Source organism: Streptomyces sp. NPDC048106, assembly GCF_040706415.1.
Taxonomy (GTDB): domain Bacteria; phylum Actinomycetota; class Actinomycetes; order Streptomycetales; family Streptomycetaceae; genus Streptomyces.
This window is the reverse complement of record NZ_JBEZND010000001.1, coordinates 57672-115342: the sequence shown is the minus strand read 5'-3', so window position 1 is coordinate 115342 and position 57671 is coordinate 57672. Positions and strand designations below refer to the sequence as shown.

The 57671-nt window shown below is 70.7% G+C and carries 49 protein-coding genes, 1 tRNA gene, 1 rRNA gene, 1 other RNA gene and 2 pseudogenes (2 of these 54 cut by a window edge); 14 read left to right on the top strand and 40 right to left on the bottom strand.

What is annotated here, in order from left to right; genetic code table 11:
- Nucleotides 1–864: the 5' portion of a 4-hydroxyphenylpyruvate dioxygenase gene (gene hppD / locus AB0927_RS00480; protein ID WP_366665233.1), read on the bottom strand. Its footprint begins 285 nt before the window's first position; the window shows 864 of its 1149 coding nt (coding positions 1–864); the start codon lies at nt 862–864; its stop codon lies beyond the left edge, outside the window.
- Between the two features lie 123 nt (nt 865–987).
- On the opposite strand from hppD, the gene AB0927_RS00475 reads away from it, so the two are divergent.
- The 3 genes from AB0927_RS00475 (at nt 988) to AB0927_RS00465 (ending at nt 2373) form a co-directional block, all read left to right on the top strand.
- A complete protein-coding gene (locus AB0927_RS00475; RefSeq protein ID WP_366665232.1) occupies nt 988–1455 on the top strand; it encodes an Lrp/AsnC family transcriptional regulator in 468 nt (155 codons plus the stop codon).
- 98 nt (nt 1456–1553) lie between these two features.
- Nucleotides 1554–2138 carry a winged helix-turn-helix domain-containing protein gene (locus AB0927_RS00470; protein ID WP_366665231.1) on the top strand — a complete coding sequence of 195 codons (585 nt, stop codon included), beginning with the start codon at nt 1554–1556 and terminating at the stop codon, nt 2136–2138.
- A gap of 49 nt (nt 2139–2187) precedes the next feature.
- Nucleotides 2188–2373, top strand: a complete 186-nt coding sequence (locus tag AB0927_RS00465; protein WP_366665230.1) for a hypothetical protein — start codon at nt 2188–2190, stop codon at nt 2371–2373.
- A gap of 220 nt (nt 2374–2593) precedes the next feature.
- On the opposite strand, the gene AB0927_RS00460 is transcribed toward AB0927_RS00465, so the two are convergent.
- The 4 genes from AB0927_RS00460 to AB0927_RS00445 form a co-directional block, all read right to left on the bottom strand.
- Nucleotides 2594–3385 carry a S16 family serine protease gene (locus AB0927_RS00460; RefSeq protein WP_366665229.1) on the bottom strand — a complete coding sequence of 264 codons (792 nt, stop codon included), beginning with the start codon at nt 3383–3385 and terminating at the stop codon, nt 2594–2596.
- A gap of 66 nt (nt 3386–3451) precedes the next feature.
- Complete coding sequence (locus tag AB0927_RS00455) at nt 3452–4093, bottom strand: helix-turn-helix domain-containing protein (protein ID WP_366665228.1); 642 nt, start codon at nt 4091–4093, stop codon at nt 3452–3454.
- Nucleotides 4094–4394: 301 nt separating this feature from the next.
- On the bottom strand, nt 4395–6185 hold the full coding sequence (locus AB0927_RS00450) for a DEAD/DEAH box helicase (RefSeq protein WP_366665227.1): 1791 nt from the start codon (nt 6183–6185) through the stop codon (nt 4395–4397).
- A gap of 107 nt (nt 6186–6292) precedes the next feature.
- A complete protein-coding gene (locus tag AB0927_RS00445) occupies nt 6293–7759 on the bottom strand; it encodes an MFS transporter (protein ID WP_366665226.1) in 1467 nt (488 codons plus the stop codon).
- Nucleotides 7760–7914: 155 nt separating this feature from the next.
- Here AB0927_RS00445 and AB0927_RS00440 point away from each other — a divergent pair.
- A tRNA-Cys gene (locus AB0927_RS00440) sits at nt 7915–7989 on the top strand.
- 245 nt (nt 7990–8234) lie between these two features.
- On the opposite strand, the gene AB0927_RS00435 is transcribed toward AB0927_RS00440, so the two are convergent.
- Together AB0927_RS00435 and AB0927_RS00430 are read right to left on the bottom strand one after the other, a co-directional pair.
- Nucleotides 8235–8432, bottom strand: a complete 198-nt coding sequence (locus AB0927_RS00435) for a hypothetical protein (protein ID WP_366665225.1) — start codon at nt 8430–8432, stop codon at nt 8235–8237.
- 69 nt (nt 8433–8501) lie between these two features.
- Nucleotides 8502–9106: pseudogene (locus AB0927_RS00430) on the bottom strand (transposase family protein); the annotation flags it as partial.
- A gap of 339 nt (nt 9107–9445) precedes the next feature.
- On the opposite strand from AB0927_RS00430, the gene AB0927_RS00425 reads away from it, so the two are divergent.
- The gene (locus AB0927_RS00425; protein ID WP_366665224.1) at nt 9446–11005 is read left to right on the top strand and encodes an Eco57I restriction-modification methylase domain-containing protein; all 1560 of its coding nucleotides are present in this window, start codon (nt 9446–9448) and stop codon (nt 11003–11005) included.
- Nucleotides 11006–11162: 157 nt separating this feature from the next.
- Nucleotides 11163–12155, top strand: a complete 993-nt coding sequence (locus AB0927_RS00420) for a BsuBI/PstI family type II restriction endonuclease (protein WP_366665223.1) — start codon at nt 11163–11165, stop codon at nt 12153–12155.
- A 43-nt stretch (nt 12156–12198) separates the two neighbouring features.
- On the opposite strand, the gene rrf is transcribed toward AB0927_RS00420, so the two are convergent.
- A 5S ribosomal RNA gene (gene rrf / locus AB0927_RS00415) occupies nt 12199–12315 on the bottom strand.
- A 190-nt stretch (nt 12316–12505) separates the two neighbouring features.
- On the bottom strand, nt 12506–13543 hold the full coding sequence (locus AB0927_RS00410; protein ID WP_366665222.1) for a macro domain-containing protein: 1038 nt from the start codon (nt 13541–13543) through the stop codon (nt 12506–12508).
- Between the two features lie 178 nt (nt 13544–13721).
- Between AB0927_RS00410 and AB0927_RS00405 the strand changes: the two genes are divergently transcribed.
- Nucleotides 13722–16460, top strand: a complete 2739-nt coding sequence (locus AB0927_RS00405) for an SIR2 family protein (RefSeq protein ID WP_366665221.1) — start codon at nt 13722–13724, stop codon at nt 16458–16460.
- 225 nt (nt 16461–16685) lie between these two features.
- On the opposite strand, the pseudogene AB0927_RS00400 reads toward AB0927_RS00405, so the two are convergent.
- The 10 genes and pseudogenes from AB0927_RS00400 to AB0927_RS00355 form a co-directional block, all read right to left on the bottom strand.
- Nucleotides 16686–16808 (bottom strand): annotated as a pseudogene (locus tag AB0927_RS00400) (site-specific integrase); the annotation flags it as partial.
- Nucleotides 16809–16912: 104 nt separating this feature from the next.
- The gene (locus AB0927_RS00395; RefSeq protein ID WP_366665220.1) at nt 16913–17452 is read right to left on the bottom strand and encodes a hypothetical protein; all 540 of its coding nucleotides are present in this window, start codon (nt 17450–17452) and stop codon (nt 16913–16915) included.
- A 660-nt stretch (nt 17453–18112) separates the two neighbouring features.
- Entirely contained in the window at nt 18113–18742 is a 630-nt protein-coding gene (locus tag AB0927_RS00390; protein ID WP_366665219.1) for a hypothetical protein, read from the bottom strand.
- Nucleotides 18742–19899: an SUKH-4 family immunity protein gene (locus tag AB0927_RS00385; RefSeq protein WP_366665218.1), complete on the bottom strand. Its 1158-nt coding sequence runs from the start codon at nt 19897–19899 to the stop codon at nt 18742–18744. The genes AB0927_RS00390 and AB0927_RS00385 overlap by 1 nt, the downstream gene beginning before the upstream one ends.
- A gap of 148 nt (nt 19900–20047) precedes the next feature.
- The gene (locus AB0927_RS00380) at nt 20048–22351 is read right to left on the bottom strand and encodes a molybdopterin cofactor-binding domain-containing protein (RefSeq protein WP_366665217.1); all 2304 of its coding nucleotides are present in this window, start codon (nt 22349–22351) and stop codon (nt 20048–20050) included.
- On the bottom strand, nt 22348–24831 hold the full coding sequence (locus AB0927_RS00375; protein WP_366665216.1) for a 2Fe-2S iron-sulfur cluster-binding protein: 2484 nt from the start codon (nt 24829–24831) through the stop codon (nt 22348–22350). Before AB0927_RS00375 ends, AB0927_RS00380 begins: the two co-directional genes overlap by 4 nt.
- A complete protein-coding gene (locus AB0927_RS00370) occupies nt 24828–25721 on the bottom strand; it encodes an FAD binding domain-containing protein (protein WP_366665215.1) in 894 nt (297 codons plus the stop codon). Before AB0927_RS00370 ends, AB0927_RS00375 begins: the two co-directional genes overlap by 4 nt.
- A 534-nt stretch (nt 25722–26255) precedes the next feature.
- Nucleotides 26256–27935, bottom strand: coding sequence for a beta-N-acetylhexosaminidase (locus AB0927_RS00365; protein ID WP_366665214.1), 1680 nt, complete (start codon nt 27933–27935; stop codon nt 26256–26258).
- A gap of 220 nt (nt 27936–28155) precedes the next feature.
- Nucleotides 28156–28449, bottom strand: a complete 294-nt coding sequence (locus tag AB0927_RS00360; RefSeq protein WP_366665213.1) for a DUF3039 domain-containing protein — start codon at nt 28447–28449, stop codon at nt 28156–28158.
- Between the two features lie 29 nt (nt 28450–28478).
- Nucleotides 28479–29051 (bottom strand): YqgE/AlgH family protein, encoded by a 573-nt coding sequence (locus tag AB0927_RS00355; protein WP_366665212.1) that lies wholly within the window; start codon nt 29049–29051, stop codon nt 28479–28481.
- Nucleotides 29052–29323: 272 nt separating this feature from the next.
- Here AB0927_RS00355 and murA point away from each other — a divergent pair, with 272 nt between their 5' ends.
- Nucleotides 29324–30664, top strand: coding sequence for a UDP-N-acetylglucosamine 1-carboxyvinyltransferase (gene murA / locus AB0927_RS00350; RefSeq protein ID WP_366665210.1), 1341 nt, complete (start codon nt 29324–29326; stop codon nt 30662–30664).
- 158 nt (nt 30665–30822) lie between these two features.
- Here the strand turns inward: murA and AB0927_RS00345 are convergent, their stop codons facing one another.
- From AB0927_RS00345 to AB0927_RS00325, 5 genes are all read right to left on the bottom strand, one after another.
- A complete protein-coding gene (locus AB0927_RS00345; RefSeq protein WP_023550134.1) occupies nt 30823–31104 on the bottom strand; it encodes an HU family DNA-binding protein in 282 nt (93 codons plus the stop codon).
- Between the two features lie 309 nt (nt 31105–31413).
- Nucleotides 31414–32829 (bottom strand): NAD-dependent malic enzyme, encoded by a 1416-nt coding sequence (locus AB0927_RS00340; RefSeq protein ID WP_366665209.1) that lies wholly within the window; start codon nt 32827–32829, stop codon nt 31414–31416.
- A gap of 368 nt (nt 32830–33197) precedes the next feature.
- Nucleotides 33198–35564, bottom strand: coding sequence for a UvrD-helicase domain-containing protein (locus tag AB0927_RS00335; RefSeq protein ID WP_366665207.1), 2367 nt, complete (start codon nt 35562–35564; stop codon nt 33198–33200).
- Nucleotides 35565–35794: 230 nt separating this feature from the next.
- On the bottom strand, nt 35795–36355 hold the full coding sequence (locus AB0927_RS00330; RefSeq protein WP_366665206.1) for a CGNR zinc finger domain-containing protein: 561 nt from the start codon (nt 36353–36355) through the stop codon (nt 35795–35797).
- Nucleotides 36356–36505: 150 nt separating this feature from the next.
- Entirely contained in the window at nt 36506–37075 is a 570-nt protein-coding gene (locus AB0927_RS00325) for a DinB family protein (RefSeq protein ID WP_366665205.1), read from the bottom strand.
- Between the two features lie 166 nt (nt 37076–37241).
- Between AB0927_RS00325 and AB0927_RS00320 the strand changes: the two genes are divergently transcribed.
- Together AB0927_RS00320 and AB0927_RS00315 are read left to right on the top strand one after the other, a co-directional pair.
- The gene (locus tag AB0927_RS00320) at nt 37242–39545 is read left to right on the top strand and encodes a molybdopterin cofactor-binding domain-containing protein (RefSeq protein WP_366665204.1); all 2304 of its coding nucleotides are present in this window, start codon (nt 37242–37244) and stop codon (nt 39543–39545) included.
- Nucleotides 39546–39564: 19 nt separating this feature from the next.
- Nucleotides 39565–40041, top strand: a complete 477-nt coding sequence (locus AB0927_RS00315) for a (2Fe-2S)-binding protein (protein ID WP_366665203.1) — start codon at nt 39565–39567, stop codon at nt 40039–40041.
- Here AB0927_RS00315 and AB0927_RS00310 read toward each other — a convergent pair.
- The 7 genes from AB0927_RS00310 to AB0927_RS00280 form a co-directional block, all read right to left on the bottom strand.
- Nucleotides 40016–40546 carry a hypothetical protein gene (locus AB0927_RS00310; RefSeq protein WP_366665202.1) on the bottom strand — a complete coding sequence of 177 codons (531 nt, stop codon included), beginning with the start codon at nt 40544–40546 and terminating at the stop codon, nt 40016–40018. The two genes, AB0927_RS00315 and AB0927_RS00310, sit on opposite strands and share 26 nt — an antisense overlap.
- Nucleotides 40547–40613: 67 nt before the next feature.
- Nucleotides 40614–40838 carry a DUF397 domain-containing protein gene (locus AB0927_RS00305; protein ID WP_366665201.1) on the bottom strand — a complete coding sequence of 75 codons (225 nt, stop codon included), beginning with the start codon at nt 40836–40838 and terminating at the stop codon, nt 40614–40616.
- Between the two features lie 284 nt (nt 40839–41122).
- A complete protein-coding gene (locus AB0927_RS00300) occupies nt 41123–41953 on the bottom strand; it encodes a helix-turn-helix transcriptional regulator (RefSeq protein WP_366665200.1) in 831 nt (276 codons plus the stop codon).
- Nucleotides 41950–42480 (bottom strand): DUF6879 family protein, encoded by a 531-nt coding sequence (locus tag AB0927_RS00295; protein ID WP_366665199.1) that lies wholly within the window; start codon nt 42478–42480, stop codon nt 41950–41952. The genes AB0927_RS00300 and AB0927_RS00295 overlap by 4 nt, the downstream gene beginning before the upstream one ends.
- The gene (locus AB0927_RS00290; RefSeq protein WP_366665520.1) at nt 42464–42655 is read right to left on the bottom strand and encodes a hypothetical protein; all 192 of its coding nucleotides are present in this window, start codon (nt 42653–42655) and stop codon (nt 42464–42466) included. The genes AB0927_RS00295 and AB0927_RS00290 overlap by 17 nt, the downstream gene beginning before the upstream one ends.
- A gap of 99 nt (nt 42656–42754) precedes the next feature.
- Nucleotides 42755–42952, bottom strand: a complete 198-nt coding sequence (locus AB0927_RS00285) for a DUF397 domain-containing protein (protein ID WP_366665198.1) — start codon at nt 42950–42952, stop codon at nt 42755–42757.
- A 10-nt stretch (nt 42953–42962) separates the two neighbouring features.
- The gene (locus AB0927_RS00280; protein WP_366665197.1) at nt 42963–43817 is read right to left on the bottom strand and encodes a helix-turn-helix transcriptional regulator; all 855 of its coding nucleotides are present in this window, start codon (nt 43815–43817) and stop codon (nt 42963–42965) included.
- A gap of 227 nt (nt 43818–44044) precedes the next feature.
- Here AB0927_RS00280 and AB0927_RS00275 point away from each other — a divergent pair, with 227 nt between their 5' ends.
- Both AB0927_RS00275 and AB0927_RS00270 read left to right on the top strand, forming a co-directional pair.
- On the top strand, nt 44045–44485 hold the full coding sequence (locus AB0927_RS00275; RefSeq protein ID WP_366665196.1) for an ATP-binding protein: 441 nt from the start codon (nt 44045–44047) through the stop codon (nt 44483–44485).
- A gap of 172 nt (nt 44486–44657) precedes the next feature.
- Nucleotides 44658–45329: a class I SAM-dependent methyltransferase gene (locus tag AB0927_RS00270; RefSeq protein WP_366665195.1), complete on the top strand. Its 672-nt coding sequence runs from the start codon at nt 44658–44660 to the stop codon at nt 45327–45329.
- Nucleotides 45330–45424: 95 nt separating this feature from the next.
- Here AB0927_RS00270 and ssrA read toward each other — a convergent pair.
- The 5 genes from ssrA to ftsE all read right to left on the bottom strand — a co-directional run bounded on the left by ssrA (nt 45425) and on the right by ftsE (nt 49377).
- Nucleotides 45425–45793, bottom strand: a transfer-messenger RNA (tmRNA) gene (ssrA, locus tag AB0927_RS00265).
- 99 nt (nt 45794–45892) lie between these two features.
- On the bottom strand, nt 45893–46435 hold the full coding sequence (gene smpB / locus AB0927_RS00260) for an SsrA-binding protein SmpB (protein ID WP_366665519.1): 543 nt from the start codon (nt 46433–46435) through the stop codon (nt 45893–45895).
- Nucleotides 46436–46492: 57 nt separating this feature from the next.
- Nucleotides 46493–47659 (bottom strand): S41 family peptidase, encoded by a 1167-nt coding sequence (locus tag AB0927_RS00255; RefSeq protein WP_366665194.1) that lies wholly within the window; start codon nt 47657–47659, stop codon nt 46493–46495.
- A gap of 67 nt (nt 47660–47726) precedes the next feature.
- Nucleotides 47727–48644 (bottom strand): permease-like cell division protein FtsX, encoded by a 918-nt coding sequence (gene ftsX / locus AB0927_RS00250; protein WP_366665193.1) that lies wholly within the window; start codon nt 48642–48644, stop codon nt 47727–47729.
- 43 nt (nt 48645–48687) lie between these two features.
- Nucleotides 48688–49377: a cell division ATP-binding protein FtsE gene (gene ftsE, locus AB0927_RS00245; RefSeq protein ID WP_037651391.1), complete on the bottom strand. Its 690-nt coding sequence runs from the start codon at nt 49375–49377 to the stop codon at nt 48688–48690.
- 260 nt (nt 49378–49637) lie between these two features.
- Between ftsE and AB0927_RS00240 the strand changes: the two genes are divergently transcribed.
- Nucleotides 49638–49829: a hypothetical protein gene (locus tag AB0927_RS00240; protein WP_366665192.1), complete on the top strand. Its 192-nt coding sequence runs from the start codon at nt 49638–49640 to the stop codon at nt 49827–49829.
- A gap of 155 nt (nt 49830–49984) precedes the next feature.
- Here the strand turns inward: AB0927_RS00240 and AB0927_RS00235 are convergent, their stop codons facing one another.
- From AB0927_RS00235 to AB0927_RS00220, 4 genes are all read right to left on the bottom strand, one after another.
- Entirely contained in the window at nt 49985–50761 is a 777-nt protein-coding gene (locus AB0927_RS00235; protein ID WP_366665191.1) for a hypothetical protein, read from the bottom strand.
- Between the two features lie 303 nt (nt 50762–51064).
- On the bottom strand, nt 51065–52171 hold the full coding sequence (prfB, locus tag AB0927_RS00230) for a peptide chain release factor 2 (RefSeq protein WP_366665190.1): 1107 nt from the start codon (nt 52169–52171) through the stop codon (nt 51065–51067).
- 481 nt (nt 52172–52652) lie between these two features.
- Entirely contained in the window at nt 52653–53879 is a 1227-nt protein-coding gene (locus AB0927_RS00225) for a serine/threonine-protein kinase (RefSeq protein ID WP_366665189.1), read from the bottom strand.
- Between the two features lie 112 nt (nt 53880–53991).
- Nucleotides 53992–55677: a serine/threonine-protein kinase gene (locus AB0927_RS00220; RefSeq protein ID WP_366665188.1), complete on the bottom strand. Its 1686-nt coding sequence runs from the start codon at nt 55675–55677 to the stop codon at nt 53992–53994.
- A gap of 437 nt (nt 55678–56114) precedes the next feature.
- Between AB0927_RS00220 and AB0927_RS00215 the strand changes: the two genes are divergently transcribed.
- Nucleotides 56115–57671, top strand: the beginning of a protein-coding gene (locus AB0927_RS00215; protein WP_366665187.1) for an FHA domain-containing protein. The gene runs 1743 nt beyond the window's last position; 1557 of the gene's 3300 nt are visible here — the first part of the coding sequence; its start codon is at nt 56115–56117; its stop codon lies off the right edge, out of view.

The window sequence follows — 57671 nt, the reverse complement described above, 5'->3', positions numbered from 1 at the left end:
CGCGCGCATGTCGCGGACGGTCTGCACGATGTCGTTGGTGTTCAGCGCGATGTGCTGGACGCCGGGGCCGCCGTAGAACTCCAGGTACTCGTCGATCTGGGACTTCTTCTTGGCGACCGCGGGCTCGTTGAGCGGGAACTTCACCTTCAGGGTGCCGTCCGCGACGACCTTCGACATCAGCGCGCTGTACTCGGTGGCGATGTCGTCGCCCACGAACTCCTTCATGTTCGTGAAGCCCATGACCTTGTTGTAGAACCCGACCCACTCGTTCATCTTGCCGAGTTCGACGTTGCCGACGCAGTGGTCGATGGCCTGGAAGGTGCGGTGCTCGGGCTGCGGCACGATCGGCTGCGCGGCCACGTAGCCGGGGAGGTAGGGGCCCTCGTAGCCGGAGCGGTCGACCAGGGTGTGGCGGGTCTCGCCGTAGGTGGCGATCGCGGCGAGGACGACGGTGCCGTGCTCGTCCTTGACCTCGTACGGCTCCTCGATCGAGCGGGCGCCCTGCGCGATGGCGTACTCGTACGCGGCGCGGGCGTCCGGGACCTCGATGGCCAGGTCGATGACGCCGTCGCCGTGCTCGGCGACGTGCTGGTCGAGGAAGCGGCCCCAGTCGCTGGACTGCTTGATCACCGAGGTGAACACGAACCGGGCCGAGCCGTTCTCCAGGACGTAACTGGCGGTCTCGCGGCTGCCGTTCTCCGGTCCGGAGTAGGCGACCAGCTTCATGCCGAAGGCGGAGGAGTAGTAGTGCGCCGCCTGCTTGGCGTTGCCCACGGCGAAGACGACCGCGTCCATTCCCTTGACCGGGAAGGGGTCGTCCTGCCGGGCGGTCGTGTCGGGAGTGTGCTGTGTGGTCTGCGTCATAGCGGAAGCGTGACCGGACTCTGCAAGGTGCGCAATAGTTTCCGTATTCACTGGGCAACTTGCTGGGTGAAGCGGCCCTTTCCTCGGGCTTTCTGTACAGGATGACCACCCCTGGGAGGGGCCGTGGCAATCGATCATCTGGACGGACGGATCATCGTGCTGCTGGCACGGGAGCCGCGCATCGGCGTGCTGGAGATGTCCCGGCGGCTCGGGGTCGCCCGGGGCACCGTGCAGGCCCGGCTCGACCGGCTCCAGTCGAACGGCGTGATCCGCGGCTTCGGCCCCCAGGTCGACCCGGCGGCCCTCGGCTACCCGGTCACCGCGTTCGCCACGCTCCAGATCCGGCAGGGCCAGGGCGCGGACGTACGGGCCTACCTGGCGACGGTGCCGGAGGTACTGGAGCTGCTGACCACGACCGGCAGCGGAGACATGCTGTGCCGCCTGGTGGCCCGCTCGAACGCCGACCTGCAACGGGTGATCGACCGGGTCGTCGGCTTCGAGGGCATCGTGCGCGCCTCCACGGCGATCGTGATGGAGAACCCGGTCCCCCTGCGGATCATCCCCCTGGTGGAACAGGCGGCGGAGGAGTGAGCACCCCGAGAGGCGGCTGACATGAGGACCAGGGATGCAAAGAAGTCGATGCAAAAGAGGCGTTGCAAAGAAGGCTTTGCATAGCTACCGTTGTACGCATGACGGAGCACGAGACCCCGAAACCGCGTCGGCTGGATGCCCGCTCACTCCGCGGGCTCGCCCACCCTCTGCGGATGCAGTTGCTGGACAGCCTGCGGATCCACGGGCCCGCCACCGCGTCCCAGCTGGCCGAGCGGCTCGGCGAGTCCAGCGGCGCGACCAGCTATCACCTGCGCCAGCTCGCCGACCACGGCTTCGTCGAGGACGCCCCGGAGCACGGCAAGGGCCGGGAGCGGTGGTGGCGGGCATCGGCCCGGCCGCTGGCGTACGACAGCGCGGACTTCGAGGACGCGGGCCCCGAGGTGCGGGGTCTGACGGAGGTCTTCCTCCAGGAGGGCGCGGCCCGGCACACCCGCGAGCTGGCCACCTGGCTCGGCACCCGGGACAAGCTGTCGCCGGCGTGGTCCCGGGCCACCGACATGAGCGACATGACGCTGCGGCTCACGCCCGAACTCGCGCTCGAACTCATCGAGAAGATGCACGAGTTGGTCGACGGCTACCGCAACCGGGTGCCCGACGCGGACACCCCCGAGGCGCAGCAGGTACGCGTCCACACGCACCTGTTCCCGATCGACCCGCAGTGACCCACCTCGCACCGAGGTGACGTGAACCGACCCGAATGAGAGGCACGCCATGGACTTCGAAGCCCAGCTCGCCCAGCAGCACCGCGCGGACCTCCACGCGAGGGCCGCCGCCGACCGTCTCGCCGCCGCGGTGAAGCCTGCGACGGAACTGCGGACGCGCGTCGGCTGGACCCTGGTCGGGCTGGGACTGCGGCTCGTCACCGCACCCCGCCCCGTCGCGGCGCTCGCGCGCTAGGGGGGTGTCCGGCGGATCTTGGTGGAGGGAAGTCACGGCACGGTTTTGACCCAGGTGAGCGGGGTCTGGTGCGTCGAGACGCAAGGCGGAGGAGGGAGTCGACGCATGGGGGTGCCCCCGCGCGAGCGAAGCCGAGCGTGGGGGAGTCGGCGACCGCCGACAACGCCGCAGATCGGCGTGCCGGACCCCGCGTCTGCGCCAAGATCCGCCGGACACCCCCCTAGCAGCTCGGTACCGCGCCCTTTCCGGTTTCCAGGGCGTGCAGGGAGTCGACCGCGCTCTTCAGGGTGGTGACCGGGACCAGGCGCAGGCCCTTGGGCAGTTGGCCGCGGGCGTCGGCGCACTCGGCCTTCGGGACCAGGAAGACGGTGGCGCCGTCCCGGCGGGCGGCCTGTGTCTTCAGGCCCACGCCACCGACCGCGCCGACCTTCCCGGCGGCGTCGATGGTTCCCGTACCGGCGATGGTGCGGCCGCCGGTGAGGTCGCCGCCCTGGCCGTCGCCGTGCAGCTTGTCGATGATCCCCAGCGTGAACAGCAGGCCCGCGCTCGGGCCGCCCACGTCCGCGAGCTTCAGCGTGACCTTGACCTTGTCGGGGCTCAGGCCGAGGTACTTCAGCGCCGCGCTGGTCGCCGCGTCCTGCGACTGCCGCATCTGCGCCGTGTTGTGCTGCTCGATCTCCTTGAGGGTGTCGCCGCTCGGGTAGACCGCGTCGCGGGGCATCACGGCCCGGTCGGTGCGGAACCAGTTGCCGACCACGTCCCCGAGGGAGAGGCGGGCGTCCGGGCCGGTGGCCTCGATGGTGACCATCCTCAGCTGCCCGTTCGTCCGGCGCGTCTCGGCGCCCTTGACGGTGATCACCTGCGCGCCCCGGTTCGCCCCCAGCACATTCGCCGTCATCCCCGGCTGCGCCACGGAGAACGGCAGCGGCGCGAACCCCGCGGTGGCGATCAGCGCGACCACGGGGATCGCGCACAGGACGAGGGCCTGGCGGCGCGTGAGACGTGAGAGCACGGGTTCAATTTACGTGACGGGGGGACGTGCGGCGCCGCGGTGTCCCGGCGCCCCTCGCCGGGCTCGTCAGCGCAGCGCCTCCGCCACCTCCCGGGCGGCCTCCACCACCCTCGTCCCGACCCGCTCCGGGACGGAGTCCGCGAGCATCACCACGCCCACGCTGCCCTCCACCCCGGTGACCCCCACCAGCGGCGCGGCCGCCCCGCACGCGCCCGTTTCCAGCTCCCCCTGCGTCAGGGTGCACGCCGGCTCCGCCGTGGGGCAGCGCCGGGCGGACAGGATGGCCCGGCCCGCAGCGCCGCGGTCCAGCGGGTGCCGGAAGCCCGCCCGGTACGCCACGTGGTAGTCGGTCCACGTCGGCTCGACCACCGCCACCGCCAGCGCCTCGGTGCCGTCGACCAGCGTGAGGTGCGCCGTCGCGCCTATCTCCTCGGCCAGCGACCGCAGCGCGGGCAACGCGGCCTCCCGTACCAGCGGATGCACCTGGCGCCCGAGCCGCAGCACCCCCAGCCCCACCCGGGCGCGGCCGCCGAGATCACGTCGTACCAGAGCGTGCTGCTCCAGCGTGGCGAGCAGCCGGTACACCACGGTCCGGTTCACGCCCAGTTTGTTGGCCAGCTCGGTGACGGTGAGCCCGTGGTCGGTGTCGGCGAGCAGCTTGAGGACACGCAGTCCCCGGTCGAGCGTCTGAGAGGTCTCCGCGGTCACGACCCCCACTCCTTCGGCGGTGAGGTCGGCGAGCCCCCGAGCGGAAAATGCGTCACCGAGTCCCGTCGGCGACGCGCTCCAGAGGCCGCCGATCGGCAGGACGGCCCGGCGGCTCCGGACCCTGTCGCTTTCACGGCTGCGCTCCGCGGCGGCACTGCCACGGGGCGTATGCGTAGCGGGACATTAGCGAAGCGGGTTCGCTCAGCGGAAGCCTTCGTCCAGAATCCGGTCAACGACGAAGGCAGACTGACGGTATTCGTCCGGATACGTACGGCAGCGTAACTACCGCCGACGCCTCACGTCACCGCATCCGCGTCGCCCACTCCTGCACCTTGTCGATCCGCTGCTTGAGCTGTCCCGCCGTCGCCTCCGCGCTCGGCGGCCCGCCGCACACCCGGCGCAGCTCCGTGTGGATCACCCCGTGCGGCTTGCCGCTCTGGTGGACATAGGCGCTGACGAGCGTGTTGAGCCGCTTGCGCAGCTCCATCATCTCCTTGTGGGAGACGATCGGACGCCGCTCGGCGGGCAGTTCGAGCAGGTCGGCCTCGCTGTCCGGCCGCTTCTTGCTGTGCGCGATCTGCCGGGCCTGCCGCTTCTGGAGCAGCAGCTGCACCTGGTCGGGCTCCAGCAGTCCGGGGATGCCGAGGTAGTCCTGCTCCTCCTCGCTCCCCGGGTGCGCCTGCATGCCGAACTCGGCGCCGTCGTAGAGCACCCGGTCGAAGACGGCCTCGGACTCCAGCGCCTCGAAGGAGAACTGCTCCTGCTCGCCGGTGTCCTCGTCCTGCTCCTTGTTCGCCTCCTCCATCTCCTTCTCGGATTCGGCGTACGGGTCCTCCTCGCCCTCCCTCTTCGGCTTGTCGAGGGCGTGGTCCCGCTCCTTCTCCATCTCGTTGGCGAAGGTCAGCAGGTCGGGCACCGTCGGCAGGAAGACGGAGGCCGTCTCGCCGCGCCGCCGGGACCGTACGAAACGGCCGACGGCCTGCGCGAAGAACAACGGGGTGGAGATGGTGGTGGCGTACACGCCGACCGCGAGGCGGGGCACGTCGACGCCCTCGGACACCATGCGCACCGCGACCATCCAGCGATCCGTGCTCGCGCTGAAGTCGTCGATGCGCTTGGAGGCCCCGGCGTCGTCGGACAGGACGAGCGTGGCCTTCGTACCGGTGATCTCGCGGATCAGCTTGGCGTACGCGCGGGCGGAGTCCTGGTCGGAGGCGATGACGAGGGCGCCGGCGTCCGGGATGCCCTTCCTGACCTCGGTGAGCCGCTGGTCGGCGGCGCGCAGCACGCTCGGCATCCACTCGCCGCGCGGGTCGAGCGCGGTGCGCCAGGCCTGGCTGACCGCGTCCTTGGTCATCGGCTCGCCGAGCCGGGCGGCGATCTCGTCACCGGCCTTGGTGCGCCAGCGCATCTGCCCGCTGTAGGAAAGGAAGATCACCGGGCGCACGACGCCGTCGGAGAGCGCGGAGCCGTACCCGTAGGTGTAGTCGGCGGAGGAGCGGCGGATGCCGGCGTTGTCCTCCTCGTACGTCACGAACGGGATGGGGTTGGTGTCGGAGCGGAACGGCGTACCGGTCAGCGCGAGCCGCCGGGTGGCCGGTTCGAACGCCTCCAGGCACGCCTCGCCCCAGGACTTGGAGTCGCCGGCGTGGTGGATCTCGTCCAGGATCACCAGGGTCTTGCGCTGCTCGGCACGGTTGCGGTGCAGCATGGGCCGCACGCCGACGCCCGCGTACGTGACGGCGACGCCGTCGTACTCCCGGCCGAGCGGCCCGGCGCTGTACTCGGGGTCGAGCTTGATCCCGACCCGCGCCGCCGCCTCGGCCCACTGCTTCTTCAGGTGCTCGGTGGGCGCGACCACGGTCACCTGCTGCACCACGTGGTGGTGGAGCAGCCACGAGGCGAGCGTCAGGGCGAAGGTGGTCTTGCCGGCGCCGGGCGTGGCGACGGCGAGGAAGTCACGCGGCTGCTCCTGGATGTACTTCTCCATCGCCCCCTGCTGCCAGGCACGCAGCTTGCCGGCGGTACCCCAGGGCGCGCGGCCGGGGAAGGCGGGGGAAAGGTGGTGGGAGGAAGCGGCGGTAGTAGTCACGGTCTCCGTGGTCAGGTTCAGTCGGCTACGTATGACAACCGGGCCACCCTACCGGCGCCACCCGCCCCTCCGGCCCCGAACGGCACCGGGTCACCGCCGGGTGGGACTCACGTCACAACGCCCGCCGCCTCCGCGACCGCCGGCTCCTCGCTCCCGCAGCGGGTCGTCACCCACACGCCCGCCAGCGCCACCACCGCCATCGGCAGGAAGACGGCGGCGAAGGCGGCGGGGTGGGACGAGGCGGACCCCGAGGTCGCGGAGGTACCGCCGCCGAGGGCCGCGCAGGCGGCGCCCGCGGCGGCGAGGAGGAGGGCGTTGGAGAGGGCGTCGGAGATCTGGAGGGCGGCGGAGTTGGCCCCGGCCTCCTGCGGCGCTGACAGCCGCAGCAGCAGGACGCTGGTGGAGGAGACCACCAGGCCCATGCCGAGACAGCCGAAGGCCCAGACGACGGCCACCGTCCACGCCGGCACGGAGCGCACCAGCACGCTCGGCGCGGCCACCAGCGCGGCGACGACCAGGACCATGCCGACGGTCATCAGCCGCTCCCGGTACGGCGCGAGGCGCGGCCGGGACTGCAGCCAGGAGCCCAGCGCCCAGGTGCCGCCGCCCGCGGCCAGCGAGAGTCCGGCCAGCGTGGGCGACAGGCCGCGCTGGGTGACCAGCATCAGCGGCACGAAGGACTCGGCGGCGACGAAGGAGCCGGCGCACACCCCGCGCAGCAGCACCACGGAGGGCAGGCCGCGGGCGGCGCGGTAGGTGCCGCGCGGCAGCAGGCCGCGGACGGCGGGCACCAGCAGGGCGGCGCCGGCCACGCCGGGAACCAGGGAAAGGGGGCGGAGGTCCTGGGCGGCGTACTGGACGAGTCCGGCGCCGAGGGCGATACCGAGGGCGAGCCGGATGCGCCGGCGGTCCAGGGGCGCCGCGGCGGCGTCCGCGTCGACCGGTCCCGACGCCCGGCGCCGTATCTGGGGCAGGGCGAGGGCCAGCGGGAGCACGACGAGGACCGGGATGCCGAGGAACACCCAGCGCCAGCCGAGCTGTTCGGTGACGGCGCCGGAGGCGAGCGGGCCGACGACGGACGGCACGACCCAGCCGGCCGCGAACGCCGCCATGATCGCGGGCCGCAGCCGCTCGGGGTAGGCGCGGCCGACGACCACGTACAGCGCGACGATGACCAGCCCGCCGCCTAGGCCCTGCACGGCCCGGCCGAGGATGAACACCCACATCACCCGGGCGGTGCCCGCGATCACCAGGCCCGCGGCGAAGGCGCCGATGCCGGTGGTCAGCGCGGCGAGCGGGCCGCGGCGGTCGGCCCACTGACCGGCGAGGACCATGCCGAAGAGACTGGTGGTGAAGAACCCGGAGAACGCGAAGGCGTACTGCGCCACGCCGTGCAGCTCGCGCGCCGCGACGGGCATCGCGGTGCCGACGGCGGTCGCCTCGAAGGCGATCAGGAACACGACGGAGACGATGCCGACGCTCAGCGCCCGGTAGGCCCGGCCCAGCACCCCGCCGTCCTGCTCGAAGTCTTCCGCCACCACGACGTCGTCGGCACGGGATCCCAGGACACTCATGCCCGCCAGGGTAAGGCCCGCAACCCCCGATGACTCCTGTCCCGGCTCCCTCCTCTCCCCTGCCTCCTGTGAACGCCGTATGGCAGTCACGTTGCGGCCACGCCGTTTCCCTTGAGCCCTCCCGAGCCGCGGCTCTACGGTCGTTCCATCAACACGGCCGTGTGCCCGAGTGGTTCAGGGACTCGCCTGCAAAGCGAGTTACGCGGGTTCGATTCCCGCCACGGCCTCCACTGAGCTCTTTCCAACCTGCTGCATCGTTCGGTGCTGGTGGCGGATGTCTACTGGTACGGGTTCAGCTCGGCCCGGTGGCTCGAAACCGCGTAAGAAGCGAACGGCCGGGGGTGCTGTCCGGATCGAAGGTCTGGATGCCCTGCTGCTCGTCGGGGACCGCGGGTCCCCACAGGCGGGCGCCGTGACATCGGAAACAGAAGGCGAGCTCGAAGAGGAGGGCCGTGGCACTGTGGGCCCGGATGCCTCAGCCAGGGACGAAGCAACGCTGCCGCTCGCCCTCGGGTAGCTCGGTGATCAGCACCAGGACCTCTCGGACCTGCTCCGCCTCCCACAGCGCGGTGTCCTCGCCAGCCAGTGCGTCCGAGAACGGGTTGCGCATGGCCGCGGTGATGCGGATGACCTCGATCAGCTCCGTCTGGGTACTGACGGCGGGAAGCAGCATGGGGGCAGCATCGCCGATCCCCGGCCCGTGGACCAGGGCTTTTGCTCGGGTCGAAGCCGCAGGGCCCGCTTATCCGGCCAGGTGGAGGGCGAGTACGGCCTTGACCAGGTCGGTGATGCGGGTGGTACTGCAGCGGAGCTTGCGCAGCAGCCGCCGGGACTTCAGGGTGGCCATCGCCTGCTCGCCGACCGCGCAAATCTTGGCGTGGGAGACGTTGACGGCTTTCTGGCCTGCGGAGATCTTCTCCCAGCGGCCGCGGTAGGGGACGCGCACGGTGCCGCCCGCACCCTGGTACCCCTTATCCGCCCAGCACCGGACGCCGGCCTCGGCCAGCGCCTCGATGATGCCGTGGGTGCGGGCGGCCTTGATGTCGTGTACCGCGCCGGGCAGGGCGGGCGAGGCCCATAGCAGCCGCTCGAAGGGATCGGTGATGACCTGCACGTTCATGCCGTGCTTCTTATGCTTCCCGGAGTAGTAGGGGCGGTCGGCGGCGATCCGGTCGATAGGCAGCAGGGTGCCGTCGAGGATGACAAACGCCCTGCGTGCGGCGGTGCGGGCGGCCGTGGCGAGGTCCGGGGCGACAGCGGCCAGGATTCGACCGCCTCGGCGACGTAGCGGTAGACGGTAGCGATCCCGACGCTGAACCCGGCCGCGAGCTGGGTGCAGCCGCAGCGACATGCGAAGGCCCCGCCCGCGATCACGCGGAACAAACAGGGCGAACCAACGACCTGGTCATGCACCCACGACCTCTGAAGAATCGAGGCCAACACGGACCATGGCGGCGGTCCATCTCCTCGTCCAAGGAATGAGGGCTTATACCGAATCCGGAGTCATTGGCTTTCCGTCCCTCGCTACCCCCGCCAAGGGAAAGGCCGTGCTCGCAAGTCTGACCGATAGCTTCGCTCTGCACTTTGCCGCCCTCGGCGAGCAGCCGTGATTCCGGCAGAAGCGATCATGCGAAGGGTTTTCCACAGGCTCATCGGAATCCGGTGCGACCTGGCTACGCTATGCCCATGGCAACAGAGGTAGCAGCAGCGGAAACGGATCTTGTGACCCGCACGGAAGCGAGGAGGCAGGAGTCATCTTCGGCTCTTGACCCCAAGGAGCGTGCGAAGCGCGGTCAGTACTTCACGCCTGCCCCCGCTGCGGACTTCATTGCCTCGCTGGCGAGGCTGGACGGCGCAGCCCCGATTCGGCTCCTCGACCCCGGTGCCGGGGCGGGGTCTCTGACCGCCTCGGTCGTATCGCGCATCCTCCGGAAGCAGCCACGAGCCCAGATCACCGTGACCGCGTGCGAGAACGACCCACAGCTTCACGAGACCCTCTCTGCAACGTTGGAAGACTGCGCGAGCACGGCCCGAACGGCCGGCGGATGGGTAGAGACTACCCTGGTGAAGGACGACTTCATCACCTGGGCGACCGAGGATGCAGGGCTGTTCGGTGAGGATCGGGGTCCGTTCGACCTCGTAGTCATGAACCCCCCGTACAAGAAGCTGGCCGCCAACTCACGTGAGCGGAGAGCAGTCGCTGCGGCCTGCACAGAGACCTCGAACCTCTATTCGGCATTCATGGCACTGGGGATCCGCCTCCTCGCTCCAAGCGGCCAGCTCGTCGCCATCACGCCCCGAAGCTTTGCGAATGGCCCTTACTTCCGGCCGTTCCGCAAGTATCTTCTGGACCGCATGCACATTAACCGCGTGCACCTGTTTGAATCGCGAAACAAGGTATTCGCCGATACAGACGTGCTCCAGGAGAACGTGATCTTCTCGGCGACACGCACCGATAAACCTGACCGAGGCCCCATCGTCGTTTCCTCAAGCCAAAGCTACGGCGGCGAAATCCGTAGCCGCTCGATGGAGTACAGCGAGATGGTGCATCCAGATGATGGCGAGCACTTCATCCACATCAGCGCAGACGAGGAAGACGCGCAGCTCGCGGCTACTCACGCCAACCTTCCCGCCACCCTCACACAAATCGACTGTCAGGTTTCGACGGGGCGCGTGGTGGACTTTCGCTCCAAGGAGCACCTGCGAGCCGACCCAGAGGAGGGAGCGGTTCCCCTCATCTACCCGCTTCACATGCGTAACGGCGGAATCCATTGGCCCGTACCGGGCGCCAAGAAAAACAATGCGATTATACTCACCCCAGACACCGAAAAGATGACTTTCCCGTCTGGTTATTACGTCGTAGTGAAGCGGCTCTCTTCTAAGGAGGAGAAGCGCCGTGTGGTCGCTACCGTTTTCGATCCCGAAGTGGCACCACACTCCCGGATTGGATTCGAGAACCACGTAAACGTGTTCCACAGGGCAGGGGCCGGACTCCCCCGGGACGTCGCACGCGGTCTCTGCTTCTGGCTCAACTCCACCCTGCTAGACCGGCTCATTCGTCGATTCAGCGGCCACACACAGGTGAACGCGACCGACCTACGGAACCTCCGCTACCCAAGCGAAGCTCAGCTGCAGGCCATTGGTGGCGAGTGGATAGAGGATGGGTGGCCCGATCAAGAGAAGCTCGACGATCTCGTCGAACGTCACCTAGAGTTGGATGAGACCGCCTCGTCCGGCGAAGCGTAGCGTCCGCGAGCACGGCCACAGAATGGCTGATTAAGGTCGGGCATGGCGGAATCTTGCCGCCCCTCAAGGTGTGTCCCCATCACCTGGCAGCGCCCCCCGGAGGCCCTGTAGCCTGAGCCGCACTCACTGCATCGATGTGGCTGGGGAGGGCCAGCGAGTGACCAAGGCACAGCAAGAAAAGAAGCTCAAAGAGGCGAAGGAAATTCTCGCCTCTATAGGGATGCCCGCGAAGCAGCAGAACACCCGGACCGCACTGGTCCTGCTTGCGATGCTGGACCTCCGCCCGGATCAGGAATGGGCGGAGGCGAGCTCTAACACCCTCGGCATCACCGAGTGCATGGATTGGATGGCCGTCCACTATCCCGACATCCCGAAAGGGACGAAGGACCCGAGCAGGTACGCACCGAACAGCCGCGAGTCCGTGCGCAAGGAATCCGTCCACCAGCTCATCGATGCCGGCGTCCTCGTCAAAAATTCTGACGCCCCAGGACGAGCAACGAACGACAAGAACAATCGATACCACCCGAGCCAACTGGCCATAAAGGCGCTGACGACCTACGGGACCTCGGCATGGCAAGACTCGCTCGACGAATTCCACGCCGAATGGAAGAAGCTGATCGAGTTGTGGGCCGCTGAGAGGTCGGTTCACCGAGTGCCCGTCAAACTTCCTGACGGAACGGAGGTCAAGCTGAGCCCTGGCGAGCACAGCGAACTCATCGGGGCTGTCGTCGAACGCTTCGCATCGCAGTTCACCCCAGGAGGCACGGTCGTCTACCTGGGCGACACGGGCTCCAAGTGGATTGTCAACAAGCCCGAGTACCTCGCAGAGCTCGGCGTGGTCGTGGATGCCCACGGCAAGATGCCCGACGTGGTCATCCACTACACGGACAGGGACTGGCTGGTGCTCGTGGAGGCAGTCACCTCCACCGGGCCGGTCAACGGTCTACGGGTCGCGCAGCTCAAGAAGCTCTTCGAGGGAGCGCGCCCGGGGCTGGTCTTCGTCACTGCCTTCCAGACGAAGAAGAAGTTCCGACAGTTCGCAGCCGACATCGCGTGGGAAACGGAAGTCTGGGTCGCGGAAGAGGAGACGCACATGGTGCACTTCAACGGCGAGCGCTTCCTCGGCCCCTACGGCGACACTCACGAATAACCAACGAGGGCCGCCCCGCGAGGCGGAGCGGCCCTCAAGCAGATATCGGCGACGACCTACTCTCCCACGAGGTCCCCCTCGCAGTACCATCGGCGCTGGCAGTCTTAGCTTCCGGGTTCGGAATGTTGCCGGGCGTTTCCCCACCGCTATGGTCACCGAAAAACTCTATGCAAGCCCAAGGGCAAGCACTTTCGAACGAGAGTATACAGGCGGACAGGTGGTAGCTGATCACCTTGGATGCGCCGAGCGGCAGCGGGCCTACCGTTCCAGCGAACCGGCCGACGGCCCTGCCTTCCCGCCCCCGACCGGGAGCCCCGGAGTAAGTCCCTGCCGCCATGGCGATACGCGGCTCAGGCCCCCGTCGAAAGTTCGGGACGCTCGTCGAGGGCAGTCCGGCAGAGGGCCTCCTGCACGTCCGTGTACGCCAGCAGATAGACAATCCGAATGCGAGACGCGGGATGGGCTTCGAAGTAGCTCACGGTGGCTGCCAGGAGGGTATCCACAGTGCGCTGTAGATCGCTGTTGCCCCCGCCGGTTCCTAGCAGCGGCAGGACGACCGAGCGCAGTGGCTCCCCAGCCTCGGCAAGCCGATCAACCTCAGACAGGATGTTGCGGGCACACCGCGCCAGGTCCATCACCTGGCGGTAGCCAGAGCCGGGTTCCCCCTCGACCGAGGCAACATGCACGATCTTCCGGACCTGATGGCTCTCCAGCAGCTCGCCCGGCCCGGTGACCAGCACCTGGCCCGCCGACACGTGCTGCCGGCCGGCCATCCGCTCGACAAGTTCTTTGGCGATGATGTCGTCGATCAGATGTCCGGCGTCGTCCCGACGACCCCCGTGATAGCGGATCGCGGCGGAAACGGTCGGCTCGTCAACGCGGGACATCTCCATGCGGGTGTTCTCTGGGTTGACCCACACATCGACGCCATGCACGTTCGCGATATTTCCCGTGACCACACCGATCCGATGCCGCCTACTGCCACGTAGGGGGACGTCATACCGAGTGGACTGAGCGAGCGGTCGCGGGCCCTCTCCCGTGGAGCGTTCACCCACCAACTGTCGCCGCAGCGAGGTGTTCTCGCGCTGGGCCTTCTTCAACTGGGCGGTCAGTTCGTCCCGTCGACGGGTCTTGGCGAGCCAAGTGAAGGAGATCAGCATGAAGAAGGCGGCGAATCCCGCCGCGCCGCTGAGACCGAACCCTAACGCCCTACCCTCCGTCATCGAGTCCGGGAAGATCGAGAACAGGAAGAGCGCTGCGGCAAGTGAATACAGAAGGACCGAGGGGAGTTGGAGGGCGTACTGCCGCTCGGCGCGACTCGGCGCGGACGACCAGATCTGCAGGGCGATGCCAGCGACTGTGAGGATCGCTGTGATGGCGAGCTGCAACGGACTCAACGGTGGCGTCCCCTCTGCCTCGGACCCGACACGGGCTGATCATAAGGGTCGCCGCCCTATCCGTGATCGGCGAACCAGAGCCATTTAGAGGTGGCTTGAAATCATTCGTGTGGCGTGGGGGCGCAACGAGAGGTGTGCACCTCCCGAGCCGCAGTGGTTGGATCGGTTCATGGGTCCTATCGACTTCGGCGACATCACCGACCTCAAGATCCGCCTCCGGTTCCTGGCAGAGGAGGCCGACCGTCGCCTTGTCACTGTCTTCGGTTCGGGGATCAGCAGCGAGGTCCTCCCCAGCGTCCCCCAGCTCACGGACATCTTCCGGGAGCACGTCCCGAAGGCGGGCCTGGCCAGGTTCGACGAGACCGTCACCGACGCCGCGGACCCCGGCCTCAAGTACCAGAATGCGGCGGCAGTGTTGACCAAGCAGGCAGGTGAGCCGACGGTCATGCGGGCGATCCGGAAGGCTGTGCTCCAGGCGTGCCCCGACGTGCATGAGAAGGATGTGGCGGATGTCGCTAGGGACGAGGAGCGCTGCCGAGAGTACGCGAGGACGGGAAAGTGGCTCATTCCCCGCGGGTACCAGCGGTTTGCGCAGTTCTTTGCGTCGCTGAGCGGGCGAGCACGGGGCCCGATCATCACGACAAACTTCGACCCGCTGATCGAGATCGCCCTCCGTCAGGTCGGCATTCCAGCGATGCCGATCCCGATTCCAACCGACACCGTCCCCGCGATGGCGCAGCTGGACGAAGCCATCGCCCACCCCGTGCTGCATATTCACGGCTACTGGACCGGCAAGGCTTCGAGCAACGTACCGACAAGGATCACCTCCGCCCGCCCCGGCCTGGACGATGTGCTGAGACGGCTGCTCACTAACTCGGTCGTGCTGGTGGTGGGCTACAGCGGGTGGCTCGACAGCTTCATGAGAAGCATGCGCAGCCAGGTCCTCGACAACAAGGCCGACCTGCTGGAGGCAGAGGTTCTCTGGGCGGCGTATGAAACAGATGCCGCGGCTGTAACGAGCGGCGCTCTGGGTGACTTCGTGGGTGCTCCCGGCTTCACCCTCTACCTCGGTGTCGACGGGCACGAACTATTCACCGACGAGGTGGAGCAGGACGAGACAGAAACCGAGGAGACCGCTTCTCACTACGGCTACTCGCGGGTGCCGCGTACTTTGGCTGACTCGGCCTCGTACCAGCCGGCGGCCTTCGCGGAGGGCAGCCAGCCGGTGTGGGCGGACGCCGCGCCGGGCTGCTGGCCCGTGCTCAGTTCAACGGCCTCCTTGGAGCAGAAGGTGGTCGAATGCCTGCGGGTCGGCGGTGGCGGCGGTGCGGTGGCCATCGGTCCGCTCGGCGAGGGCAAGTCCCTGGCCCTGCGCCAGGTGGCGCACGGGGTGGCGAGCTCAAGACCTGAGTGGAACGTGCTGTGGCGGGAACCGGGCGCACCGCGGTTGACCAAGGACTGGCTGAACGACGTCCGCGCGGCCGGAAAGAGCCTGATCTGCGTCGACGAGGCCGACCTGATCACGGACGACTTGGCGTCCACGAAGGACGTCTGGGCGTCCGAGGGGTCCGGCATCGCCTTTCTGCTCGCCAGCCAAGACCGGCTGTGGTGGCAGGGCGCCGGTTCGACGCTACGACCGTGGATCGAGGACGTCCTGTTCCACGGCATCACCAACGACGACGCCAGGAACATCGCCCTGACCTGGCAGGGGCTTGGACTGCTGCCGAACGGCAGCCAGGAAATCGACACCGTCGCGGAGCGCCTCGCGGCCTCGGCCGGCGCCATGGCCGCCGAGAGCAACACGCTCTTCGGAGCGGTTCTCGATGTCCGGTACGGGGCGAGTCTGGGTGCCCGTGTGGAGGATCTGGTGCGCAAGCTGCACGAGATCAAGCTGACGGACTCCGTCGACCTTGGCGACATCTTCGGGGGCATCTGCGTGATGCAGCACGCGCTCGACACGGACGGCAACCGCGGCAAGGGGGCAAGCAGGTCGGTGATCGCGGCCATGGCGGGGCTCGACCCCGTCTTCGCCGACGGAAAGATCCTGCAAACGCTCGGCCGGGAGGCCGCAGTGACCTTCGCTGGCAACCGTGTCTACTGCCGGCATCCCTCCATCGCTGCGACGGTGGTCGACTACCTACACCGAGAAGAAACCGCCTCGAAGGTCTACGAACTTGTGGGCCAAGCTGGCGGAGAGCGCCTGGTGAAGAAGGCTTCAACCCTCGAGGGCTATCGCGATGCCTACCTGCTGTCCCGCTCCCTGTCGGCACCCGAGTCAGTGTGGGCGGCGAAGGGAGCAGTGCAGGGCACCGGCCGCAAGATCCTCGAGTCACGGGTGTCCCTGCTGCGGGCCCTTCGTTTGGAAGGGCAGCAGAGAGCCGGTGCCTACGCTAGAAATCTCGCGCCTGAGCTTACGGACTACGACGACTACCACGGGGCGGTCAGGGCGTTCCTTGTGGAGTTCTCGATCTCGCTCCGGGACGAAGCGGAGACCCAGACATCGGCCGGCCTCGCGGCTCTAGCGCTGGATGACCATGTCGGCTTCACGCTTGACAAGGACCGGGCAGGCTACGCGCTGGTGAGCCTTGCCAAGTCAGCCGCGGCGCTGAGCACCCAGACCCACGACGCGGCCGCCAAAGATGCCCCCGCCCTCTGTTCCATCCTGTTGGAACGCGTCCGCGGAGAGGAAAACGCTTCGAAGTACCTGGGTCGCTACTCCCCTCCAGCGCATGATGAGTTGCGGCAGATGTCGACCGTCAAGCTCTGCGGCCGGCTGGCAACGATGTTCAGCAAGGCTGCTACGCAGGCGCTCCAGGCGACCAAGGTCGATGTGGAGACGCGCGGGGTGCTGTCTTTCGACACCCTGCGCCGACTGGCTGACCGCCCTCGCTGGTCGGCCGGTAGGTGACACGCAACCGCTGCCAAACGGAGCAGGGTCTGGTTGCAGTTCTGGTTGCATTCACCCCCGTCCGGCCCAGTCCGGACGGGGCCACCCCGAACGCTCCGCCGCAGGTCAGGACGCATACGACTCCGCCCGGACCCCCGTACGAACATTTGGAAAGCGTGTTGGGGCAACCCCTCACGCCAGACTGCTGGCGGCCTTGCACTCGCGCTCCTACCCCTCGGCGGGCTGCCGGAGCGTGGCGACCAGCGGGCCCGGGAGCGGCACCGCACGACGGCCCACCGGAGACTTCGTGTTCTTGGTCTCCCGCCGGACCTGCCCCCGGTCCGGGCGGTACCCGACTGCTGCCCGACCGTCGTTCTAGTCTTCCCCGCCAGCACCTCACCGAGCACGATGCCGAAGCATCCCACCGTAAGGTGGGGCCCTTCGGTGTGAGGTTGTCGTGGCCCCCGAACCGCCTACGCGCGGTTGCCCTCATTCCAGATGTAGATACTGGTCGTGTCGCCGCCGTACCAGCTTTCCGGCCCAACCTCAGCCGTGAGAGACGGGTACTCTCTGATGGACTCCCGAACCTCGGCCAGGTCCACTTGCCCATACGGCTGGTTGAAGACAAGAGCGGGCCTCCCGGAGTTCCGGGAAAGCCAAGTGGTCGTATGGTCGTAGAACTCCGGTTTGCCTAGGCACTCCCTCTTGGCGCAGCGGCCCTTGTCGAGCCAATGCAACCCAGAAGAACATCCCGTGTTGCCGATCTTGAGATCGTGCTGGTTCGCCCAGTCCAGCAGGCTTGCGCGCATTGGGACGTAGACGTTCGGGCCGTAGGGCCAGAGGACGCCGTCCTCGTCACGGTTGAGTACGCCCCGGGCACGCTCATCCAGAGACCTGACCAGTTCCTTCTGGTCGGTGCTCTGACAGCGCCAACACCACCACTGCGCTTCGCCGATCCCGGAGCCGAAGTACAGTCCCTGATGGGACCGGCCACACCCCTCGCAGACTTGCACGATCTTACTCCTTCGCTTCTCGTCGGGACCGGATCGGCACCATGAGCCACGGTCCTGAACCACCTGGATTCTCCGGGTATGACCTGGGCTTCTGCCCGAACCATCCCAATCACAGGCCCATCCTCGCGCAGGGCTGACTTCAGCGGGCCCTGAATGACAGAGCTGGCCCAAGTGCCTCGGTGGGATCTCTAGCGCTGCCCGTTGTCCTGTTCCTTCTCCAAGGCGCCGAGGGCCGCCACCGTTCACTGCGGTACGCGCACCCCTCCTGACGTGTCCGGTGAACCCCCTGAACGCCCCCATACGGCTACGCGCAAGGTCAGGGGATGAACAGCCCCTGCCATTCGCCGACCGCGGCGTGCTTCGTCTCAGTTGACGTTCGCCGACTGGCCACCAGTGGGCGTCTCGCCAGCGAGGACGGTGTCGCAGGGACGCTCCGGCCGTCTCAGTTTCCGTCTCGTTCATTGCCGTACATTGCCGTCCAGGGCTGTTCACCGTGCTCCTCTGGGCGCAACATCCGTATGGCTCTGGACATCGACGGACGGGACTGGATCAAGCTCTGACCAGAGCAGACAAACCTGCAGAGCGAGTTACGCGGGTTCGATTCCCGCCACGGCCTCCAGAGACGACAACCGAACCCCACGGAGCTCCGCCCTCGGGGAGTTACGCGGGTTCAGGTCCGGCCGCGGGGAGGTCCACGTCCTCCAGGTTCTGGGGCTGGACGAAGCGGTGGCCGTCGGCGACTCCTGTTCGCTGGTTCGCGTCGGCTGGGTCGATCCTGTGGAGGGACCCGTCACGCGTGCGCTGCCAGTGCGTTCCCTCGGCGTCGCGGAAGGCGATGCTCACGCCGACGACGCGCTCCATGACCGGTGCGGCGTCGGGGGCCGCGTCCAGGTAGGCGCTGGCGATCACGGGTTCCGGCGTCGGCGGGAGGATGACGCGGTCCTGCCAGCGGATCGGGCGGTCGCTGAAGTCGACCCAGACGAAGACCCCGACCGCGTAGACGGGCAGCCGGGAGCTGTTCACCAGGTAGATGTCGGGAAAGAAGCTCTCACGGCACAGCACCACGCTCGTCGCCAGGCTGTCCGAGTGGTCGCCGCCGAACGCGCGCCCGAGCCAGACCGCGACGCTGGAGGCCTGGTCCGCCTGCCGTTGACGCTCCTGCTCGCGGTCCCGCTCGCGCTCGACCCGGATCATGTGGAACGCGGCGCGCGCTCCGTAGACCGCGGCGCCCAGGGCCGCCCAGGTGCCCACGGCGCCGACCCACGCGGCGAGATCCGCGCTCGACGGCATCAGAGCACCCCGCCCGCCTCGTCCTGGAACGTCTGCGTCCAGTAGTGCCAGGTGGTGCCCGGCAGGGTGGCCGTGGGGTCGATCGTGGTCAGGGTGTGGAGCATCGCGGCGGCCAGTTGGTCGTAGGACGCCGTCGTCAGTTCGTGGGACAGGTGCTGGTCGATGGTGCGTTCGTGGTGGAGGAGCCAGAGGGTGAAGGCGAGGGTGGAGACGTCGGTGTTGAGGGGGTAGAGGGCGGCCTCGGGCTCGGAGAAGGTGAGGACGGCGCCCGTACGGCCGTCGACCACCAGGCTGTTGTCCTCCACCAGGTAGCCGAGGCGGATCAAGTGGTCGCAGTGGGCGGGGAGTTCGGCCAGCGGGTAGTCGCCGTGGTCCTGGGTGAAGTACTCGCGCAGGGTCGGCAGCGGGGCGTCCGGGTCGGCGAAGAAGAGGACCGCTTCCTCGGGCAGCCCGGTCTCGCGCAGGAAGCGGCGGGTCGGCTCGTGGGTGAGCGTGGCCGGGAAGTCGACGTCCTCGAAGCGGGCCACCCGGCCGTGCCCGAACTCCTGGTCGAGGACGCGCGCGGGGAGGTCCAGGGTGAGGCCGGACGCCGTGCCCGGTCCCGCGGCCAGGGCGAGCGGACGGATCAGCGCCGCCGCCTTCCAGTACGGGGGCACCCGGCCGTCCGTGCCCTCCTCGAACAGCGCGAGGAGGCGGCGCGAGGCCTCGGCGACCGTCTGGGGGCCGTACTGGCCCGCGAGGGAGGCGAACCGGCCGCGCAGGCCCGCCAGTTCCTCGGTGACCGCGGCGAAGCGCAGCAGCGTGGCCAGGGAGGGCGCGAAGGGGCGCCACGCGGACGGGTCGTGCAGATACGCCGTCGTGACCTCGCCCGTGTCGCCGTCGAGCAGGATCGACTCCCGCTCCATGCCGGCCGGGCTGAGCAGCTCGCCTATCACCAGGCGGTCCCGCAGCTCCTCGGCGAGCTGCGCGGGCCCGTCCGCGGCGTCCGCGAGGGTGCGCAGGCCGTACGCGCGCAGCGGTGAGAAGGTCAGCACATCGGTGACGGCGGGCAGCCCGGGACCCGCGAGCAGGCCGCGCGTCGCCGCGTGCGTGACATGGCGGTCCAGCTCGGCCTCGGTCAGTGTGATCGCCACCGTCCCGGCATCCGTCGTACTCATCGCTCCCCCGCGGACTCGCCCGTGCGTGCCAAGTGCGGGCGCCCGGCTGCGGCGGCTCCCCCACTGCTGCGCAGACTACGCCGCCCCACTGACAACGCCCCTCGCGGGAGGAGACGTCAGGCGGGCCCGGTGCGTTGCCCGCCGGCGGTCACTGGGTCGTGACCACCGCGGCCTGGGGGCGGATCGGGAGCCGGTTGACCGGGCGGCCGGTGGCCGCGCGGACGGCGGAGGCGATGGCCGCGGGGGACGTCACCACCGGGACCGCGCTGACCGACTTGGCGCCGAAGGGCGCGACCACGTCCCGCTCCTCCACCAGCTTGACGATCCGGATGTCCGGCGCGTCCAGCGCGGTCGGCAGGGCGTACCCGGTCAGGTCGGGGTGGCGGATCAGCCCGCGCGGCGTGCGCAGGTTCTCCGTGAGCGCGATGCCCACGCCCTGGGTGACGCCCGCCTCGATCCGGGCCGCCAGCTGGGCGGGGTTGAGCACCCGGCCCACGTCCTGGGCGACGGCCAGCTCCACCACCCGGACCGAGCCCAGCTCGATGTCCACGTCCACCACCGCGCGGATCGCGCAGAACGCGAGGCCCACGAACGCGTCGCCCTGCCCGGTGGCGTCCAGCGGCTCGGTGGGGTGCGGGCGGCACTGCGCGGTGGCCCACAGCTCCTTGCCGTCCAGCGCCTCGGTGACGGTGGTCGACAGCACCCCGTCGTACGACGTGATCCTGCCGTCGTCGATCTGGAGCAGCTCGGTCGACATGCCGAACTTGTGGGCCAGCGGCTGGAGAAGCTGCGTGCGGACCATCTTCGCCGCCCGCTCCACCGCGCCGCCCGACACCCAGGTGTGCCGGCCCCGGCAGCCCGCGCCGGACGGGGGCTGGTCGGTGTCGACCGGGGCGACGTGGACCACCTCGATGCCCAGGGTGTCCTGGACGATCTGCCGGGCCAGCGTGGTGAATCCCTGGCCGGTCTCCACGGCCGCGCACAGCACGGTGGCGACGCCGTCGTGGACCTTGACCGTCGCCGTGGACACCTCGTCGGCGCCCTCCGCGCCGAGCATGTGCACCATGCCGAGGCCGTAGCCGACACCCCGGCGCACCGCGCCCGGCTCGCCCGCGCCCTCGGGGCCGCCGGGCAGCAGCCAGTCCTCCTCCGGGGTGTCCTTGGGCAGCGCCGGGAGCGGGAAGTCCCGTACCGCCTGGAGGAGTTCGGCGACCGGCGCCGGGCAGGTCACGGTCTGGCCGATCGGCAGCACGTCGCCGGTCGCGAGCACGTTGCGCAGCCGCAGTTCGGCCGGGTCCACCTCAAGCTTCCGGGCCAGCTTGTCCATCTGGGCCTCGTACGCGGCGCACACCTGCATCGCGCCCTCGCCGCGCACATGGCCGGAGGGCGGGTTGTTGGTGCGTACGGCCCAGCCCTCGATGAACGCGTTCGGGACGACGTACGGCCCGCACGCGAACGAGACGGCGGCCGCCAGCGCGTCCGCGGAGGTGTCGGCGTACGCGCCCGCGTCCAGCAGGATCTGCGCCTCCACCTTCACCAGGTTGCCCTCGGCGTCGGCGTGGTGGCGGTAGCGCAGCAGGGTGGGGTGGCGGTGCGGGTGGCCGAGGAAGGACTCCTCGCGGCTCGCGGCGAGCTTCACCGGGCAGCCGGTGCGCAGCGCCAGCAGGCCGAGCGGGAGCTGGAAGCTCTGGTCCTCGCGGTCGGCGGTGGCGCCGGGCACCCCGGTGACCACGATCTTCACCCGATCGGGGGACAGCCCGAAGCAGGCCGCGGCGGTGTCGCGGTCGTGGTGCGGGTCGGTGGAGGCCAGGTACAGCTCCACCCCGCCGTCGGGGCGCGGCACCGCGAGACCGGCCTCGGCGCCGATCGGGGCCGGGTCCTGGCGGCCGATGCGGTACAGCCCCTCGACGACGACCTCGCCGACCGCCTCCGCGTCGCCGTGGCGCAGCGGGATGTGCCGGATCAGGTTGCCGTCGGGGTGCAGCGGTTCGGCCTCGAACGCATGCTCGGGGTCGGTCACCGGGTCGAGGATCTCGTACTCGACGATGATCGCGGCCGCGGCCATCCGCGCGGTGTCCGGGTGGTCGGCGGCGACGGCGGCGATGGGCTCGCCGTGGTGGCGTACGACCTCGGCGGCGAACACCGGCCGGTCGGGGGTGCCCCGGCCGTGGCGGGGGGTGCCCGGCACGTCCTCGTGGGTGATGACGGCGCGCACGCCGGGCATCTCGCGGGCGTGGGAGGTGTCGACGGACACGATCCGCGCGTGCGCGTGCGGGGAGCGCAGGACGGCCGCCCAGAGCAGGCCCTCGGCCCACAGGTCGGCGGCGTACGGGAAGGTGCCCTCGGTCTTCGCCCGGGCGTCCGCGTGCGGCAGCGAGACGCCGAGGCCGTGCGGGGCCTGCTCGGGCTCGGCGGCGGGTTCCGTGGCGGCGGTGGCGGCTTCGTTGCTCACGCCTGGCCTCCGTCCTGGCCGTAGTGCTGGTCGTACGGGCCGGGCGTGTCGCCGTAGCCGTCAGGGGTGGGTGGCGGCGTGTCGAACACGCCCGGCGCCTCGAACACCGACGGGTTGCCGCCGGAGCCGGGGCCCGCCTGATGCGGGACCCGCGTGTCGTCGGCCGCGTCGGTGGCCCCCGCCTCCGCCTCGGCGGCGCGGGCGGCCTCGCGTTCGGCGACGACCTCCTGGACGGCCTGTACGACGCCCCGGTAGCCGGAGCAGCGGCACAGGTTGCCGCACAGGGCCTGCCGGGTCTCCAGCTCGGTCGGCGCGGGGTTGCCCTCCAGCAGGTCGTGCGCGGTCATCGCCATGCCGGGCACGCAGAAACCGCACTGCACGGCGCCGCAACGGGCCAGCGCGCGCTGTACGTCCGAGGGCCGCCCGTCCTGGGCCAGCCCCTCCACCGTCCGCACCTCGGTCCCGGCCGCGGTGACCGCGGGCACCAGGCAGGAGGCCACCAGCCGCCCGTCGACCTGCACGTTGCAGGCCCCGCACTCACCCTGCGAGCACCCGTCCTTCGCGCCCGCGAGCCCGAGCCGCTCGCGCAGCACGTACAGCAGCGACTCCCCGATCCAGGCGTCGGTGACGGGCCGGTCGGCGCCGTTGACGCGCAGCACGTAGGAGGCGAGGGGGTGGTCGTCGTTCGGCGGGAGGGGGGCGGGCGCTTCGGCCTGCTCGGGCTCCTCGGGCCGTGCGGACCCGGCGTCGTCCGGGGCGTCGGCGTGTCCGGACGCGTCGGACGGGGTGTCCGGCGTGTCGCCGTCGTGCGCCGGCGCGGGGGTGGTGGGTGCGGCGGGCGCGGGCGCGGGCGTGTCGGACCGCTGCCCGGGAACGCCGGGCGCGGGCACGCCGGACCGCTGCCCGGGTACGGCGGGGGCGGACGGTTCGCCGGTGGGCGACGGGGTCCCGTGCGCCGGCGTGGCGGCCTCGGGCCCGGTGGCCGGGTCCGCGTGTTCCGCGGGGCCGCCGACGGGGGCCTCGGGGCCCGTGGCGGGGCCGTGGACGTCCGCGTCCGGTCCGACCGGGACCCCGGCGGGCGGGGTGTGGTGCGCCGGGTGCCCGTCCTGCTGGTGGGCGCCCGGGGAGGGGTACGACGGCTCGCTCGACGGCGCCGGGATGTACGGGGTGCCGGGTCGGTCCGGCTGGGCATGACCCGACTCGGGGTGCGCCTGCTCGGGGTACGCCTGCTCGGGATGCGTCGGTTCGGGGTGAGCGGCCTGCTCGCGCGGGTCCTGCTCGTGGCCCGCCTGGCCAGGTGTGTCCCGCGTCCCGGGCACCTGGTCCTGCGGTGAGTGCGGATGCGCGCCCGGTACGGCACCGCCCTGCGGGTGCGCGCTCGGGGTGGGGCCCGTCCGGGCGGCCTGGCCGAGCGGGCCCTCTATGCGGTCGTCCAGCCCGTGCGCGGCGTGTTCCTGCGCCCCGTGGGGATCCTGCACGGCCGCGTCGTCCGCCTGGCCGGGCTGCTCGTACCCGCCCTGGCCGTAGGCACCCTGGTCGCCCGGTGCCTCCGCGCCCGGCGCGTGTGCTGCGAGGTCGTGCGCGCCCGGCGCCGCCCCCGCCTGCCCGGCCGTGCCCGGCTCGTACGCGCCGGGCACGGGACCACCCTGCCCGTACGCGTCACGCCCCAGCGTGTCCTGGCCGTACGCGCCGCCCTGCGCATCCTGCTCGTACGCGCCCTGCGCACGCGCCTGGCGGCGCGCCCGCGCACTCCCGACCTGCTGCCGCACATCCTCCGCGCGCCCGGCGTCGAAGTCCCCGTCCCCGGCGTGTCCGCCGGTCCCCGGGTCGTACGCCTCGGCGCCGTACCCCTCGCCGCCCCCGAACGCGTCCGGGCCCGGAGCCGCGCCCTGCGTGGCCTCCCCCTGGTCTCCCCAGGGCTGCCCCGCGTTCGTGGCCCAAGGCGCCGGCGCACCACCCGGGAGCGTGGCCGGTGGCGTGCCACCCCACTGCTCCACCAGGGCCGACGTCGTGAACTCGCCCGACTCGTCCGGAAGTTCCCCGCCGGCGACCGGGATGGACCACTGTCCGGTGACGTCGTGGCCGGGCGCCGCGGAGGGCGCGGGCTCCTCGAAGTTCCAGTGCTGCGTGGCCGCGGGGTCGTACGTGAAGCGGTCGCTGCCCTGCGTCGCTCCCTGCCCGGTGTCCGGGTCGGGCCACTGGCCGCCGCCCTGCCCGCCGTTCGGGTCGGGCCAGTGGGCGCCGCCCTCCGGCGCGGGCCAGCCGCCGGTGCCGTCGTCCGCCGGGGCCTGCGGGATGCTCGGCGGCACGTAGCCGTGCCCCGGCGCGGCCAGCGGGCTGTCACCGGACAGCAGGGCGTCTATGCCGCCCTCGGGGAGCTTGACGAAGGCGGTGGCGCCGTCGTCGTAGTCGCCCTGGGGCAGCGGGTTCCAGCGCCCGCCGCCCTCGGGCGTGCCCTCTCCGTGCTGGTCGTCGGTCACGACAGCGCCCTCCCCAGTGCTCGTCGGGCCAGCGCGGCGACGGTGCGCCGCAGGTGCAGTACGGCGGGCGGCAGCGACGGCACCGTGCCGTCCGCCTCCGGCGCCGGGTCGGGGATGCAGGCCGCGGCGACGTACTCGCCGAAGGCGCGGAGCGCCTCGGGGACGAGCGTGCGGTCGTTGTCCCAGTCGATGAGCCGCGCGACCCACTGCTCGGCCTCCAGCGGCCGCAGCGGCATCGGCGCTATGGCCCCGACCGCGCAGCGCACACCGCGCCGGGCGGGGTCGAGGACGAGGGCCACGGAGGCCAGCGCGCGGCCGGGTCCGGTGCGGCCGGTCGCCTTGAGGAAGACCTGCGGGGCGTGCAGCAGCGGCACCCGCACGAAGCCGATGAGTTCGCCGGCGCCCAGCATCTCCACGCCCGCCAGCAGGTGCGAGACCGGGACCTCCCGGCGCGCCCCGCCGGGTCCCGCGACGATCAGCGTCGCCTCCAGCGCGGCGAGCACCGGCAGCGCGTCCCCGGTGGGCGCGGCGGAGGCGATGTTGCCGCCCAGGGTGCCCGCGTTGCGGATGTGCGGCGGGCCCGCGGCGCGCGCGGCGGCGGCGAGCGCCGGGATGAGCGCCGCGAAGTCGGGGCGGCCCATGCGCGCGTGGGTGAGTCCGGCGCCGAGCAGCGCGTGGCCGTCCTGGTACTGCCAGCCGCGGATCTCGCTGATCCGGCCGAGGCCGACCAGGGCCGCGGGCCTGAGCTGCCCGGAGTTGACGGCGGCCATGAGGTCGGTGCCGCCCGCGACCGGGACCGCGGTGGGCCTCGCGGCGAGCGCCGCCACCGCCTCGTCCAGCGTCGTGGGCAGGGTGACGGCCTGCCCCGCCTGCGGTGCGTGCGTGGTCAACCCGGCTGCCCCTTCCCGCTGCCCCACCTGGTCCCGCCTGTTGCGCCGTACGGTACGTGCTGACAGGGCGGACGTGGCAACTCTGGCACATCTTCGCAAGGCTCGAACGCGGGGGTCCGCCAGGGCCTGCCTTTCGGATCCTGTCGGAGTCGCGGGGTTTGGCACGCCCTCCCCCACTGCCTGCAGGGCGTGGGGGGACCCCCAGCGGCGTTGTCGTCACTCGCCGACTCCCCCACGCTCGGCTTCGCTCGCGCGGAGGCACCCCCATCGCGTCGACTCCCTCCTCCGCCTTGCAGTTGCACGCACCAAACCCCGCTCGGGTCGGTCACAAGGCACCGTTGCCCGAGGCCGACCTGATCCGAAAGACAGGCCCTGGGAGACATTCGCCCACCTCACCGAGGAGATGGTCCGTTTTCGCGTCACATCACCAGTACGCGCGAATTGCCACTCTTCGGTGATGCTGCCGGGGTTTTTCCGCTATCCACGCCCTCCGCTGCCGGGTCGACCGCCTCGTCACCGGGCCGGCTCCGCCCGCTATCGGTGCGGCGGCGGTCCGTCGATCGGGCGGCCCGGCACCCCGGGGCGGCGCTGCCACGGCCGGGGTCCGGACGGCGGCCGGTAGGCGACGCCCAGGGCGTCAAGTCGCCGGTAGTGGACGGCCATCCGGCGCTCGAAGTCCGCGAAGTCCCGTTCTGCGGGCGCGGGCAGCCGGCTCCAGGCGACCTCCGCGAACGCGGCGAGCCGGGGAAACACCTGGTAGTCCACGCGCGCGGCGTCCTCCAGCACCTCGGTCCACACATTGGCCTGGGTGCCGAGCACATGGCGCGCCTCGGCCTCGGTGAGCGCGGCCGGGACGGGCTCGAACCGGTAGACGTCCTCCAGGGTGCGGACGAAGCCGATCGGTACGGGTTCCTCGTCGCCCGGGGCCTGACGGTGGTCCAAGTACACGTACGGCTCGGGGCACATGACGACGTCGTGCCCGGCGCGCGCGGCGGTGACCCCGCCCTCGTAGCCGCGCCAGGAGGAGACCGCGGCGCCCGGCGCGAGGCCGCCCTGGAGGATCTCGTCCCAGCCGATCAGCCGGCGCCCGCGCGCGGTGAGCCAGGTGTCGAAATGCCGGATGAACCACGACTGGAGCTGGTCCTCGTCGTCGAGTCCGAGGCCGGCGACGCGTTTCCGGGCGGCCGGCGAGTTCCGCCACTGGTCCTTCGGGCATTCGTCTCCACCGATGTGGATGAACCGTGAGGGGAACATCTCCAGGACCTCCTCGAACACCCCTTCGTAAAACCGCAGGGTGTCGTCGGTGGGAGCCAGTACGTTGGAGTTGATACCCCAGGTGTCCCACACGGAGAGGGCGGTGGTGTCGACGACGTCCGTGTTGCCGAGTTCCGGATACGCGGCGATGGCGGCCTGCGAATGTCCGGGCACGTCGATCTCCGGCACGACGGTGATATGCCGCTCGGCCGCGTAGGCGACGATTTCCCGGATGTCGTCCTGGGTGTAGTAACCCCCGTGCGGCTTCTCGTCCCACAGCGGTGAGGCGCGGTGCCCGAATTTCGTCCGCGCCCGCCAGGAACCGGTCTCGGTCAGTTTCGGATGCCGCCTGATCTCGATCCGCCAGCCTTGATCATCCGTCAGATGCAGATGCAGCACGTTGAGTTTGTGCGCGGCCATCAGATCGAGGTAGCGCAGCACCCCGTCCTTGGGCATGAAGTGCCGGGCCACGTCGAGCAGCAGCCCGCGCCAGCCGAACCGGGGTCCGTCGTGCACGGTGACGGCGGGGAACTCCCAGGTGTCGCGACCGCTGACGGGAGCGCGCCGGAAGGCCCCCGGACCGAGCAGTTGCCGGAAGGTTCCCGCGGCCCAGAACAGCCCGGCCTCGCTCGCCCCGTCGAGGGTGACCAGCCGGCCCTCGGCGGCCAGCCGGTAGGACTCGGGACCGCCGGGTCCCGCCGCGAGCCCTGGGACGATCCGCAGCCGCACCCGGCCGCCCCCGTCGCCTTCCCTCCCGCGGTACGGCGCGAACGGCAGCCCGGTCGCCGCGCCGACGGCCGACCGCAGCCAGCGCGTCACCCGTTCGGTGCCCTCGGCGGCCTCGATCCCGGTGTCCGCGTCGACCACACAGCGGCCGCCCGGCACCGAGACCCGGCCCGGCGCCGGGATCAGCGCCACGCCCTCGGCCGGAACGGGTCCCTCGCCGCCGATCTCACCCATGTAACCTCCACGCCCGCGTTGCACCTTGCGCAACGGCCGTTCCGCTCTGCACAACCAGCGGATCGGTACGGAGGCTAGGACCACCCGCACCCGTCCACAAGAGGTCTGGACCACTCGGCCTCCCGGCCGCCTGGGGCGACGGCGGCGCCGGTACGGCGAAGGGCCCCGGCGCACGCCGAAGCGCGCCGGGGCCCTCGCGGGTCACAACGGGGGCGGGGCCTTACTTGCCCTTGCCCTTGTCGCTGCCCTTGTCCTTGTCGCCGCCGCTGCCCATGGACTCGTAGATCTCCTTGCACATGGGGCACACGGGGTACTTCTTCGGGTCGCGGCCCGGCACCCAGACCTTGCCGCACAGCGCCACGACGGGGGTGCCGTCGAGGGCGCTCGCCATGATCTTGTCCTTCTGGACGTAGTGGGCGAAGCGCTCGTGGTCGCCGTCGCCGTGGGACACCTGTGGCGTCGGCTCTACGAGGGTCCCCGTACCAGTCCCGCGCTCGGGCTCAAGAGTGCTCATACCGCCCAGGGTACTGAAGTGCCCGGGCATCAGTTGAGCGAAGGGTCGTCCGGATAGGTGGCCACCATCGCCAGCTCGTTGCGCTGGCGGCGCAGCACCTCGCGCCACAGCCGTTCGGGGGCCGGCGAGGACACGTCACCGGGCTCGGACTCCACCACGTACCAGGCGCCCTCGGCCAGCTCGTCCTCAAGCTGGCCGGGCCCCCAGCCGGCGTACCCGGCGAAGATCCGCAGCGAACCGACGACCGGGGCGAGCAGCTCGGGCGGTGCCTCCAGGTCGACCAGACCGATCGCGCCGTGCACCCGGCGCCAGCCCAGCGGGGACCGCTCCCCGTTCGCGCCGCCCGGTATGACCGCCACGCCGAGCGCGGAGTCCAGCGAGACGGGGCCGCCCTGGAAGACGACGCCGGGCTCGCCGGTGAGGCCGGCCCAGCCCTCCAGGATGTCGCCAACGCCTACCGGGGTGGGGCGGTTGAGGACGACGCCGAGGGAACCCTCCTCGTCGTGGTCGAGAAGGAGCACCACCGCGCGGTCGAAGTTCGGGTCCGCCAGGGCGGGGGTGGCCACGAGCAGCCGCCCTGTGAGCGAGGACACCTCGGTCATGCCAGACATGATCCCGCATCTTCCCCGGGAGTGGGGAGCCAATCGGCGCCCGGGAGTGAACGCAGCTCAGGGAGCATGGAAGCAGGGCCGGGCGCGCACGCGCGCCGGTGACCCCATGTGTCCGATCGCAAACGTTTCGTGTTGTGACAAACCCATGACGCGGCAGGGTGGTACGCGGACTTACGGACGGGGGGTGATCGGCGATTACCCTGTCCCACGGCCCGCCCGGTGACCGGCGGTCCCCATGCCCATCTGATCGGAACGCGAGATACATGACCGTCAACGACGATGTCCTGCTTGTCCACGGCGGAAACCCGCTTGAGGGCGAGATCCGTGTCCGCGGTGCGAAGAACCTCGTGCCGAAGGCCATGGTCGCCGCGCTGCTCGGCAGCGCGCCGAGCCGGCTGCGCAATGTTCCGGACATCCGTGACGTGCGCGTCGTGCGCGGGCTGCTCCAGTTGCACGGGGTGACGGTCCGTCCGGGCGAGGAGCCCGGCGAGCTGGTGCTCGACCCGACGCACGTCGAGAGCGCCAACGTGGCTGACATCGATGCCCATGCCGGTTCCAGCCGGATCCCGATCCTGTTCTGCGGCCCGCTGCTGCACCGGCTCGGGCACGCGTTCATCCCCGGCCTCGGCGGCTGTGACATCGGCGGCCGGCCCATCGACTTCCACTTCGACGTGCTGCGGCAGTTCGGCGCGAGCATCGAGAAGCGCGCGGACGGGCAGTACCTGGAGGCCCCGAAGGGCCTGCGCGGTACGAAGATCACGCTGCCGTACCCGTCGGTGGGCGCGACCGAGCAGGTGCTGCTGACGGCCGTGCTGGCCGAGGGCGTCACGGAGCTGTCCAACGCGGCGGTCGAGCCGGAGATCGAGGACCTCATCTGCGTGCTGCAGAAGATGGGCGCGATCATCGCGATGGACACCGACCGGACCATCCGCATCACCGGCGTGGACAAGCTCGGCGGCTACACCCACCGGGCCCTGCCGGACCGTCTGGAGGCCGCGTCCTGGGCCTCGGCGGCGCTCGCGACCGGCGGCGACATCTACGTCCGCGGCGCCCAGCAGCGCTCGATGATGACGTTCCTGAACACCTACCGCAAGGTCGGCGGCGCCTTCGAGATCGACGACGAGGGCATCCGTTTCTGGCACCCGGGCGGCGAGCTGAAGTCCATCGCCCTGGAGACGGACGTGCACCCCGGTTTCCAGACCGACTGGCAGCAGCCGCTGGTGGTGGCGCTCACCCAGGCCACGGGCCTGTCGATCATCCACGAGACGGTCTACGAGTCCCGGCTCGGCTTCACCTCGGCGCTCAACCAGATGGGCGCGCACATCCAGCTCTACCGCGAGTGCCTGGGCGGCTCCGACTGCCGCTTCGGCCAGCGCAACTTCCTGCACTCCGCGGTCGTCTCGGGTCCGACCCGGCTCCAGGGCGCCGACCTGGTCATCCCCGACCTGCGCGGCGGCTTCTCCTACCTGATCGCGGCCCTCGCCGCCGAGGGCACCTCCCGCGTCCACGGCATCGAGCTGATCAACCGCGGCTACGAGAACTTCATGGAGAAGCTCGTGGAGCTGGGCGCCAAGGTCGAGCTCCCGGGCAAGGCCCTCGGCTGACCCGGAGCAAACAGCAAACAGGGCGGTCCCCCTCGTCGAGAGGGGGGCCGCCCTGTCGGGCATCGTCGGCCCTTCCGGCGCCGTCGACTCTCTCGGGCGCCGTCCACCGGCCCGCGCCTCGAAGGGCGCTCCAGTGAACCGGCGCTCGGAGCGCGGGCTTACTTGCCCTTGGCCGCTTCCTTGAGCTTGGAGCCCGCGGTGACCTTCACGCTGTAGCCGGCGGGGATGTTGATCGGCTCGCCGGTCTGCGGGTTGCGCGCGGTACGAGCGGCACGGTGGGTGCGCTCGAAGGTCAGGAAGCCGGGGATGGTGACCTTCTCGTCGCCCTTGGCGACGATCTCGCCGACGGTCTCGGCGAACGCGGCCAGCACGGCGTCGGCGTCCTTGCGGGTCACCTCGGCACGGTCGGCCAGCGCGGCCACCAGCTCACTGCGGTTCATGTTGTTACTCCCGTGTTTTCTTGCCGTTGGGGTGTGCTCCGCGGCGGTTATGCCCGGGGCACTGCGATGCCGATGCGCTCGCGCCCAGGGACGCATCCTGCCCCTACCTGCGGCGGTAAAGCCAATCCGGCACCCGTAGGAGTCGTGAGAACACCCTGGGGAGTCACACGAAAAGCGCCTGATCGGCGTCACCCTAGAGGGCGCCCGGCACCACGTGGTTCCACGACGCGCCGGTGCGGGGGGCCACCGTGGTGATCATCACAGCCCCCGGCACCGTACGACACGCCGTGTTCGAGCGATCCGCCCTGTTCAGACGGTTGCGCCGACCGCCTTGGCGGCCTCGCGGACCGCGCCCGCGACGGCGCCCGCGACTCTGTCGTTGAAGACGCTCGGAATGATGTAGTTGGGGTTCAGCTCGTCCTCGCTCACCACGTCGGCGAGGGCCTTCGCGGCGGCGAGCATCATCTCGGTGTTGACGGTACGCGACTGGGCGTCCAGGAGGCCGCGGAAGACACCCGGGAAGACCAGCACGTTGTTGATCTGGTTGGGGAAGTCCGAGCGGCCGGTGGCCACCACGGCGGCCGTCTGACGGGCGACCGCCGGGTCGACCTCGGGGTCCGGGTTCGCGAGCGCGAACACGATCGCGCCGTCCGCCATGGCGGCCACGTCGTCGCCGTCCAGCACGTTCGGGGCCGAGACGCCGATGAAGACGTCGGCGCCGCGCACGGCCTCCTTGAGAGTGCCGGTGAGGCCCTCGGGGTTGGTGTTGTCGGCGATCCAGCGCAGCGGCGAGTCGGCCGGGGCGTCCACCAGGTCCTCGCGGCCCGCGTGCACCACGCCGTGGATGTCGGCGACGACGGCGTTCTTCAGGCCCGCCGCGATCAGCAGCTTGAGGATGGCCGTACCGGCCGCGCCGGCACCGGACATGACGATCCGGACGTTCTCGATCGCCTTGCCCGTGACGCGCAGCGCGTTGGTCAGCGAGGCGAGGACGACGATGGCGGTGCCGTGCTGGTCGTCGTGGAAGACGGGGATGTCCAGGGCCTCGCGCAGCCGGGCCTCGATCTCGAAGCAGCGGGGGGCGGAGATGTCCTCCAGGTTGATGCCCGCGAAGCCGGGGGCGATCGCCTTGACGATCTCCACGATCGCGTCGCTGTCCTGGGTGTCCAGGCAGATCGGCCAGGCGTCGATGCCGGCGAAGCGCTTGAAGAGGGCCGCCTTGCCCTCCATGACGGGCAGCGCGGCCTTGGGGCCGATGTTGCCGAGGCCGAGCACCGCGGAACCGTCCGTCACGACCGCAACGGAGTTGCGCTTGATGGTCAGGCGGCGGGCGTCCTCGGGGTTCTCGGCGATCGCCATGCACACGCGGGCCACACCGGGCGTGTAGACCATGGAGAGGTCGTCACGGTTGCGGATGGGGTGCTTGGACTGCATCTCGATCTTGCCGCCGAGGTGCATCAGGAACGTACGGTCGGAGACCTTGCCGAGGGTGACGCCCTCGATGCCGCGCAGCTTCTCGACGATCTCCTCGGCGTGGGCCGTGGAGGTGGCCGCGATGGTGACGTCGATACGGAGCTTCTCGTGCCCGGACGCGGTGACGTCGAGGCCGGTCACCGAGCCTCCGGAGGACTCCACGGCGTTGGTGAGCTGCGAGACTGCGGTTCCGCTCGCGGGCACCTCCAGCCGGATGGTCATCGAGTAGGAGACGCTGGGCGCCGTTGCCATGGCCGACTTCCTCTGCTTTCACCGTGTCGCTAGTTGTGCCGTCCGATCGTCGCACCTACCACTCAGTACGTGGTACTCGCCCTCGGTTGCGTACGTTTTGTTCGCAAAGGGGGTCAGCTGAGCGCGCGATTACGGAAAACGCTTTCCACCATACGAGAGGCGATCGGCGCAAGAAAGAGGCCCACGTCACTCATCGGTGACGTGGGCCTCCCACGTTTACGACACCGACCCGCCATGCTCGCCTCGCGGCAAGTGGTCCCTCGAAGGGACTAAGGTTGGGCCCGGGGGCTTGGATCGGGCCGGTGCCGTACCCAGGCTAACAAACGGATGCCGGGTGCCATTCCCCGCGCCGTGAGTTCACCGAAAACTCAGTCGCGCAGCAGATCCGGCACCCCCGCCGCGTCCGGCTCGTCCCGCTCCCCCGACACCACCGTGAGCTGCTGGGTGGCCCGGGTGAGCGCCACGTAGAGCACGCGCAGCCCGGCCGGGGACTCGTCGGCGATCTCCGCGGGCGAGACGACGACCGTCGCGTCGTACTCCAGGCCCTTGGCCTCCAGACTGCCGAGCGCCACCACCCGGTCGCCGAGCCCGGCCAGCCAGCGCCTCGCCTCCTCGCGCCGGTTCATCGCGACGACCACGCCGACCGTGCCGTCCACCAGCCCGAGCAGCCGCTCCGCCTCGGCCCGCACGGTGTCCTGGAGGGACCCCGCCACGACGGTGAAGCGCGGCTCGACCCCGGTGGACCGTACGGCGCTGGGCGCCTCGGCGCCGGGCATGGCGAGCGCGAGCACCCTCGCGGCCAGCTCGGCGATCTCGGCCGGGTTGCGGTAGTTCACGGTGAGCTGGAAGCGGCGCCGGGGGCGGCTGCCCAGGGCCTCGTCGCGGGCCTCGGCCGCCTCGTCCGGGTCGGACCAGGACGACTGGGCCGGGTCCCCGACCACCGTCCAGGTCGCGTGCCGCCCGCGCCGGCCGACCATCCGCCACTGCATCGGCGTGAGGTCCTGCGCCTCGTCCACGATGACGTGCGCGTACTCGGCACGCTCCTGCGCGAGCCGCTCGGCCCGCTCCCGCTGGGTCTCCTCGCGCACCGGCATCAGCTCCTCCAGACCGGTGAGCTGGTCCAGCGGGTCGAGCTCCCGCTTCCTGCGGGGCCGGGCCGGCACGCCCAGGATCGCCTGCAACTCGTCCAGCAGCGCGATGTCGTGCACCGTGTGGCCCTCCCGCTTCAGCGAACGCGCCACCTTGCGCACCTCACCGGGGTTGAGGATCCGGCGCGCCCAGCGGCCGAGCCGCCGCTCGTCGGCCATGGCCGCGAGCACGCGCGCCGGGGTCAGCTCCGGCCACCACGCGTCCAGGAAGCCGATGAAGGCGTCCTCGCTCATGACGTCCTCGTCGAAGGAGGACCGCAGCTCGGCGGCCAGCTCCGGGTCGCTGTGCCGGGCCCCGGCGCCGGACTTCGCCCACAGGGCGTCGAGCAGCAGCTTGCGGGCGCGCGGGCGCAGCAGGTTGACGGGGGCGGTGCCGCCGAGGGCCGTACGGCGCACCCGGTCCAGCTCCCCGGCCTCCAGTTCGAGGCGGCGGCCGAAGGCGACGACACGCAGGCGGCTGGTGTCGACGGCCTGCCGGGGCGTGCCGTCGTCGTCCTCGTCGTCCTCCGCCTGGCCCGCCGGGATGACGGAGCCCAGCTCCAGGGCCCCCCGGGCGGCCTTCCGCAGCACCTTCAGCATCCGGTACGAGCCCTTGGCACGGGCCACCGACGGGGAGTCGTACAGCGTCGCCTCCACGCCGTCGACCAGCGATCCGATCGCCCGGATCGCGACCTGACCCTCCTCGCCGAGCGAGGGCAGCACGCCCTCGGTGTAGGCGACGAGCAGCGGGGTCGGCGAGACGATCAGGATGCCCCCGGCGTACCGCCTGCGGTCCTGGTAGAGCAGGTAGGCGGCGCGGTGCAGGGCGACGGCGGTCTTCCCCGTCCCCGGGCCGCCCTCCACGTACGTGATCGAGGCGGCGGGGGCCCGGATGACGAGGTCCTGCTCGGCCTGGATGGACGAGACGATGTCCCGCATGGTGTGGCCGCGGGCCTGGCCGAGGGCGGCCATCAGCGCGCCGTCACCGATGACGGGCAGTTCGTGGCCGTCGAGGTAGGCGGTGAGCGCGGGCCGCATCAGGTCGTCCTCGACGCCGAGCACCCGGCGCCCCTTGGACCGGATGACACGCCGCCGCACCACCCGTCCGGGCTCCACGGGGGTGGCCCGGTAGAAGGGCGCGGCGGCGGGCGCGCGCCAGTCGATGACGAGCGGCGCGTACTCCGCGTCGAGCACGCCGATGCGCCCGATGTGCAGGGTCTCGGCGATGTCGGCGGTGTTGTCGTCGCGCACGGCGCCCTCCGCCGGCTCCACCGCCGTGTAGGCCCCGTCGGGCCCCTTCTTGCCGTCCTTGCCGAGCAGCAGGTCGATCCGCCCGAACAGGAAGTCCTCGAACTCGTTGTTGAGCCGGTTCAGGTGGACACCGGCGCGGAAGACCTGGGCGTCCCGCTCGGCGAGCGCGCCGGGGGTGCCGACCTGACCGCGCTGGGCCGCGTCGTTCATCAGGAACTCGGCCTCGTGGATCTTCTCCTCCAGCCGCCGGTACACCCGGTCCAGATGTGCCTGTTCGACGCTGATCTCCCGGTCGCGAACGGAATCCTGTGCGTCGCGTACCGAACCGACCGCGGAATGCTGAACCTGAGCGGCCACCGGGCCCCCTTCTGACGTGCTGGGCAGCCGTCAACCGTACGCGAAGGGGGACGGGGAGGCTACGCCAGGAGGTCCCTTTGCCGGAAGATGCACCGGGGGATGCACCGAGGGGTGGTGTCCAGGTGGGGGCGGGCCTCGGTGCAGGTCGGGCCCGGTGCTCAGGTGTGGGCGCTCGGGGGCGGGCGCGGGCGCTCAGGGGCGGGCTCGGGTCCGGGCCGGGGCCCGGGTGCTCAAGTGCGGGTGAGGGCGGCGCGGCGACGGTGGCGGGCCACGCGCTCGCGGTTACCGCACACCTCGCTGGAGCACCAGCGCCGCCGGCGCCCCCGGGAGGTGTCGAGATAGAGGAGCGGGCAGTTGTCCCCCTCGCACTCGCGCAGGGCGGCCCGCGCGACGGGGTCGGTGAGCAGTTCCACGGCGTCCCGGGCGAGCAGCGCGAGCAGCGCGGCGGGTGCGGGCGGCGCGACCAGCGCCCTGACGAGCCCCCCGTCGCCGCGCCGTACGGCACAGGGGGCAGGCGGCGTCCCCCGGGCCGCCTCGTTGACCCGCCCGAGCGCCCGCCCGTACGACACCGGCCCCGCGCCGCGTCGCACCAACTTCCCTATGTCGTCCCGGACTTCACGGAACCGGACGACCCAGGAGTCGTCGGCGTGCCCGAGTCCGGTACCGGCCGGCACCAGTCCGGCCTCCTGGATCCAGAGGCACAACGCCCCGACGGAGTCGAGCCGTTCACCGGGATGGCTGGTCGCCAACAGATCCAGACAAACCCGTCCGGCATCGAACCGCAGCGCCATGTGCCTGTCACCGCCTAGGCATACGGGGAGTGGGGGACCGCCTCCCTCCACAGTGCCCGTCCGGACGAGTCCCCGGAACCCCTCGCGCCGGGACCGGTGCCGCGCGGCTCGGCCGGTCCTGGGCCGCGGCCGCCGTACCGCAACCGGCGCTCACTGCCCCACCCTGCCGTCGATGCACTCGCGCAGCAGATCGGCGTGCCCGCAGTGCCGGGCGTACTCCTCGATCCGGTGCACCAGCATGTCCCGGACCGCGATCTTGTCCTTGCCCAGCCGCTCCCCCAGGTCCGGATGCTCCGCCAGCGCGGCGTCCGTCGCGGCCTGCTCCCGCGCGAGGTCGGCGTACGCGGCGTCGACCTGCGCCTGCTCGCCGACAGCCTCGTCGAAGTCCGCGTCGCGCTCGCCGTACAGCTTCGGCAGCGGCTCCCCGTCGCCGATCCGGTTCCGCCAGGCCCGCTCGACCTCGGCGAGGTGCCGCACCAGTCCGAGCAGGGACATCGTCGACGGCGGCACCGACCTGCGGGCCAACTGCTCCGCGTCCAGCCCCTCGCACTTCATCCGCAAGGTCATGCGGTAGCCGGCCAGATAGTCCCGCAACGTCGCCGTCTCGCCCTCCGTCCCGTCCCCCACGCTCTCGCGCGGGTCGTCGTCCGGGTCGACCCACATGTCGGCGTAGATCGTCGCCTTGCTCCACCGTACGGGCTGCTCAGTCATGCGGGCCATGGTCGGGGGCGAGCCCTCAAGATCGCCATCGGTTTCCCGCTGCCGACGCCGAGGGCGGGGCGGTGCGGGACCAGGTCTGTCGGCGAGACGTACCGCGTGGTAACTTGCTCGGCTCCGCCGCACAGCGTTGTCAGGGAAGGACAACTGATGGGCAAAAGGGTGACTGATGGATAACCAGGAGCAGTTGCCCGGGCGGCGCAGATTCCTGGGCTATGTGATCGCCGCACCCGTCCTCACCGTGGCGGCGCAGCTCGGCGAACTGGCCGTGCCGGACCAGGCGGAGGCGGCGATCCCGTCGCTGCCCGAACCGGCCGAGGTGTACGACCTCAGCGACCTGCTCACCGACGCGGCCCTGCCGACGTCGAACCTGATCAGCATCCAGCTGAACTCCGACGGCACCGCCGCCTTCGCCCTGCCCCGGGCCGAGGTCGGCCAGGGGGTCACCACCTCCAGCGCGATGCTGATCGCGGAGGAGCTGGACCTGCCGCTGGACCGCGTCCGGGTCAGCCTCGCCGACGCCCGCCCCGAGCTGGTCTTCAACCAGCTGACCGGCGGCTCGAACACCACCATCTCGACCTACACCCCGATCCGGGTGGCCGCCGCCATCGCCCGCCAGCGCCTGCTCGCGGCCGCCGCCGCCCAACTGGGCGTCCCCGTCTCGACGCTGACCACCAGCGGCGGCGTGGTCACCGCGGCAAGCGGCGCCAGCGTCGGGTACGGCAGCCTCGCGGTGGCCGCCGCCGGACAGAAGACCGTGGGGGTCTCGGTCGCGCTCAAGCCGGCCGGCCAGTTCACCGTGATCGGCACCCCGCGCAACCGGATCGACGCGCTGGACGCGGTCACCGGGCGCAAGAAGTTCGCCATGGACCTCAGCGTGCCGGACGCGCTGCCGACCATGGTCTGCCGCCCGCCGACGATCAACGGCACCGTCCGGTCGGTGCTGAACCTGGCGGACGTCGAGGCGATGCCGGGCATCACCGACGTGGTGACCGTGCCCACCGGCGTGGCGGTCCGCGGCCAGACCTTCGGGCAGTGCATAGACGCGGTCAGAGCGCTCCAGGTCAGCTGGGGGCCGGGCACCGTGGAGGGCGTCGACGACGCCGGCGTGCTCCAGGAACTGAAGGACGCCGAACTCCCGTTGGTGGTACCGCCGCTGCCGTTGCTCACCAAGGCGATCGACGCCCGGTTCACCTTCCACTTCGCCAGCAACAGCGCGTTGGAGCCCAACTGCGCGATCGCCGACGTCCGTTCCGACCGGGCGGAGATCTGGGGCGCGCTGAAGGCCCCGATCGTGGCCCAGGAGACCATCTCCGCCGCCCTCGGCCTGCCGGTCGGCGCGGTCACCGTGCACGTCACGGAGGGCGGTGGCTCGTTCGGCCGCAGGCTCTTCCACGACGCGGCACTGGAGGCGGCCCGGATCTCCCAGAAGATCGGCAAGCCGGTCAAGCTGATGTGGCACCGTACCGACGACTTCCGCCAGGGCCGCACCCACCCGATGTCCATCTCCCGGGTCCGGGCCACCTATTCGCTCGGCAACGTGGTCAGCTGCGAGCAGCGGCACACCTCCGTCGCCACCGACTTCGGCCACGGCGTGGGCGAGATCATCACCTCGCTGGCCGACAAGCTGCCGGTCGCCGACCTCGGTTTCTCCGAGACCATGTTCGCGCTCACCCAGCAGACCCCCTACGACTTCGGCGTCACGACCCAGTTGCTGAACGAGGTCGACCACGGCTTCAACACCGGCAGCATGCGCGGCATCTACTCGCCCAACGTGCGCTGTGCGCAGGAGCTGGTGGTCGACCAGCTGGCGGCGGCGATGGGTGAGGACGCGTACGATTTCCGCCGCCGGTTCCTCAAGGAGGACCGGGCCAAGGCGGTCCTGGACGAGGTGGCGCGGGCCGGTTCCTGGGGCCGCAGCATGCCACCGGGCACCGCGCAGGGCATCGCGCTGCACCCCGAGTACCACGGCTTCGTCGCGGTGCTGGCCGAGATCGACTGCACCTCCGCGACGGTCGGCCGCGAGGTCCCGGACGCGTACACCGGGCCGCGGGTGACCAAGGTGGTCTGCGCGGTGGACGTCGGGCTGGCGGTCAACCCGCGCGGTCTCGAAGCCCAGATGATGGGCGGCATCATGGACGGCATCGCCCTCGCCCTCACCTCCAGTCTGCACCTGCGGGACGGACGGTTCCTGGAGGGCAGTTGGGACAACTACTTCTACACCCGGCAGTGGAACACCCCGCCCGAGCTGCGGATCATCGTGATGCCGCCCACCACCGAAGTGCCCGGTGGCGCGGGCGAACTGGCGGTGAGCGGCGCGATGGCGGCGGTCGCCTGCGCCTACGGCCGGGCCACCGGCATCATGCCGACCAGCTTCCCGGTCAACCACGACAAGCCACTCGGCTTCACCCCGCTGCCCACCGTGCCCCCGGTCCCCGCCTCCCCGACCGACGGCCTCACCCGCGCCTACTAGCCCGCCAGGAGCTGACCAAGTGCCCCGACACACCTTCATCCTGAACGGCTCGCCCGTCTCGGTGGACGTCGCCGACGATGTGCGCCTGCTCTGGGTGCTGCGCGACGTCCTCGGCGTCACCGGACCCAAGTACGGCTGCGGGCTGGGCGTCTGCAAAGCCTGCACCAGCCACATCAACGGCAAGGCCTTCAACCCCTGTTCGGTGCCGGTCGGCGCGCTCGAACCGACCGACGAGATCACCACCATCGAGGGCCTGCCCGCCACGGTCGGCAAGGACCTGCACCCCATGCAGGAGGCCTGGCTGGCCCAGGACGTCGCCCAGTGCGGCTACTGCCAGCCGGGCCAGATCATGGCCGCCGTCGCCAAGGTCCGCCAGGCCCGCGCCGCCGGCCACGAGATCGGCGAAGCCGACCTCGACGAAATCCGCAACATCTGCCGCTGCGGCACCTACCCCCGCATCCGCGAGGCGATCACCGCCGCCGCGAAGGAGTTCTGACCGCGTCCCCCTCCCGGCCACCCGGCGGATCCGGACAGCCGAGTTCGGGATGGGCGCGGTTCGGGGAACACGTGACGACGGCCACTGAGAGGTAGGACGGGCGTTCCAGGTAGGCCCCGAAGGACACGTCCCGTCCGTCGCGCAGTTGCTCCACGGCCGAGTTGAGCAGTGCGGCCAGTCGGCTGACATCCCGTTCCCGGTACGAGGCGAACCGGTGCGCGTACTCCGTGAGCCGCTCCCCCATCCAGTCCGCGGCCTCCTTCGCCTCGTGCCAGGTGCCACGGACCAGCGAACGCGGCTTGACGAGCCAGTACGCGGTTTCGAGGGGTGGGAGGTCCACGACCGGGAACTCGCCGGTGACTTCCCGGTAGCGCCGGAACAGCCGCTCCGACGCGGGGTCGTCGGGGGCCGGTGGGGGCGGAGGGTCGGGGTGCGGCGGCCGTCGCAGGGCCTCGTTGTCGAAGCGGTCTTTAGGCCCTGACCAGAGATAACCGTGATGGTGCACGAGGGTTCTCGTTCCGAGAAGTCCCGGCTGGACCCCGGCGGCCGGAGCCCAGCCAGGCGCGACCGATTCAGGCACTCAGCCCGAACCGCACCGGGTCGATCCCGGCCGCCGCCAGCTCCGCCGACGTGAACCTCAGCGGCTCCAGCTCCGGCCGCTTGCTGTCCCCCAGCGCCCAGGCGTCGTCCCCGATCCGGGCGAGTACGACGCATCCTTCGGTGCAGGGGCCGCCGCAGGCCTGGACGAAGTTCACGGTGTCGATGTCGAGTGCGTACAGGTCGGCGCTGTGCTCCATTTGAGTCTCCTGATGAGGGTGTTACGGCCGTCGAGTAGACGGAAGGCCAAGAGAGGAGGAACGAGTGTCGCCCATCTGTCAGTGGGCCTTGACCAGGTGCCGACGCAGCAAGACGTTGGCGTCGGAGACAGCGCTGTAGTCCTTGGTGGAGCGGGCGTTCTCACGCGCTACGGACAAGGACAAGCACGGCGGGCACCCCGGCCAGGGTGAGGGCTCGGCTGACGGCGGTGGCGTACTCTCTTCGGTCTCCATGACGCCATCTTCGGCGCTCCGTGGACACCGCTCTAGTCGGTTTCCTGTTCCGTCAAGAATCCGTCCCGGATTCCCGCGACCATGGCCCGCATGGAGTCCCCGGAAATGGCGACTTCCGCGAAACTATCGAACTTTTCGATGTACAGAGCGACGTCCCTTGGATCAGTCACCGACAATTCCGCGTGCACGGTCTCCACCGTGACCATACGGTCGTCCTTGATAGAAAATGAGTGACCGGGAAATTCGGTCTGCCGCACGGACAACGGAACGATCATCAGGTCGATACCAGGGATCCTGGATACCGAGATGAGTTTGTCGAGTTGCCCGGCCATCACGAGCGGCGGGACTATTCTCCACCGCAGGACAGGCTCTGTGACGATGAAGCGAAGCCGACGTCCAGGCTCGTACAGGATTCTCTGCCTGGCCAGCCGCGCCCCCACCGCGCGCGTGAGCTGATCCTCCGTGAGGTGCTTACGGCCGAGAACCGCCTGTACGTACTCAGGTGTCTGCAAGAGGCCCGGGACCAGGGAAGGCTGGAAAAGCCGGAGCAGGTTCGTGCGAGATTCGATCGCCTGGATCTGCTGCTGCTTCCGGTGGTACCCGAGCCGTCGGTACAGCCGCCAAGCCGTCGCCTCGGTGGCCACCGCCCGAGCAACCGACATGTACTCCGTCTTGACGTCCTCGGATACCCCTAGAGCGGTGAGAAGCTGCTCGACGTCCACGACGCTTGGCATGACGCTGCCGTTCTCGATCTTGGACAACTTCGAACTGGACATGGCCGCGCTGCGGGCGACTGCTTTGGCCTCCCTTCCGGATGCCTGCCGCAGCGCCCGCAGTGCGGATCCCAGCTCGGACTTGTTCACTCCCCGTGCCGTGCCCACCAATCCGTGAACGGTACGGCATGCGCAAGAGCCGTGTCCCGGTACGAGCGGTACTCGGCTACCCGGTCCTCTGTCACGAATTGGCTGCCGAGATATTTTCCGGACCCGTCGTAGGACATCACCCCGACCGCGCTGTCATCGAACATCCAGAAGTCGGGTGCGCCGGGAATGGGGTTCTCCGCGTCAGTGGTGTCGAGGATGAAAAACTCCTCACCGACGGCCATGTTCCGCTGGTAACCCCAGGAGAGTTCGAACCGCAGGTAGTCCGTCAGGGGGCGGGACAGGATGTGTACGCGGTACATCCTCTTGCCCGCCTCGGTTGCGTCGCCCACGGTCCTCAGCCAGGCAGCGTTTTTGTGTGACTCCGGCTGTTCCTGCCCGGCAAGGAACGCCTGGTAGGCTTCGACGCCTCCCGACTGGCTGTAGTCGTCAAAGGTCTCCAGCCGAAACGCCTCCCGCTCGAACGCGGTGAACCAGTCTCCCAGAGAACGACTAGATGAAATTGCCACGGATCGCCTTCCAGATCAGGTCCACGGGGATTTCCACGAGGGCTTCATGCGCCGGGATCTCCTTACCGTGATCCACCAGAAGTCCTCCCTGCACGGCGAGGGTTCCACGGTCCGTGACGTACAGCGTCGGGCATTCTCCGTCTTCGCACTCACCCACCAGCCGTGTCAGCTTCACCACTGCGCACTCCTCGGGTCTGCGGGCCATTGCCACGCCTGATCATCCCGACCTCGCCAGGCGGCGGCAAGAGCTTCCGATTTCCGCTTCTGGAAAGCGTCAGCGAGAACAGGCTGCGCCAGCGGCTTCCCTCGCATGCGAAACGAACGCCTCCCACGTGCTGGGGGTGATGGTGAGGTACCGGGCGGTGAGGGTCTTCGAGTCGCGGATGTAAATCCTGGTGGGAGCCCGGGCTATCTCCACGCAGTTGGAGCTGTCGCCGCTGTAGGTGGACTTGTGCCAGTGAAGTATCTGCACGGTCGCTCTCTCAGATGTCCCGGATGAGGTTCTGGACGAAGGCGCGCGACTCGGCAGGCCCGAGGGCGCAGGCTTCCATGTGATCCAGCACGGTACGGTACTTGCTCAACTGTGCCTCTGCGTCGAGGAATCCGCAGCCACCGTGGTGTGTGTCCAACTGGACGGTGTCAAGCTGCGGTACCGGGCCCTCGACGTAGTCGAAGGACTGGCCCGTGCTCGGGTAGTACTCCGTGTCGAAGGGAATCACCCGGACCGTGATGTGCGGGAGTTCGCTCATGCTGAGGAGATGCTTGAGCTGACCGCGCCTGACCTCGGCGCCGCCGAACCCCATTCGAAGAGCTGATTCGTGGATGATCGCCGCGTAGGGGAGCGGCTCCTTCCGGTGCAGGATGGCCTGCCGTTTCATGCGGTGTGTGAGACGGTGCTCGATCTCGTACTGCCGCATGATCGGCACCACCGCCCTGAAGAGGGCACGGGCATGGTCCGTGGTCTGGAGCAGTGCAGGGATGTGCATCGCGAGCGCGACCCGCAGTCCCGAGGCATGATGCTCAAGCTCCGCCAGGTCGACCAACGCGGCCGGCAAGTGTTCGCGGTAATCCTCCCACCAGCCACGTGTGCGGCGCCCGGTCATCGAGGCCAGCACGTCGATGAGTTGCTCGTCAGAGCAGTCGTAGGCGCGGGCCATGGAACGCAGGCGGTCGGCGCTGATGGGCGTACGTCCGGTCTCGATCATGCTGATGCGCGCCTGGTTGACGCCGAGCAGTCCGGCGGCGCCGGTGGCGGTGAGTCCCGATCTCTCCCGGAGTTTGCGCAGCTCCGCGCCGAGCCTTCGTTGCCGGAGCGTGGGGCTGTTGGTGGGCGGCACGGCATCTCCTTCCAGGCCGCAGCGCGGCGCAACGCTCCCTCACACGAGTGAAGTGTGGGTACATCCAACCCATTTCGTTAGATGCATCTAACTCACTGGCCTACGGTAATCACGTATCGCCCAACCTCCCCTGCTTCCCTGCCGGAAGCGCACCTCCCCAGGCAAAGCCACCGGTCAGGCAAGGGTGTTGGGCGAAGTCGAGTTCCTTCATCTTCTCGGAGGTATTCATGGGCACCGTATCCCTGCCCGACACCTGGGTGTACGCCCTTCGGCTCCCTCATGATCCGCGCGCGGCACGTGTCGCACGTATGACCGTGCGGGCCGTGCTCAGCGGGCACGGGAGAGAGGAAATTCTGGACGATGTCGAGCTGCTGGCGTCCGAGCTCGTCGCCAACGTCTACCGGCACGCCGGGGGGACCGCCTCGCTCCGGCTCACCGCGCTCGGGGACGGGCGGGTGCGGGTGGGGGTGTGGGACAGGCATCCGTACATCCCCGCGCCCTTCGGGGAGCCGCCCTGGGACCGGGTCGGGGTCGCGGAAGAGGGAGCCGAAGGGGGGCGGGGGTTGCGGCTCGTGCAGGAGTACGCGGATCGCTGGGGCGGCCTGCCCGTCGGGGACGGGGTCTGGGGGCGGGGGGTCGGGAAGTTGTTGTGGTTCGAGGTGGGCTGAGGCGCGGGGAGGCGTAGGTTCGGGGGATGACGGACATCACCGTGCAAGAGGAGTTCCTGCGGGCCTTTCACGCCGTGCGGCCCGCCGTGACCGCCGAGTCCTTCGGGCGCGGGCGGGGGCCGGGCGGTCGAGCTATGAGCTGCTGTGTGATCGGGTCGCCGGGCACCGGCGCGTGCTCGATCTCGGGTGTGGGGACGGGCTGCTGCTCGAACTGCTCGCGCGGGACGGCGGCAGGCGGCTCGCCGGGGTGGATCTGTCGCCCGAGTCGCTGGCGCTCGCGCGGCGGCGGCCGGCGCTCTCCGGCGTGCGGCTCCATACCGGGCGGGCTCAGGAACTGCCCTTCGCCGACGGGAGTTTCGACGCCTGCGTCTCCCATCTCGCGCTGATGCTCATGGGGGACGTCGAGCGGGTCGCGGCCGAGGTGGCACGGGTGCTCGTGCCCGGTGGGGTGCTTGCGTGTGCGGTGGGCGGCGGGGCCGTCGGCGGGGAGGCCTTCGAGCGGTTCGTCCGGTTGTTGCGGGCGGTGGACATGGAGGCGGACGGCTCCGCGCGCATTCCCGCGCTGGGCGACAGTCGGGTGCGCAGTCGCGAGGGGCTTGAGGAGGTCCTGCGGCCGGCGGGGTTCGGGGCCGTCGACTGGGAGACCGTGCCCCTCGACATCAGCGGGCCCGTGGAGCAGGTGTGGGACGCCGTCTCCGGGCTCTACGATCTCGCACCGATGGCGGCACGGACCGTCGCCCGGCTCCGGGAGGACTTCCTCGCCGAGGTCGCGGATCTGGTCACGCCCGAAGGCACCGTGCCCTGCGGATTCAAGGTGCACCTCGCCTCGGCGCGGAGGTCCTAGGGTCTTTCGTTTGCCGACGTCCGCCGCGCATGGCGAAGGCCCCGCCGCTTCACGCGACGGGGCCTTCGCCCACATGGGGTTACCCCCGGAGGGGTTCGTGGAGATGGCGGGAATCGAACCCGCGTCCAACGGTGCGGAATCAGGGCTTCTCCGTGTGCAGTTCGCTTCGTTTTTCTCAGCCCCGGCGATCACGCGAACAAGTCGCCGACGGGCTCAGTCACTGTTTGATTTCCCTCTTCACCCCGTGACCGGGATCAAGGTTTAGTTCCCTAGCTGATGCCAGGATCCGGGTCGGGAACAGCCCCGGGCTGACACTTCGCAAGTCGCTACTTAGGCAGCGAGGGCGAAGGAATCGCGCTTGGTGTTGGCGATTATTTTTTTCGGCCTGTGGTTTACGAGATCATGGCCGCTTCCTCGACACGCTTCCCCTGCTTCGACAGCCGCTGTCGAAACCGATCATCCCCATGTTGTTTTTTCAAGGTGCGCACCGGGCTCACGTCCGATGCTGCTGCCATCGTACGGGAAGAACGCAGGCCGGTGCCAGCGTATTCCCGGGCCACGGGCTACACGCCCCGCTGCCGCCGCTTCGCCGCCGCGATCGCGCGGTCCGACTCGCGCCGGTCCTGCTTCTCCCGCAGGGTCTGCCGCTTGTCGTACTCCTTCTTGCCCCGGGCGAGCGCGATCTCGGCCTTCGCCCGGCCGTCCCGGAAGTAGAGGACGAGCGGCACGATGGTGTGCCCCGTCTCCTGGGACTTGGACTCCAGCTTGTCGATCTCCTCGCGGTGCAGCAGCAGCTTGCGCTTGCGGCGCGCGGAGTGGTTGGTCCAGCTGCCCTGGTGGTACTCGGGGATGTGGGCGTTGTGCAGCCACGCCTCGCCCTGGTCGATCTGGACGAAGCCGTCGGTCAGCGAGGTCCGTCCCTCGCGCAGCGACTTGACCTCGGTACCGGTGAGCACGATCCCGGCCTCGTAGGTGTCGATGATCGCGTAGTCGTGCCGGGCCTTCTTGTTCTGGGCGACGATCTTGCGCTTGCCGCCCTTCTCGCCGTCCTGTGCCTTGCCTGCCCCGCCGCCCTGCTTGGGCTGGGACTCCTTGGGTACGTACATTCCCTTGCTCATAGTGCCGTCCATTTTCGCACTACGCGGGGGCCTCGCGGCCAGCCTTTATCCGGCGACGCCCAGGCCGGTGAGGACGGCCTCGGCGCGGCGCAGCGCGCCGGCCCCGGCGTCCAGGTCGGGGGTGATGCCCCGGCCGTCGACGGCGTGTCCGGAGGGGGTGCGGTAGTGGCCCACGGTCAGCTCGGCCACGGAGCCGTCGGGGAGCCGCGTCGGCATCTGGATGGAGCCCTTGCCGAAGGTGCGCGATCCGATCACGACCGCGCGGCCCCGGTCCTGGAGGGCGCCGGTGAGCAGCTCGGCCGCGCTCATGGTGCCGCCGTCGACCAGGGCGACCACGGGGCGGGCGGTGTCCCCGCCGGGCGCGGCGTGCAGGGCGCGCTGGGCGCCGTCGACGTCGTAGGTGGCGACCAGGCCGCCGTCGAGGAAGGCGGAGGCGGTGGCCACGGCCTCGGTGACCAGGCCGCCGGAGTTGCCGCGCAGGTCGAGGACGATCCCGTCGCCCGCCGGGGCCGTCCGCAGGGCCTCGCGGACCTGGGTGCCGGTGCCCTTGGTGAAGGAGGCGATCCTGATCAGGGTGGCCCGGCCGGACAGCCGGCGCGCGGTCACGGAGTCGGTGGTCAGCGTCGCCCGGCGCAGGGTCTCGGTCCAGGCGCGGGCGCCGCGCTGGAGGCCGAGCCTGACGGTCGTACCGGCGGGCGCGTCGTCGGCGTCGCCGCGCAGCCGGGAGACCACCTCGGTGACCGGGAGGCCGTCGGCGCGCGCGCCGTCGACGCTGCGCAGCCGGTCACCCGGGCGCAGGCCGGCCTCGGCGGCGGGCGAGCCGGGCCGCACCCCGGTGACCTCGATACGGCCGTCCTGGGCGCGCGCCGCCGACAGGCCGACGCCGGTGTAGCGGCCGTCGAGGGAGTCCTGGAACTCCTGGTACTCGTCCTCGGAGTAGACGGCACCCCAGCGGTCGCCGCTGCGGCTGACGGCCCGCTCGGCGGCCTCCATCGGGGACTTGCCGTCGGCCATCGCGCGGGCGGCGGCCGCCCGTACGTCCTCGTCGCGGGCGGCGCCCACCGGCACGGTCGCGGTACGGCGCGCCGGCTGGTCGGGTTCCGGGAGGGACCCGGTGACCGCCCCGGCGACGAGAACTCCGGCGAAGACCAAGGTCAGCGCGGCCCCTTGGCGGGCTCGGCGGGGTGGACAGAGCGGGTCTCGGCCGGACATGGCGGTGAGTCTAGGACAACGGGCCCATGGTCACGGCCCGTTGCCTCGTCCACCGCCTTGCTTTGCGTCACACCTTCAGGTACTTGCGCAACGCGAAGAACGCGGCCAGGGACGGCATCAGCACACTGGTCGCGAGGATCAGCGGCAGCTTGGTCAGCACCGAGTCCCAGCCGACGAAGTTGATCAGCGTGAGCTTGTGGGACAGGTCCATGCCGTGGTCGATGGTGAAGTACCGGCCGACCACCAGGAAGACGCAGGCGAGGCCGCCGCCGATGAGACCGGCGACCGCGGCCTCGGCGATGAACGGCGCCTGGATGTAGAAGCCCGACGCGCCGACCAGGCGCATGATCCCGGTCTCACGCCGACGGCTGAACGCCGACACGCGCACGGTGTTGACGATCAGCAGCAGCGCCACGAACAGCATGAGCGCCATGACGCCGAGCGCGCCCCGGTTCATCAGGTTCAGCAGCTGGAAGAGGTTGTCCAGGATGCCCTTCTGGTCCTGCACCGACTGCACGCCGTCACGCCCGTTGAACGCGGTCGCGACCACCTGGTACTTCTGCGGGTCCTTGAGCTTGATCCGGTACGACTCCTGCATCTGGTCCGGCGAGAGGGTGCCGGCCAGCGGGGAGTTGCCGAACTGCTCCTTGTAGTGCCCGAACGCCTGGTCCTGCGACTCGTACGTGACCTTCTCGACGATCGGCATCTTGTGCAGGTCGGAGAGGATCTGCTTCTTCTGGTCCTCGGTGACCGCGCCCTTGGCGCAGTGCACGTCCTGTTCGGCGTCGTGCTTGTTGCACAGGAAGATCGAGACGTTGACCTTGTCGTACCAGTAGCCCTTCATGGTGCTCACCTGGTCGCTCATCAGCAGGGAGCCGCCGAAGAGGGCCAGGGACAGGGCGACGGAGACGATGACCGCGAAGGTCATCGTGAGATTGCGGCGGAGACCGACACCGATCTCCGACAGGACGAACTGGGGGCGCATGGCGTCGGGTTGTGCCTTTCCGTGGACGAACTGGGGCGCGGGGTCAGTGCTGGTAGCCGTAGACGCCGCGGGTCTGGTCGCGGACGAGGCGGCCCTTCTCCAGCTCGATGACGCGCTTGCGCATCTGGTCCACGATGTTCTGGTCGTGCGTCGCCATGATGACGGTGGTGCCCGTCCGGTTGATCCGGTCGAGCAGCTTCATGATGCCGACGGAGGTCTGCGGGTCGAGGTTGCCGGTGGGCTCGTCGGCGATCAGCAGCTTGGGCCGGTTGACGAACGCGCGCGCGATGGCCACCCGCTGCTGCTCACCGCCGGACAGCTCGCCGGGCATCCGGTCCTCCTTGCCGCCGAGGCCGACGAGGTCGAGCACCTGGGGCACGGACTTGCGGATCTCGCCGCGGGACTTGCCGATCACCTCCTGGGCGAAGGCCACGTTCTCCGCGACCGTCTTGTTGGGCAGCAGGCGGAAGTCCTGGAAGACGGTCCCCAGCTGGCGGCGCATCTGCGGCACCTTCCAGTTGGAGAGCCGGGCGAGGTCCTTGCCCAGCACGTGCACCTGTCCGTGGCTGCACCGCTCCTCGCGGAGGACCAGCCTCAGGAAGGTGGACTTTCCGGAGCCGGAGGACCCCACGAGGAAGACGAACTCGCCCTTTTCCACTTCCAGGGAGACATCCCTGAGTGCGGGACGGGTCTGCTTGGGGTAGACCTTGGAGACATTGTCGAATCGGATCACGGATGCACCACGGGTCGCCGGGGGTAGATGAGCGTGACCATACGCGACCTGGGCGGGCGAGCGCAGGCGCAGGCTGAGGTTGGGCAAGACTTGTACCTTTTTGCACCGGTCGTTGCTCCGGCCGCCGCGGTGGCCGTTCCGGGCGCCGCGGCAGGGGCCCCGCGCACGGCCCGGCGGAAACTGGCACAGTGGGAGGGGAACGTTCGCGTTCCTGTGAGCGTTGTACGAAGTGATACGGCCGGTGCGAGGAGGGCGAGCGCATGACGTACGACCGGTTGGTGTGCGCGAACTGCGCGGCGCCCGTGAGCGAGGGCCGGTGCCCGGTGTGCCGTGCCAACCGCGCGCGCCTTCAGCAGGAGGGCTTCCTGGGCGGGATCAACCCGATGGCGCTGATCGCGCTGCTGGCGGTGCTGATCGCCGCGGTGGCGCTGCTGGCGCACCAGACCGTCTGACCCGGATCGCCGCGAGAACCGCGAGAACCGCAAGAACGTAGAAAACCTCGGGAAGAGGCCGGGAGTGATCCCGGAAACCCGGCAGGGCCCGGAGCGGGAAGCTCCGGGCCCTTGTGCGTACCCGGGGTACGCGGGTGTTTACCGTGCGGTCACCGTCAGGCGGCCGCGCCGCCCCGGCCCGCCAGGCGCGGCAGGATCCGGAAGCCGACACCGCCGGCGATCATCGTGGCGGCGCCGATGACCAGGAACGTGGTCTGTCCGGCACCGGTCTCGGCGAGCTGCTTGCCGCTGCCGCCGGTCTGCGGCTTCGGGCTGTCCGAGCCCGTGTCGGTGAGGGCCGAGGAGCCCGCCTCCTGCGACACGTTGTCGTTACCGCCGCCCTGGGGGCTGTCGTTGTTGCTGCCACCGGTAGCGGAGCCACCGCTGGTGCCACCACCGTGCTGGCCGCCGCCGGAGTTGCCACCGGTGCCGTTGTTGCCACCGGTGCCGTTGTTACCACCCGTGCCATTGTTGCCACCGGTGCCGTTGTTGCCACCCGTGCCGTTGTTACCACCGGTCGGGTCGGGGTTGCCGGGGTCGGGGTTGCCCGGGTCCGGGTTACCGGGGTCCGGGTTGCCCGGGTCCGGGTTACCGGGGTCAGGGTTGCCCGGGTCGGGGTTGCCCGGGTCCGGGTTACCGGGGTCCGGGTTACCGGGGTCAGGGTTGCCCGGGTCAGGGTTGCCCGGGTCCGGGTTGCCCGGGTCCGGGTTGCCGGGGTCGGGGTCGCCCGGGTCCGGGTTACCCGGGTCAGGGCAGTCGGGAGTGACGATGATGTCGCAGATGGGGCCGCCAGGGTCGGCCGAAGCCACACCCGCGACACACAGTGAAGCGCCGGCCGCGACCACGGCGCCCGCAGCGACCCGGGCGATCCGGATCCGCGTCTTCCTAGTCATTTAGTTGCTACCCCCAGTAGCGGTTCGTCAATGAGGCAGCGCGTGGGGCCGGCCGTGATCGACGGAGGTAGCTGACGACGCCCGAAACAAGGTCGAGCGATTCGGTCCCCCCGGTTCACATGCGCCCCATAGACACGCATGCCAAAGTCACACTTCCCGCTTTTCAAAGCAACGTCAAGGGCGCTGTGGGCGCATTGCCTGATAAGGGGATTTTGGGGGGAGTTGAAAGCTGTGAGTGTGTCGTAAAACCCGGGCGAAACGACAACTGCCGCCACTGGGGCGGCAGTTGTCATGTCGACAAGGTTACTTCTCCTGCTGCTTGCGCCAGCGAATGCCGGCCTCCAGGAAACCGTCGATCTCGCCGTTGAACACGGCCTCGGGGTTGCCGACCTCGTGCTCGGTACGCAGGTCCTTGACCATCTGGTACGGGTGGAGCACGTACGAACGCATCTGGTTGCCCCAGGAGTTGCCGCCGTCGCCCTTGAGGGCGTCCATCTTGGCCTGCTCCTCCTGGCGGCGGCGCTCCAGCAGCTTGGCCTGGAGGACGTTCATCGCGGTGGCGCGGTTCTGGATCTGCGACCGCTCGTTCTGACAGGAGACCACGATGCCGGTGGGCAGGTGGGTGATGCGGACCGCGGAGTCGGTCGTGTTGACGCCCTGGCCGCCGGGGCCGGAGGAACGGTAGACGTCGATGCGCAGCTCGGACTCGTCGATCTCGACGTGGTCGGACTGCTCGACCACGGGCAGCACCTCGACACCGGCGAAGGAGGTCTGGCGGCGGCCCTGGTTGTCGAAGGGCGAGATGCGGACCAGACGGTGGGTGCCCTGCTCGACGGAGAGGGTGCCGTAGGCGTACGGCGAGTGGACGGCGATGGTGGTCGACTTGATGCCGGCCTCTTCGGCGTACGACGTCTCGATCAGCTCGGTCTTGTAGCCGCGCTGCTCGGCCCAGCGCAGGTACATGCGCTGGAGCTTCTCGGCGAAGTCGGCGGCGTCGACGCCGCCGGCCTCGGCGCGGATGTTGACCAGCGCCTCACGGGAGTCGTACTCGCCGGACAGGAGGGTACGGACCTCCATCTCGTCCAGCGCCTTACGCACACCGGTCAGCTCGGACTCGGCCTCGGCACGGGTGTCCGGGTCGTCCTCCTCCTCGGCCATCTCGAAGAGGACCGCGAGGTCGTCGATGCGGCCGCGCAGCGCCTCCGCCTTCCTGACCTCGGCCTGGAGGTGGGAGAGCTTGCTGGTGATCTTCTGTGCCTCGTCCGGGTTGTCCCACAGGGACGGGGCCGCCGCCTGCTCCTCGAGCGCGGCGATATCTGCCCTCATCTTGTCGAGGTCCAGGACGGCCTCGATCGACTCCATGGTCGAGGAGAGGGACTTCAGCTCTTCGGATACATCGACGACTGCCACGGTTCAAGCGTAACGGCTGTGGCAAGCGACCTCCGCCGCGCTGCCCCTCCGGGGGCTTACGAGGGGCGACCGGCGGGACGGGGCGGCCGGGAGGGGGACTCGGCTCAGCCGGCGAGGGAGGGCGGACGCGAGGGGAGGGTGCGCGAGTCGGCCGGCGTGGAGGAGAGGGGAAGGAAGGGAAGGGTGGCGGGGCGCTGGGCGGTGGTCGGGGTCACTCGGCGGGCAGAGACCCGGGCGGGCCTTCCCCGGGGCCCGAGGTGGGGCGGGGTGTCTGGTTCTTGGCCGACCGGGAGCTCGCCGGACGCGGCCGGGGAGGCCGGGCGCGACCGGGGAGGGAGCGACACGCCGACGCCGGGCCGGGGCCCCAGCCGACCGAGACGGGCGAGTGGGTGGGCGGGAAAGACGGGGCGCCGGGGCACGGCACCGGGCACGACTCACGCCGGGACGCGGAGGCACGGGGGCCGAGGGCTCGTGGGGGTGGTCAGGGGGTCGAGGTCGTGGAGGCCGGTCGGGGGGAGTCGTCCGGGGTGTCCGAGGTGGCCCACCAGGCGCCGGCGGAGACCAGGACCGCCAGGGCCGCGCCCGCCACGCCCAGCGTGATGCGGCGCCGCCGCACCGCGGCCCGGTGTTTCGCCGAGCCCGGCCGGGGGGCGCCCGCGGGCCGGGGTGCGCGAGCCGTGCCGTGCGCGCCGCCGGCCAGCTCGTCCGGCGCCGGGACGCGCATCGAGGTGTGCGTGTCCCGGTTGGAGTCGGGCCGGGCGCCCGGGACGAGAGAGACCGCCCCTCGGCGTCGTACCGGCTCGGCCCCCGCGGGAGCCGCCGGGGCCGGTTCCTCCTCGGCCTCCTCCGAGAGGTCCGGCTCGTCCACGTCCAGCGGCGGCAGCCCGGCGAGCGTCGGCAGCTGCTCCCGCAGCCGCGCCGCCAGTTCGGAGGCCCGCAGCCGGGACGCGGGCGCCTTGGCCAGGCACTGCACGATGAGCTGCCACAGCTCCTCGGGGATGCCGGGCAGCGGGACCACGGTCTCGGTGACATGGCGGCGCAGCACCGCGCCGGGGTGCCCCCCGCCGAACGGCGTGAAGCCCGCCAGCAGCTCGTACAGCACCGTGGCCAGCGCGTAGATGTCCACGGAGGCCCGCGGGGGCAGCCCCTCGACGATCTCGGGGGCCAGGTAGTCCGGCGTGCCGATGATCTTCGTGGCCCGCGTCCGCCGGGGCGCGTCGATCAGCTTGGCCACCCCGAAGTCGGTCAGCAGCGCCGGGTGCGCCCCGCCGGGGCCGAGCGGGCCCTGCATGTCGAGCAGCACGTTCTCCGGCTTGACGTCCCGGTGCACGACTCCGGCCGCGTGCGCCGCGGCCAGCGCGTCCGCGATGTCGGCGACGATCGCGACCGCCGCCTCGGGCGCGAGCCTGCGCTCCCGCTCCAGCCGGGTGCGCAGATCGGTGCCGCGCACCAGGTCCATCACCAGGGCCAGGTCATTGCCGTCGACCACCAGGTCGCGCACGGTGACGATGTGCGGGTGTTCGAGCCCGAGCAGCGCCGTGCGCTCCTGGACGAAGCGCCCGACCAGTTCCTGGTCCGAGGCGAGGTCCTCCCGCAGCAGCTTGATCGCGACGGGTCCCTCGGGCCCCTCGCCCAGCCACACCGTGCCTGCGCTGCCCCGCCCCAGGATCTGGTTCGCGGTGTACCGGCTGCCGATCTTCCGTGCCAAGACTGCTCCTACAGACGCGTGTTGCCGTTAAAACTACGCGTCCGGCGAGCCAACCTTCACCGCGGAGAGGGAAATCACCCGCCAGATGTCGACAAATCCCCAACCCCGCACGTCAGTTGCCGCCACCCAGGTCCTTCACCCAGCCGCTCACCTGGTCCACCCAGTGGGTCACCTCGTGCCAGTAGCTGCGGCCCTGGCCGACCCATGTGTGCAGCGGCGTCAGCTCCCAGATCAGCCAGCTCGCCACCACGAGGATGACGATCGTGAACAGGCAGCCCTTCAGGCAGCCGAGCCCGGGGATCTTCATCGGGTTGGCGCTGCGCTGCCGCGGCGCCCGGGGCTCGCGCGCGGGCCGCTGCGGCTGCTGGGGCTGCTGGGGCCGCTGCGGCTGGCGCGCCGGGGCGTACTGCTGGGGCTGGTGCTGCTGGGGCTGTTGAGGCTGCTGCGGCGCATAGCCGTACCCCTGCTGCCGCCCGCGCTGCTGCGGCTGCTGCTGACGCGGCTGCGGCGCCTGCCGCGGCTGGTGCTGCGGGCGGGCGACCTGCCGCTGGGGCCGGTGGTGCAGCGGGTCGTCCTCCGGGGAGAGGTACTGGATCTGCGTCTGCTCGTTGCGGTCGCGGGCGGCCCGGAGCTGGTTCTGCCAGGGGTGCGGCTGGTCGGGTCCCGGCCCCTGCGGGCCGGTGTTCGGCAGCACGGCCGTCGGATCGGCGGCGCCGGTGTGCGGCAGTACGGCGGTGGGGTCCGCGGCACCGACGGGCCCGCCGGTGTGCGGCAGGACGCTGGTGGCGCCGTTCGGGTCGTACGACCCCGCCGGCGCGTTCGTCGGCAGCACCTGCGTGGGATCCGCGGCGCCTGCCGGGCCCGGCTCGCCCGGCACCGGGGCCGGGGCCGGGTCGGGGGCGAGCAGCGCGCCGACGCCCTCGGCCGCCGCGATCCCGGCGGCGTTCGCGTGCACCCCGATGCCCTGGGCGACGACCCGCAGGGCGCGCGCGAGGTTCTCGGCGCTGGGCCGCTCCAGGGGGTTCTTGCGCAGGCAGCGCTCGATCACCGTCCACAGCGGGTCCGGCACGGTGGTGGGCCGGCGCGCCTCGGCGCTGAGGTGCTGGTGCAGCACCTCCAGCGAGGTGGCGCCGGAGAACGGCGGACGGCCGGTGACCAGCTCGTACAGCAGGATGCCGGCGCCGTAGACGTCCACCGCGGAGGTCTGCGGGCGGCCCTCGGCGGACTCCGGCGCGACGTACGCGGGCGTGCCGACGAACTCCTGGGTGCGGGTCAGGCCCGGGGAGTCGGCGAGGCGGGCGATGCCGAAGTCGGTCAGCATCGGGTGCATCTCGCCGTCCCGCTGCCGCAGCAGCACGTTGGCGGGCTTCAGGTCGCGGTGCACGACGCCGTCGGCGTGGCTGGCGGCGAGCGCGTCGGCGACCTGCGCGGTCAGCAGGGCGGCGGCGACCGGCGTCAGGGGGCCGTTCTCGCGCAGGTAGCGGTGCAGGTCGGGGCCGTCGACCAGGTCCATGACCAGCGCCAGCAGCTCGCCCTCCACGACCAGGTCGCGGACCCGGACGATGTTCGGGTGGGTGAGCCGGAGCAGGACGGAGCGCTCGCGCAGGAAGCGCATCACGATGTCCGGGTCGCTCGCCAGCTCCTCCTTGAGGACCTTGATCGCGACCGTTTCGCCCGGCTGGCCGGGGACGGCCGCCTCCTCGCCCGCGGTCTCGCGCTGGCGGGCACGCCAGACGGTGCCTGTGGCGCCGCGTCCGAGCGGCTCCTCAAGCAGGTACTTGCTGCCGACTGGCCGCACGTCACGCGCTCCCTGCTGCTGCTTGGCTGCTTGCTGATGCTGCTTGCCTGGGTTCCGGATGTTCCGACCCACTGTAGTGCCGCCCGGTGGGGCGCCACGTAAGCGTTCCCGGGCGGATTCGAAGGAAAGACGCGTGTCTTCGGGCCGTGGTTGCCGCCGGAAGTCGCCGTGAGCCGCCACGAGATGCCCCGAGCCGTCACAAGACGCCCTGAGCCGCCATAAGAAGGGACGTGACCGATCTCAACTGATCGTCCGCGCGGCCCATGTCAGGCATTTTTGGGGGCAGAGCCGACCAATCAAGATCACTTGGCACCGGGTGGCGGGCGCGGCGCCGACGGCAGGTGCGAGGATGCTTCCCGTACTGGCCGACGTGCTCGTGTGGGGTGGGGGGTAGTCCGCGCCCGCGCAGACCCGCGCAGAAGGGACCGCTGACGCCGATGCAGATCCGGCTGACCGTCGTAGACCCGCTGGGCCCGCCCCCGCAGCGGGGCGCGAGCCGCGACGTGCTGGTCACGGCGCCCGCGGGCACCGACCTCGCCGCGGTCGCGTCCGCGCTGGCCGGAGCGGTCACCGGGGAGGGCGCCGGCCGCGACACCGGGGGCGCGGCGGTCGTGCTGTACGCCGGTGTCGAGCGGCTGGATCCGCGCCGCGCCGTTCTCGGGGAGCCGCCGCTGGTCGACGGCGCCGTGCTGTCCCTGGGCGCCCCCGCGGCCGCCGAACCGCACCCCGAGCTGGACGGCGCGCCCACGCAACTGCACGTGGTGGCGGGGCCGGACGCGGGCGGGGTCCATCTGCTGCACGGCGGCCGGATCACCGTCGGGCGCTCCGCGGACGCGGACGTGCCGCTGGACGACCCCGATGTCTCGCGCCTGCACTGCGCGGTCACGGTGGGCGCGGACGGGCGGGTGTCCGTCGCGGACCTCGGATCCACGAACGGTACGACGCTGGACGGCGCGCGGGTCGGGGAGCGGGCGGTGCGGGTCCCCGCCGGGGGCCTGGTGCGGGTCGGGGAGTCGGCGCTGCGGCTCGCTCCCGGGGGGCCACGCGCGCGGGTGCCGGTGGTCGCGGACGGAGAGGGGTGTCTGAGGGTCGGGGCCGGGTCCGGTGCGCCGGATTCCGCTTTCACGTCAGCACCGCCGGCCTCGCCGGTACCACTGGCATCACCAGCACCACCCGTACCGGATCCGGCGCCTTCGGCGACCGGTGCCGAGGTCACCGGGCACGCGTACGGCTCCGCCTCGTGGGGAACCGCCGACGCCGGTTCCCCGGAGCATCGCGGTGGTGAGGGGTTCACCGGGCGCGGCGGGGACACGCACGCGGGGCGGTTCGGGGTCGGCGGCGGGGCGCAGACCGTCCGGCGGCGGGGCCTCGGCGCCTGGGCCCGGCGGCTGGCCGGTGGGCGGGGCGAGCAGCCGGAGGGCGGCGCGCGGGCGTACGACGGCACGGACGCGGCCGGTGACGCCCCGGACGCCGGGGTTCCCCAGCGGCCCGACACCTGGCCGGACCCCGCCGCGCTGCTGCTGACGGCGCTCGGCCCGGGACCCCGGCTGTGGGAACGGGGGCCGGGACACCCGGAGGCGCTGACCGTACGGCTCGGCACCGCCGACCGGAGCACGCCGGACGGCGCGGGCCTGCTGCCGGCCGTGCCGGTGACCGCCGCGCTGCGGGAGGCGGGCGCGCTGGGCCTCGCCGGGCCCCGGCCCCGGCTGTCCGGGCTGGCCCGCGCGGTGCTGGCCCAGCTCGCCGCGCTGCACTCCCCCGATCTGCTGGAAGTGGTGCTGATCAGCGCCGACGGCTCCCGTCCCGTGGAGGAGCGCACGGCCGAGTGGTCCTGGCTGGGCTGGCTCCCGCACGTCCGCCCGAACCACGGTCAGGACTGCCGTCTCCTGCTTGCCTACGACCGCGAACAGGCCGCCGCCCGCACGGAGGAACTGCTGCGCCGGGTGGACGACTTCACGGCGCGCGGCGCGGGAGCCGGCCGCCCCGGCCCGGCC

Excerpts from the sequence above, each read along its gene's own strand:
- AB0927_RS00435 (WP_366665225.1), bottom strand. The coding sequence starts at position 8,432 with ATGCTGCTTCCCGCCGTCAGTACCCAGACGGAGCTGATCGAGGTCATC.
- AB0927_RS00390 (WP_366665219.1), bottom strand. The coding sequence starts at position 18,742 with ATGCCGTCGAGCGCGGATCTCGCCGCGTGGGTCGGCGCCGTGGGCACC.
- murA (WP_366665210.1), top strand. The coding sequence starts at position 29,324 with ATGACCGTCAACGACGATGTCCTGCTTGTCCACGGCGGAAACCCGCTT.
- AB0927_RS00385 (WP_366665218.1), bottom strand. The coding sequence starts at position 19,899 with ATGAGTACGACGGATGCCGGGACGGTGGCGATCACACTGACCGAGGCC.
- AB0927_RS00465 (WP_366665230.1), top strand. The coding sequence starts at position 2,188 with ATGGACTTCGAAGCCCAGCTCGCCCAGCAGCACCGCGCGGACCTCCAC.
- AB0927_RS00330 (WP_366665206.1), bottom strand. The coding sequence starts at position 36,355 with ATGGCGCTGCGGTTCGATGCCGGACGGGTTTGTCTGGATCTGTTGGCG.
- ftsX (WP_366665193.1), bottom strand. The coding sequence starts at position 48,644 with ATGCGCCCCCAGTTCGTCCTGTCGGAGATCGGTGTCGGTCTCCGCCGC.
- AB0927_RS00445 (WP_366665226.1), bottom strand. The coding sequence starts at position 7,759 with ATGAGTGTCCTGGGATCCCGTGCCGACGACGTCGTGGTGGCGGAAGAC.
- AB0927_RS00320 (WP_366665204.1), top strand. The coding sequence starts at position 37,242 with ATGGATAACCAGGAGCAGTTGCCCGGGCGGCGCAGATTCCTGGGCTAT.
- AB0927_RS00255 (WP_366665194.1), bottom strand. The coding sequence starts at position 47,659 with ATGTCCGGCCGAGACCCGCTCTGTCCACCCCGCCGAGCCCGCCAAGGG.
- AB0927_RS00325 (WP_366665205.1), bottom strand. The coding sequence starts at position 37,075 with ATGGCCCGCATGACTGAGCAGCCCGTACGGTGGAGCAAGGCGACGATC.
- AB0927_RS00305 (WP_366665201.1), bottom strand. The coding sequence starts at position 40,838 with ATGGAGCACAGCGCCGACCTGTACGCACTCGACATCGACACCGTGAAC.
- AB0927_RS00360 (WP_366665213.1), bottom strand. The coding sequence starts at position 28,449 with ATGAGCACTCTTGAGCCCGAGCGCGGGACTGGTACGGGGACCCTCGTA.
- AB0927_RS00405 (WP_366665221.1), top strand. The coding sequence starts at position 13,722 with ATGGGTCCTATCGACTTCGGCGACATCACCGACCTCAAGATCCGCCTC.
- AB0927_RS00340 (WP_366665209.1), bottom strand. The coding sequence starts at position 32,829 with ATGGCAACGGCGCCCAGCGTCTCCTACTCGATGACCATCCGGCTGGAG.
- AB0927_RS00355 (WP_366665212.1), bottom strand. The coding sequence starts at position 29,051 with ATGACCGAGGTGTCCTCGCTCACAGGGCGGCTGCTCGTGGCCACCCCC.
- AB0927_RS00425 (WP_366665224.1), top strand. The coding sequence starts at position 9,446 with ATGGCAACAGAGGTAGCAGCAGCGGAAACGGATCTTGTGACCCGCACG.
- AB0927_RS00235 (WP_366665191.1), bottom strand. The coding sequence starts at position 50,761 with ATGACTAGGAAGACGCGGATCCGGATCGCCCGGGTCGCTGCGGGCGCC.
- AB0927_RS00240 (WP_366665192.1), top strand. The coding sequence starts at position 49,638 with ATGACGTACGACCGGTTGGTGTGCGCGAACTGCGCGGCGCCCGTGAGC.
- AB0927_RS00470 (WP_366665231.1), top strand. The coding sequence starts at position 1,554 with ATGACGGAGCACGAGACCCCGAAACCGCGTCGGCTGGATGCCCGCTCA.
- smpB (WP_366665519.1), bottom strand. The coding sequence starts at position 46,435 with ATGTACGTACCCAAGGAGTCCCAGCCCAAGCAGGGCGGCGGGGCAGGC.
- AB0927_RS00275 (WP_366665196.1), top strand. The coding sequence starts at position 44,045 with ATGGGCACCGTATCCCTGCCCGACACCTGGGTGTACGCCCTTCGGCTC.
- AB0927_RS00365 (WP_366665214.1), bottom strand. The coding sequence starts at position 27,935 with ATGGGTGAGATCGGCGGCGAGGGACCCGTTCCGGCCGAGGGCGTGGCG.
- AB0927_RS00345 (WP_023550134.1), bottom strand. The coding sequence starts at position 31,104 with ATGAACCGCAGTGAGCTGGTGGCCGCGCTGGCCGACCGTGCCGAGGTG.